This is a genomic window from Burkholderia sp. Ax-1724, assembly GCF_011752995.1.
Classification (GTDB): domain Bacteria; phylum Pseudomonadota; class Gammaproteobacteria; order Burkholderiales; family Burkholderiaceae; genus Paraburkholderia.
The window spans coordinates 110,922-167,134 of the sequence record NZ_VWWL01000020.1 but is presented as its reverse complement, the minus strand read 5'-3'; the positions used below and the strand labels follow the sequence as shown (position 1 = coordinate 167,134).

Here is a 56,213-nt window from a genome sequence, read left to right as displayed (position 1 = left end):
CCGGTATGCGGCGCGCTATACGACACGGTCAGAAAAATCGCCGCGACGAGCGCGAGATTCACCGCGATCTGCAGGATGATCCGCCGCGTCATGCCGAACAGCGTCGGCTCGCCGCTGCCGGTGCTCAGGCTGCGCAGCCATTGCCCGTACAGACCGAACGCGTTGGAGAGCGTCGCGGGCATCGCGCGCGCGAGGCGGCGCGTGAGCGGATCGGCCACGCGGATCAGGTACGGCGTCGTCAGCGTGGTCAGCGCCGAGACCGCCACCGCGATCGGGTACAGAAACGCGCTCGTCACCTTCAGCGTGAGACCGAGCGACGCGATGATGAACGAGAACTCGCCGATCTGCGAGACAGTCATGCCGACGCGCATCGCCGTGCGTCCGTCGCGGCCCGCGAGGAACGTGCCGAGCCCGCACGAGACGATCTTGCCGACAATCACCGCGAACGTGATGATGGCAATCGGCCACGCGTAGTCGAGGATCACGGCCGGGTTCAGCATGAGGCCGATCGTCACGAAGAAGATCGCCGAAAACGCGTCGCGCAGCGGCGCGATCAGATGCTCGATCCGGTGCAGATGGCGCGACTCGGCCATGATCGCGCCGATCAGGAACGCGCCGAGCGCGATGCTGTAGTCGAGCTTGACCACCAGCAGACAGAAGCCGAAGCAGAAGCCGAGCACGGACACGAGCAGCATCTCGTCGCTGTGGGCACGCGCGACGTAATTGAGCGCGCGCGGCACGAGCAGCACGCCGACGATCAGCGACACCGTCATGAAGAGCAGCAGCTTGCCGAGCGTGACCGCCGCGAGCCCGGCGGACAGCTGCCCGGTCTGCGCGATGCCGGTCAGCAGCACGAGCATCGCGATGCCGAGAATGTCCTCGACGATCAGGATGCCGAACACGAGCTGCGCGAAGCCCTCGCGCTTGAGGCCGAGGTCGGACAGCGCCTTGACGATGATCGTCGTCGACGAGATCGCGAGGATCGCGCCGAGAAACAGCGAATCCATCGGACTCCAGCCGAACGCGCTGCCGATCTCGTAGCCGATCCACAGCATCAGCACGATCTCGGAGAGCGCGGCGACGATCGCCGTCGCGCCGACCTTGAACAGCTTGCGCAGACTGAATTCGAGACCGAGCGAAAACATCAGGAACACGACGCCGAGCTCGCCGAGCGTCTGAATCGTCTGCTCGTCGTGGATCAGCTGGAACGGCGGCGTGTACGGCCCGATGATCACGCCGGCGGCGATATAGCCGAGCACCACCGGCTGCTTCAGGCGATGAAACAGCACGGTGACGACGCCGGCCAGCGCCATCACGACGGCCAGATCCTGAATGAAGCCAATGCCATGGTGCATGAACGCCTTCCTTACAAAAAGTAATTTACTAGGGCAGTTTAACAAACGGATCGGGGGCGGCTCCGCCGTGTCGGCGTCGCGCTGGCATCGGCATCGGCATCGGTACGAGGCATGAAGCGCAGGCCGACCGCTGCGCGCCCTGCGTGCCGCGCCATGCCCGCGCAAAACCGTGCTCTACAATGCAGACGACATTCCCGCCGGCTCGACCCGTGCCGCGACCACCGCGCTTACCGGACTTCCACCGACATCATGGCCACTGAATTCACGCCGTTCCCGCCGCTTGCCCAGCTTGCCGCCGATCTCGCCGCCGGCCGCACCACGAGCCGTGCGCTCGTCGAAACCGCGCTCGACAGGATCGCCGATCCGGCCGGCCAGGGCGCATCCGTGTTCATCCACGTCGACGCCGAGGCCGCGCGCGCCGCCGCCGACGCACACGACCGCCTGCGCGCGGCCGGCACCGTGCTCTCGCCGCTCGCCGGCATTCCGGTGTCGATCAAGGACCTGTTCGACATCGAGGGACAGCCGACCCGCGCAGGCTCGATCGCGCTCGCCGACGCACCCGCCGCGACGGCCGACGCCGTCACGGTGGCCCGTCTGAAGCGGGCTGGCGCCGTGCTCGTCGGGCGCACCAACATGAGCGAGTTCGCGTTTTCCGGACTCGGCCTGAACCCGCACTACGGCCATCCGCTCTCGCCGTACCGGCGCGGCGTGAAAGGCGACGAGCGGATTTCGGGCGGCTCGTCGTCGGGCGCGGCGGCCTCGGTCGCCGACGGCATGGCCGCGATCGCGCTCGGCACCGACACCGGCGGCTCGATCCGCATTCCGGCCGCGCTGTGCGGCCTGACCGGCTTCAAGCCGACCGCCGCGCGCATCCCGAAGCAGGGCGGCGTGCCGCTCTCGTCGACGCTCGATTCGTTCGGGCCGATCGGCGTCTCGGTCGCCTGCTGCGCACTGGTCGACCGGATCCTCGCCGGGCTCGAACCGCGCATTCCGGCCGCGCGGCCGCTCGAAGGCGTGCGCCTCGGCGTGCTGACCCACTTCGTCACCGACGGCGTCGAGCCCGAGGTCGCGCGCGCGCTCGACACCGCGCTCAAGCACCTCGAAGCGGCCGGGGCGATCGTCAGCGAGGTGCGTTTCGCGCCGCTCGAGCGCCTGCCCGAGATCAACCGCTTCAGCTTTGCGTCGATCGAGGCCTATGCGTGGCACCGTCCGCTGCTCGACAAGCACCGCGAGCAGTACGATCCGCGCGTGCTCGCGCGCATCATGAAGGGGCAATCGGCCCGCGCCACCGACTATCTGGACCTGCTCGCCGAGCGCGCCGCCATGCTCGACGAAGCCGCACGCACGCTCTGGCAGCACTGCGACGCGGTCGTGGCGCCGACCGTGCCGGTCGTGCCGCCGCGCCTCGCCGACCTGCTCCACGACGACGACACGTTCACCCGCACCAACGCGCTGATCCTGCGCAATCCGAGCGCGTTCAACTTCCTCGATAGCTGCGCGCTGTCGCTGCCGTGCCATCTGCGCGGCGACGCGCCGGTCGGTCTGATGCTGGCGGGCGCGCCGCACGCCGACGACACGCTGCTCGCGATCGGCCGCGCGGCCGAGGCGGTGCTGAACGCGATTCGCTGAGCACGGGATAGCGCGGGGCGGGGCGGATTCGGCGGATTCGCTGAGCGTCGCGCGGTTTGCGAGACCTGCGGCAATTTGCCGGGTGCGGCGCGACTCGCGAGACGCGCGGCGATGCCCTGCACACGACGCGGCTCGCGAGGCACTGGCGATTTGCGCGCTGCGGCGCGGTTCGCCGCGCGGCCGCGCGCATCGCCGCGCAATCAGCGGCACAACGGGGGTTCGCGCTAGAATCGCGGGCACCCGTCCTTTCCGTTTTCAGACAACCCGACGATCCATGAACAACGACTCCGCGATGCTGCGCCGCGAGCGCTCCCTGCTGGTTCTGCTTGGCCTGATCTGCGTCGCCCTCGTGGGCGGTGCGTTGTACCTGCAGTTTTTCCTGCACGAAGACCCGTGCCCGTTGTGCATCATCCAGCGTTACTTCTTCCTGCTGATCGCGATCTTCGCGTTCCTCGGCGCGCGCTTCAACAACTGGCGCGGCGTGCGTCTGCTCGAAGTGCTCGCGGCGCTGTCGGCGCTGGGCGGCATCGTCACCGCGGTGCGGCACGTGTACGTGCAGGCGAATCCGGGCTTCAGCTGCGGCTTCGACGCGCTGCAGCCGGTCGTGGACAGCCTGCCGCCCGCGCACTGGCTGCCGGGCGTGTTCAAGGTCGCGGGCCTGTGCGAAACCGCCTATCCGCCGATTCTCGGCCTCACGCTGCCGATGTGGTCGCTGGTCGGGTTCGTCGTCGCGTTTCTCGTGCTCGTGTCGAGCCTGGTCCGGAATCGCCGCCGCATCAGCTGAATGGATTGGTCGGGCGGGGCGGGTCCGGTTGACGGGGTTGGACGCGGCTGGGCTTCGCGGTCCCGCTAACAGCCCTGTCGCCAGCGGCTTCTGCACTTCTGCGCCGAAAATCGCGCCGTTCTTCGCCGCTTCCCGTCATTCCCCGCCATTCCCCGCCTGCGCGCCGCCTCGGCTCCACAAGCGCGCCGCCGCAACTGCACGGTCCGGGCGCACCACGCACCGTCGCCCGCATCAAGCCCCCACGCAACTTCCCGCCCCCGCGCGAATCGTACAAAGGTCATGACCGCCGCCGAATAAGCTTCATGCGAACCGGGAAATATTTTCGGAACGAGGTAGTGCTATCTTCGGGTATGGATGGCGATCTACGTGCGCGAGGCCGGCTTCGGCGACCCCATGCGTAACGCGCGCCCGGTCCGCACTGTCTTTCGATTCGCCATGACAACGCAAACCATCCGTTTCTATCACCAGGGGTTCGTCCGCGAGATCGCGGGCGTCCCGGCGACGCGCACCGTGCTTCAGCACCTGCGCGAGGACCTGTGCTGCACCGGCACCAAGGAAGGCTGCGCCGAAGGCGATTGCGGCGCCTGCACGGTCGTGACCGGCGAACTCGACGCACACGGCTCACACGGCGGCCTCGCGCTGAAAGCGGTCAACGCCTGCATCCAGTTCCTGCCGACGCTCGACGGCCGCGCCCTCTTCACCGTCGAAGACCTGCGCGCCGCGAACGGCGCGCTGCATCCGGCGCAGCAGGCCATGGTGGACTGTCACGGCTCGCAATGCGGTTTCTGCACGCCCGGTTTCGTGATGTCGATGTGGGCGCTCTACGAAAACCAGCCCGCGAGCGCCGGCCTGCCGACCCGCGACGAAATCAACGCCGCGCTGTCCGGCAATCTGTGCCGCTGCACCGGCTACCGGCCGATCGTCGAGGCCACGCAGAGGATGTTCGACTACGCTCAGTATCCGCGCGTCGCGCTCGATCGCGAGGCCATCGCGGCCACGCTGCGCACGCTGCAACGCGACGACACCTTCGAATACCGCGCCCCCGACGCGCGCGGCGCCGCTTTCGGCTCCCCCACTTTCTATGCTCCCGTCACGCTCGACGTCTTCGCGGCGCTGCGCGCGCAACACGGCGACGCGCGCATCGTTGCCGGCAGCACCGACGTCGGCCTGTGGGTCACCAAGCAGTTCCGCGACCTCGGCGACCTGCTGTACACGGGCAACGTCGCCGAACTGAAGACGATCGAGCGCGATACGCAGACGCTGACGATCGGCGCGGCCGTCACGCTCGAAGACGCGTTCGCGGCGCTCGCCGCCGACTACCCCGAACTCGCCGAGCTGTGGACGCGCTTCGCCTCGCGGCCGATCCGCAATGCGGGCACGCTCGGCGGCAACGTCGCGAACGGCTCGCCGATCGGCGACTCGATGCCCGCGCTGCTCGCGCTCGGCGCCGAGGTCGTGCTGCGCCGCGCACGCACGACCCGCACGCTGCCGCTCGACGCGTTCTACCTCGGCTATCAGAAGACCGCGCTCGCGGCCGGCGAATTCGTGATGGCGCTGCGCGTGCCGCGCCCGGCCGGCAATCTGCGTTTTCGCACCTACAAGGTGTCGAAGCGTTACGACCAGGACATCTCGGCGGTGTGTGGGGCGTTCGCGTTGCGCATCGGCGGAAGCGGCGAGCCTCGCGGTGAAATGCGCGCTGCGGCCCACGCTGAAATGCTCGACGAAACTCACGGCGCAACCCGCGAGGAAACGCCCGGCACCCTCCACGCGGCCCGCATCGCGTTCGGCGGCATGGCGGCCACGCCGAAGCGGGCCACGCAAACCGAAGCGGTGCTCGACGGCGCGGCATGGAACGAAGCGACCGTGCGCCGCGCGATGGATGCGCTCGCCGCCGATTACCAGCCGCTCACCGACATGCGCGCATCGAGCGCGTACCGGCTCAAGGTCGCGCGCAATCTGCTGTGGCGCTTCTACCTCGAAACGCGCGACGATGCGCCGCTCGCGCTGTGCGACGTGAACGCGTTCGCCTTCGAAGCGGAAGCGTCGGATGCAACGGACGCAGCGAATACGACGCACGCAGCAAACACGCCTGCCGCGCCGCTCGCCAAGGAGGCGCCGCGATGAACCGTACCGATGTCTTTGTCGAACACGCGGGCCAGCACGCCGGACAACGCGCCACCGCATCGAGCGACGTCACGAACGACGCAACGACCGACACCTCGATCGGCGCCCCCCTGCCGCACGAATCCGCCGCGCTACACGTCAGCGGCGAAGCCACCTACACCGACGACATCGCCGAATTGCACGGCACGCTGCACGCGGCGCTCGGCCTGTCGCGCCACGCGCATGCGCGCATCGTCTCGATGGACCTCGACGCGGTGCGCAACGCGCCCGGCGTGCTCGCCGTGCTGAGCGCCGCCGACATCCCCGGTGAAAACAATTGTGGCCCGGTGCTGCACGACGACCCGATTTTCGCCGACGGCGAGGTGCTCTATCTGGGTCAGCCGGTCTTCGCGGTGATCGCCGAGACGCATGAACTCGCGCGCCGCGCCGCCGCGCTCGCGAAAAGCGACGACGTGTTGCGCTACGAGCCGCTCGACGCGCTCCTCACCGCCGCCGAAGCGAAAGCCGCGCGGCAGTTCGTGCTGCCGCCGCTGCATCTGCGGCGCGGCGAGCCCGACGCGAAAATAGCCGCCGCGCCGCATCGGCTCGAAGGCCGCTTCGAAGTCGGCGGCCAGGAGCAGTTCTATCTCGAAGGCCAGATCGCCTACGCGGTGCCGAAGGAAATGGACGGCATGCTCGTCTATAGCTCGACGCAGCATCCGAGCGAAATGCAGCAGGTCGTCGCGCATATGCTCGGCTGGCCTGCGCACAACGTCGTCTGCGAATGCCGGCGCATGGGCGGCGGCTTCGGCGGCAAGGAATCGCAGTCGGCGCTGTTCGCCTGCGTGGCCGCGCTCGCGGCACGGCACCTGCGCCGGCCGGTCAAGCTACGCGCCGATCGCGACGACGACTTCATGATCACCGGCAAGCGCCACGACGCGATCTACGAATACGCAGCGGGTTTCGACGACCGCGGTCGCCTGCTCGGCGTGCGCGTCGAAATCGCGTTGCGCGCGGGCTATTCGGCCGATCTCTCGGGCGCGGTCGCGACGCGCGCGGTGTGCCACTTCGACAACGCGTACTACCTCTCCGACGTCGATATCGTTGCGCTGTGCTGCAAGACGAATACGCAGTCGAACACCGCGTTTCGCGGCTTCGGCGGACCGCAGGGCGCGCTCGTCATGGAAGTGCTGCTCGACGACATCGCGCGCGAGCTGCGGCTCGATCCGCTCGACGTGCGGCTCGCGAACTACTACGGCATCGGCGAGCGCGATACGACGCCGTACGGGCAGCGTGTCGAGGACAACATCATCGCGCCGCTCACCGACGCGCTGCTCGCTTCGAGCGGCTATCGCGCACGCCGCGCGGCGCTCGCCGCATTCAACGCGACCAGCCCCGTGCTCAAGCGCGGCCTCGCGTTTTCGCCGGTCAAGTTCGGCATCTCGTTCAACGTGCCGTTCCTGAACCAGGCCGGCGCGCTCGTGCACGTCTACAAGGACGGCTCCGTGCTCGTCAATCACGGCGGCACCGAGATGGGCCAGGGGCTCAACACGAAGGTCGCGCAGGTGGTCGCGAACCAGTTCGGCTTGCCGCTCGCGCGCGTGCGCGTGACGGCCACCGATACGTCGAAGGTCGCGAATACGTCGGCGACGGCCGCATCGACCGGCAGCGATCTGAACGGCAAGGCCGCGGAAGCCGCCGCGCGAACGATCCGCGCGCGCCTCGCCGAACTCGCGGCGCAACGGCTCGGCGGCGACGCCAACGACGTGCGGTTCGCACACGGCACGGTAGCCGCGAACGGCGGCGCACTGCCCTTCGAACAGCTCGTCAATGCCGCCTATCTCGCGCGCGTGCAGCTGTGGTCCGACGGTTTCTACTCGACACCGAAGGTGCATTGGGATGCGCAGACGCTGACTGGCCATCCGTTCTACTACTTCGCGTATGGCGCGGCGGTGTCGGAAGTCGTGATCGATACGCTGACCGGCGAATGGAAGCTCGTGCGCGCGGACGTGCTGCACGACGCGGGCCAGTCGATCAACCCGGCGATCGATCTCGGCCAGGTCGAGGGCGGCTTCATCCAGGGCATGGGCTGGCTCACGAGCGAGGAATTGTGGTGGAACCGCGAGGGCCGTCTGATGACGCACGCGCCGTCCACGTACAAGATTCCGGCGGTCAGCGACACGCCCGCCGCGTTCCATGTGCGGCTCTACGAGAACAGCAACGCGGAGCCGACCGTGTTCCGCTCGAAGGCGGTCGGCGAACCGCCGCTGCTGCTGCCGTTCTCGGTGTTCCTCGCGCTTCGCGACGCGATCGCGGCCGCGGCGCCGGCCGCGCGCGAGGCGCCGCCATTGCGCGCGCCGGCCACGCCCGAGGCGATACTCGATGCGCTGGACGCGTTGCAAAGCGCCAACCCGTCCGAACCGACGGCGGCACGTACGGTAACCTGCGCGGCAACCGATGCCGCAACCTGCGCGACAACACAGGCCGCAACCCACGCGACGCCGCCCGCCAGCGCCGACCACCCTACGCCACCCGCCGCGCCGGCATCTTGCGCGGCTTCGCACGGAGAACCGCCGGATGCAAACCTGGCTCACTGACCTGCAACACCTGCTCGCCCACGGCGACGCCGCCGTGCTCGTCACGGTCGCGCGTGCCGAAGGTTCGGCGCCGCGCGAGGCCGGCACGAAGATGATCGTCACGCGCGAGGCGGCCAAACATACGATCGGCGGCGGGCATCTCGAATGGAAGGCGATCGAGACCGCGCGCCAGGTGCTGCGCGACGGCATGCGCGCACCGCATACGCGCCGGCTCGAACGCTTCGCGCTGGGGCCGAGCCTCGGCCAGTGCTGCGGCGGCGCCGTGGTTCTCTCGTTCGAGCGGCTCGACGTCGGCGATCTCGGCTGGATCACCTCGCTCGTGAAGCGCCTCGCGGCCGGTCAATCGACCGTGCGTAGCGTATCATTCGGCCCCGCGCCCACCGCGGTCATGCTGTCCGATCCCGAGCCCGGCATCGACACGGCCGATTGTCTGCTGTGGGACGGCGCCGGTTTCGACGACAGCAGCGCGCTCTTGACCGAAACGATCGCCCCCGGCGAATTCGCGGTCGTGCTGTTCGGCGCCGGTCACGTCGGCGCGGCGCTCGTGCGCGTGCTCGCGACGCTGCCGTGCACGGTGCGCTGGGTCGACGAGCGCGACGCGCAGTTTCCCGCGCTCGACACGCTGCACGCGCCGAACGTGACGATCGATGCGAACGACGCGCCCGACGAAGCGATCGACCAGGCCGCGCCGAACACGTACTTCGTCGTGATGACGCACAACCACGCGCTCGACCTCGAGCTGGCCGAGCGCATCCTGCGGCGCGGCGACTTCGCGTTCTTCGGCATGATCGGCTCGCACAGCAAGCGCAAGCAGTTCGAGCACCGGCTCGCGGCGCGCGGCATCGATCCGGCATGGATCGCACGCATGAAGTGCCCACTCGGCGTCGACGGCATCGTCGACAAGTCGCCCGAGATCATCGCGATCTCGGCGGCCGCGCAGGTTCTGCAGGCCGTCGAGGCGAACGCGGGCGCGCGCCGCGCGTCGCAGGCGGTGTGATCCGCGGGCCGCGCGGCTCATTACCCAACACACTATTCCAAACCACGATGAATACCACCACCGCTATCCCCGCTTCCCCCATTTCCCCCGGTACGCTTGCCGACAAAACCGCGCGCGCGCCGAAGGCCGAGTTGCACATTCACATCGAAGGCTCGCTCGAACCCGAGCTGATCTTCGCGCTCGCACAGCGCAACGGCGTGAAGCTCGCCTATGAATCGGTGGAAGCCTTGCGCGCCGCCTACGCGTTCACCGACCTGCAATCGTTCCTCGACATCTACTACGCGGGCGCGAGCGTGCTGCTCCACGAGCAGGACTTCTACGACATGACGATGGCCTACGTCGAGCGCTGCCTCGCCGACAACGTGATCCACAGCGAAATCTTCTTCGATCCGCAGACGCACACCGAACGCGGCGTGCCGATCGCCACGGTCGTGGCCGGCATCGAGCGCGCGCTGGCCGACGCTGAAAAACGCGGCATGTCGAGCAAGCTGATCCTGTGCTTCCTGCGCCATCTGTCCGAGGAAGACGCGCTCGCCACCTTCGACGAAGCGCGGCCGCTCTTCGAGCAGTACCGGCATCGGCTGATCGGCGTCGGGCTCGATTCGTCGGAGCGCGGCCATCCGCCCTCGAAGTTCGAGCGCGTGTTCGCGAAGGCGCGCGCGCTCGGCCTGAAGCTCGTCGCGCATGCAGGCGAGGAAGGGCCGCCCTCGTACGTCTACGAAGCGCTCGACGTGCTGAAGGTGGACCGCGTCGATCACGGCGTGCGCAGCATCGAAGACCCGGCGCTCGTCACGCGGCTGGCCGACACGCGCGTCGCGCTGACCGTGTGCCCGCTGTCGAACCTCAAGCTGTGCGTGTTCGACGACCTGACCCAACACACGCTGAAGGACCTGCTCGAGCGCGGCGTCGCGGTGACCGTCAATTCCGACGACCCGGCCTACTTCGGCGGCTACGTGAACGCGAACTACCTCGCGACGATCGACGCGCTGAAGCTCGATGCCGCCGAGGTCTACACGATCATCCGCAACGGCTTCGAGGCGTCGTTCGTGACGCCCGAGGAACGCCACGCGCTGATCGCGAAGCTCGACGCGCACTGGCAAGAGAACGGTCCGCACTGACGCGGCCTTATTTAACCGGGGCTTTAACCAGCGGCTTTAACCGGGAGCTTTAACCGGGAGCGCCGAGCGAAGGCGCTAGCCGGCGGCATCGGTTGCGCTCGCGCAGAAGAACCCGCGCGAACGCAAGCGCCGCCACGCCATTTTTCGCCCAGATTTCAACATTCGGAGACAGCTTTTCCATGACTGCATCGGCTCACACTACGCCCGCCGCGCAAACGGCATTCCGCGCGCAACTGCTGACCTTCACCGGCGATCCCGCGCACTCGCCGAACGCGGCGGTCTTCCACGAAGACGGTCTGCTGATCGTCGAGGACGGCCGCGTCGTCGCGGCCGATGCATATGCGACGCTCGCCGCGCGGCTCGCGCCCGGCACCCAGCTCGTAGACCGGCGCGACAAGCTGATCGTGCCGGGCTTCATCGACACGCACATCCACTATCCGCAGACCGACATGATCGCGTCGCCGGCGCCGGGATTGCTGCCGTGGCTCGACACGTACACGTTCCCGACCGAGCGTCGCTTCGCCGACCCGGCCTATGCGAACGACACCGCGAACTTCTTCGTCGACGAACTGCTCGCGTGCGGCACGACCACCGCGCTCGTCTACTGCACGGTCCACAAGCAGTCGGCCGAGGCGCTCTTTGCCGCGAGCGAGGCGCGCAATCTGCGCATGGTCGCGGGCAAGGTGCTGATGGACCGCAACTGCCCCGAGTTTCTGCGCGACACCGCGCAATCGGGCTACGACGACAGCGCCGAGCTGATCGGCCGCTGGCACAATCGCGGCCGGCAGATGTACGCGCTCACGCCACGCTTCGCGCCGACCTCGACCGAAGCGCAGCTCGAAGCCTGCGGCGCGCTCGCGCAACAGCATCCGGACCTCTTCATCCAGAGCCACGTCGCCGAAAACACCGACGAAGTGAAGTGGGTGGCCGATCTGTTCCCCGGCCACCGCAGCTATCTCGACATCTACGATCACTACGGCCTGCTGCGCCGCCGCGCGGTGTACGGCCATTGCATCCACCTCGACGAAGAAGACCGCCGGCGCATGGCGCAGACCGGCGCGCTCGCCTCGCACTGCCCGACCTCGAACCTGTTCCTCGGCAGCGGCCTGTTCGATTTCGACAAGGCCGACGCGGCCGGCATGCCGATCGCGCTCGCCACCGACGTCGGCGGCGGCACGTCGTTCTCGATGCTGCAAACGATGAACGAAGCGCACAAGGTAGCGCGCCTCGGCGGCCATCATCTGACGGCGACGCGCATGTTCTATCTGGCGACCGCCGGCGCGGCCGAAGCGCTCGATCTCGCGGACAAGGTCGGCACGCTGCGCCCGCACACCGAAGCGGACTTCGTCGTGCTCGATCCGCAGGCGACGCCGCTGCTCGCGCGCCGCACGGCGCGGCGCGAATCGCTCGAAGAACTGCTGTTCGCGTTCGCGCTGCTCGGCGACGATCGCGCGGTGTACGAAACGTATGCGGCCGGCCAGCGCGTGCATGCTCGCGACGCTGCGCGGCAGCGCGTGCCGGGAAGCGCGCAGATCGCGGCCTGAGGACAGTCGTTACGCCCAAGGCAAAGCGGCGCTTCGAATAATCACGAAGCACCGCTTTTTTAATACCTTGGCGGCACCTTCGCACACCTTCCTGCGCCCTCTCACACGCGCTCAACCCGCCTTGCACACCTCGTGCAGCGCATTGAGCCGCCTCACCGGCTCGGCCACATACGGATTCGACTCGTCCCACGCATAGCCCGCGAGCACCGCGCAGATCATGCGGCGAATCGACGGCGTCTGCTCCGGGTAGTAGATGATGTCCTGCAACTCGCCCGTGTACCAGCGCTCGACAAACGCACGGAACGTATCGATGCCGCGGCGCAAGGGCACGTCGTAATCGGCGGCCCAGTCGATCGTCTCGCCGTCGAGTTGCCGGTTCAGCGCGCGCGCCGCGAGATGCGCGGAGCGCAGCGCGATCGTCACGCCCGACGAAAACACCGGGTCGAGAAATTCGCCCGCATTGCCGAGCAACGCATAGCCGGGCCCATGCAGACGCTCGACGTTGGCCGCGTAGCCGCCGATCTGCCGCACCGGCATCAGGAACGGCGCCGTGCCGATCAGTCGGTTCAGCGTCGGCTCCTGCTGGATCAACTTGCGCAAGGCCGCTTCGCGCTGCGCTTCCGGCACGTCGAGAAAGCTCGCCTCGGCGACACAGCCCACCGACGAACGGCCGCCCGCGAGCGGAATCATCCAGAACCACACGTCGCGGCGCTCGGGATGCGTCGCGATGCAGATCTTGTTGCGATCGCTCGCGTCAAGCGCGAGACCGTCGCGCACGTGTGTGAAGAGCGCCGCGCGCGTCGGCATGCGCGTCGGCACTTCCAGATTCAGCAGACGTGGCAGCACACGCCCGAAGCCGCTCGCATCGAGCACGAAGCGCGCCTCGACCCGATACGCGGTCTCGCTTTCGTCGACCACGTCGAGCACCGGCGCGTCGCCCGTTTGCAGCGCGCACACCGTGTGGCCGAAACGCACCTCGGCGCCCTGCGCGGCCGCGCAGCGAATCAGCACGTCGTCGAACTGCGCGCGCTCGACCTGATACGTGGTGCCCCAGCCCGCCGAATGCTTGTCGCGAAAGTCGAACGACGAGCGCTGGTCGCGATAGACGAAATACGCGCCGTTCTTGTGCTGGAAGCCCGCCTCGACGACGGCCTGCAGCATGCCGGCCTCTTCGAGATACGCCATGCTCTGCGGCAGCAGGCTCTCACCGATCGAGAAGCGCGGAAAATGCTGGCGCTCGAGCACGAGCACCGAACGGCCGGCCTTGCGCAACAGTGCGGCGGCCACCGCGCCCGCCGGACCCGCGCCGATGATCGCCACGTCGACGGCGGTCCGCTTTGATGAATCGATCTTCAAATCTCTGCTCCAACGGTGTGCATGCGTGCGACGCACGCGGGGTTTGCATGCTGCGCGCGGCATCGCGCGATACATGGACTTCTCGTTACAATCCGGTTTCAGACAGCAAGAACACTGTAAGAACACTGTTTCGCCGGGGAGTGCATCGTGTCGTCATCCGAAATATCCAACGTGCCCTTTGTGCCGGAAACGGCCTTCGGAATCTGGTTCCTGCGCACCCACACGTGGGAACATCACGTGCTGCGGGTGGCGATCGACGACCTCGCGCGCCTGATCGATACACCGCTGCCCGAGGCGCCCGTCATCGTCGATGCGGGCTGCGGGCAAGGTGTCTCTTTCCGTCTGCTCGCCAACGCGTTCAAGCCGCGCCGCATCGTCGGCGTCGATTACCATGCGCCTTCGCTGATGCTCGCCGAGCAGGCCGCGCAGGCCTGCCGCGAGACCGTCGCCGACATCGAACTGCTGCATGGCGACTGCGCGCAACTGCCGCTGCCCGATGCGAGCGCCGACCTCGTGTTCTGCCATCAAACCTTCCATCATCTCGTCGAACAGGACCGCGCGCTCGCCGAATTCCGCCGCGTGCTGAAGCCGGGCGGCGTGCTGCTGTTTGCCGAATCGACCGATGCGTACATCAAGTCGTGGGTGATCCGGCTGCTGTTTCGTCATCCGATGCAGGTGCAGAAGAGCGCCGACGGCTATCTCGACATGATCCGCGAGGCCGGCTTCCGCTTCGGCCCGCGCAACGTGTCGCTGCCCTACCTGTGGTGGAGCCGCGCGAAAGACTTCGGCCTGCTCGAACGGCTCGGTCTTTATCGGCCGCAGCCCGGCAAGCGCCGCGAAACGCTCGTCAATGTCGCGGCGGTCAAGACCGCGTCCGACACCGATTGACACGGTTTCCCGTTGCGCGAGGCGCCGTGTGACGCTTCGTTGCGAACGGACTGTGGCTGCGCGCCCGAGGTTCAAGGCGCACTCGATCCGTGCCCGATCCGTGCTCAAGCCACGCCTAAGCCACGGCTAATTCACGCTCAACCCGCGTCCAGCACGACCAGTTGCCCGCGCACCGCCAGCGCGGCCGCGCTCGGACTCACGCCGCACATGAAGCTGCTCGACGAACTCGTTTCGGTGCTGTGAAAGCGCGTCGACACGTCGATCACCGCATTCGCATGACGCTCGCGCGCCGCCGCGCGCAGCTTGCCGACCGCTTCGGCGAGCGCGAGATGACACGCTTCGTTCGGGTCCGCCACCTTGCGCGCGATCCGCACCGAGTACGACACGTCGCCGAGATGCGTCTTCACCGGACGATGATCCTGGTCGCCGAAATACACCGGCACTTCGCCACGCGACTCGCCACCGGCCGCCGCGAACGGCAGCGACATCACCTGCGTCGCGCAGCCGGCCTGCGTCAACGCCACCACCAGCATCGCGCCAACCCCGCAAAACCTTTTCATTCTTATCCTCTCCCTTTACGCTTATTTGCGGCCGCTTTGCGCGCTCTACGCGTTTTTGCGCGCTTCACGCTTCACTTTCACTATTACGCGGCCAGTTGCCGTGGCGAGCCGGCGAACCCGGCTCAAGCACCTCGCCACGCTTCGAACATCAGGCTCGCGCAACTGCCGCCGAACCCGAATGACACCGACATCGCGCTGCCGATGCGTGCAGCGCGCGCCTCGCGCACGAGCGGCATGCCCGCCGCTTCCGACTCCGGCGTATCGATGGCCGCCGTTCCCGCGATAAAACCATCGCGCATCATCAACAGCGTGTAGATCGCTTCGTGCGCACCGCATGCGCCGAGCGAATGCCCAGTCATGCCCTTCGTCGACGAAAACGCGGGCACGCCTTCTTTCGTTGCGCCGAACACGTCGCGCAACGCGTGCAGTTCCTCGACGTCGCCGAGCGGCGTCGACGGCGCGTGCGTATTCACGTAATCGGGACGACACCCCGCTTCGGCAAGCGCGCCGCGCATCGCGCGCGCAATGCCGGCCGCGCGCGGCGCGACCATGCCGGCGCGATCGGTGCAATCGCCGAAGCCGGTCAGCTCCGCGTGGATGCGCGCGCCGCGCGCGAGCGCGTGATCGAGCGCTTCGAGCACGAGCACGCCGCCGCCCGACGCGATCACGAAACCGTCGCGCTGCGTGTCGTACGGACGCGAGGCGCTGTGCGGCGTGTCGTTGAAGCGGCGCGACAACGCACCCATTGCGTCGAACAGCAAGGTCACGTTGTCGTGCAGCGCCTCGCTGCCGCCCGCGAGCACGATCTGCTGGCGGCCGGTCTGGATCAGCTGCATCGCCTGGCCGATCGCGAGCGCCGAGGTCGTGCAGGCCGACGACGGCGAGTAGCCGACGCCTTCGAGCCCGAACATCTGCGCGACGTTGGCCGACGCGGTGCTGCTCATCGCCTGCGGCACCGTGTACGGCGGCACCTTGTCGACGCCGCGCGCGTGCGCAATCGCCAGCGCCGCGTCGTAGCTCGCCAGCGCGCCGACGCCCGAGCCGATCACCGCGCCCGCGTACGGCGAATGCAGCGCCTCGCGCGCGAGCCCCGCGTCGTCGATGGCGCGCTGTGCCGCATGGCAGGCAAAGCGCGCGGTGTCGCCCATGAAGCGTTCGAGCTTGCGCTCGAACGGCGCTTCGTGCGCCACCGACGCGACGCCCGCGACCTGCGACGCCAACCCGCGCTCGCGCCATGCCTCGAGCCGCGTGATGTGCGAACGCCCCGCGCGCAAGGCGTCGGATACGTCGTCGAGCGTATTGCCGAGACACGACACGATGCCCATGCCGGTCACGACCACGCGTTGCAGCGCGCCGCTCATCGAACGCGCCGGAAAATCAGCGACGTGTTGATGCCGCCGAACGCGAAGTTGTTGCTCATCACGTACTCGGCATCGATCTCGCGCGCGCCGCCGACGATGTAATCGAGCGCCGCGCAGGCCGGATCGACGGTGTCGAGATTCAGCGTCGGCGCGTACCAGTTGCGCTTCATCATCTCGATGGTCCACCACGCTTCGAGCGCGCCGCATGCGCCGAGCGTGTGGCCAACATAGCTCTTCAGCGAACTGATCGGCATGCGCGCGCCGAAGGTCCGCGCGGTCGCATGACTCTCGGCGACGTCGCCGCGATCGGTCGAGGTGCCGTGCGCGTTCACATAGGCAATCGCTTCGGGCGCAAGCCGCGCGTCCCGCAGCGCGAGCTGCATGGCGAGCGTCATCGTTTCGGCGGTCGGCTGCGTCATGTGCGCGCCGTCCGAATTGCAGCCGAAGCCGACCACTTCCGCATGAATCCGCGCGCCGCGCGCTCGCGCATGTTCGTACTCTTCGAGCACCAGCGTGGCCGCGCCCTCGCCGACCACCAGACCGTCGCGCGCGGCATCGAACGGGCGCGGCGTCAGCCGCGGCTCGTCGTTGCGCGTGCTGGTCGCATAGAGCGTGTCGAATACCGCGACCGCCGGGCCCGACAGCTCTTCCGCGCCGCCCGCGAGCATCAGCGTCTGCTTGCCCGACTGGATCGCCTCGTAGGCATAGCCGATCGCCTGGCTGCCCGAGGCACACGCGCACGAAGTCGGGATGATGCGGCCCTTGAGGTCCCAGAACAGGCTCACGTTGACGGCCGTCGTGTGCGGCATCATCTGCACGTAGCTGTTCGACGTGACGTTGCTCATCGAGCCGGTTTCGAGCATCGTGCCGAACGCGCGAATCGGCTGCACCGAGCCCGACGACGAGCCGTAGGCGACACCCATGCGGCCGTCGGCAATGCTCGCGTCGCCGGCCAGGCCCGCATCGGCGAGCGCGAGTTCGCTCGCGCGCACCGAGTACAGCGAGACCGGCCCCATCGAGCGCACCTTCTTGCGCGGATAATGCGCGGGCATCGCGAACCCCGGCAGCGGACACGCAAGCCGCGTATGCAGCGATTCGAAGTAATCCCACTCGGCAATGCGGCGCACCGCGTTCTCGCCGCTTTTCAGGCGCGCCTCGATCGCGTCCCAGCTATCGCCGAACGCGCTCACGCCGCCCATGCCGGTAATGACGACGCGCTTCATCAGACCATCCCGCCGTTCACGCCGATCACCTGGCGCGTCACGTACGACGCGCCATCCGACATCAGAAAGCTCACCACCGACGCCACTTCGGCCGGCTGGCCGACGCGGTTCATCGGCACGGTCTTCAGCGCGTGTTCGAGCGTCACCTGTTCGAGCATGCCGGTCTCGACGAGACCCGGCGCGACGCAGTTCACGGTGATGTTGCGCGAGGCGAGTTCGACCGCGAGCGCCTTGGTCGCGCCGATCAGCCCCGCCTTCGCCGCGCTGTAGTTAACCTGGCCGCGATTGCCCATCACGCCCGACACCGACGCGATCGTGACGATGCGCCCGCCCTTGCGCGCGCGCACCATCGGCATCGTGAGCGGATGCACGACGTTGTAGAACGCATCGAGCCCGGTCTCGATCACGATGTCCCAGTCTTCCTCGGTGAGCGCCGGAAACGCGGCGTCGCGCGTCACGCCCGCGCTGCAGACGATGCCGTAGTACGGGCCGTGCGCGGCGACGTCCGCTTCGAGCACGTCGCGGCACACGGCGCGCTCGCGCACGTCGAACTGCAGCACGCGCGCCGTGCCGCCCTGCGCGGCGATGCCCGTCGCGACCGCCTCGGCCTCGCTGCGTCCCGTGCGGCAATGCACGGAGACCGCGAAGCCGTCGGCGGCCAACTTGTACGCAATCGCGCGGCCGATGCCGCGGCTTGCGCCGGTAACGAGAACACGCCGGCTCATGAACTGAAACTCCCTTCGATGAATGACTGAAAATCGGGCGGCTGAAATACCTTGATGACGGCTTCGGCGCAGCGCACGTCGTCCGCGTCGATCGTGCATTCGTACGCGCCGTGGCCTGCCTCGCTGCGCAGCAGCTCGCTCGCGCGAATGCGCAAACGCGCGCCGCCGGCAAACGCGGGCCGCGCCGCCTGGTAGCTGCGCGAGCCGAGCAGCACGCCGGGCCGCGCGTGGCCGCCGTTGCGCATCGCGAGCAAGGCGACGTGCGCGGCGATCGACTGCGCCATCAGTTCGATGCCGATCCACGCGGGCATCGCGCCGTCGGCGTCGGCATACCACGCGTGCGGGTCGACGCTGGCGCGCGCGCTCAGCGTGGTTTCGTCGAAGGTCTCGACCGCGTCGATCAGCAGCATGCTGCCGCGATGCGGGACGATCGCCTCGATCGGCTGGCGCAGGAGTTGCTCGACAGTCAGAAACGGAGTCGTCATGCGCGTTACCGGGCGAGGATCAGGCTGACATTGCTGCCGCCGAACGCGAACGAATTGCTCATCGCGTATTGCGGGCCGGTGCCGTGCGGCAAGCGGCGCGCGTCTTCGACGAGATCGAGCGCGGGCAGCTCGGGATCGGCTTCGCCGTCCCACAGATGCGGCGGCAGCGTCGCGTTTTCGCACGCGAGCGCGAGCCACGCGAAGCCGAGTTCGGTCGCGCCGGCCGCGCCGAGCTGGTGGCCGGTCAGCGGCTTGGTGCCGCTCGCGGCGACGCCGCCGGGAAACACGCGCGCCATCAGTTGCGCTTCCATCTCGTCGTTCTTGCGCGTCGCGGTCGCGTGCAGATTCACGTAGCCGACCGCCGACGCCGCGATGCCCGCATCGGCCAGCGCCCCGCGCAGCGCGAGTTCGCCGCCGACGCCTTGCGGGTCCGGCGCCGAAATATGATGCGCGTCGCTCGATTCGCCGAGGCCCGCGAGCCGCACCGCCGCTTCGTCGCGGCTCATCAGGAACACGGCCGCGCCCTCGCCGACGTTGATGCCGCAGCGGTTGCGGCTCATCGGATTGGTGCGCGCGCCGCTCGTCGATTCGAGCGAGGCAAAACCCTGCACGGTCAACTCGCACAGCGAGTCGACCCCGCCGACGACGACCGCGTCGCACAGTTGCAATTGCAGCAGACGGCGCGCCGACGCGAACGCTTTCGCGCTCGACGTGCAGGCCGTCGAGATCGTGAACGCCGGTCCCTGCACGCCGAGCGCGGCGGCGGCGAATGGCGCGGCCGTGCCGATTTCCATCTGCCGGTAGTTGAAATTCTCCGGCAGCTCGCCCGCCTGCGCGTGATAGACGAACGCGGTTTCGGCCGCCTCGATGCCCGAGGTGCTGGTGCCGAGCACGACGCCGATGCGCTCCGAGCCGTAGCGCTCGCGCGCGGCGTCGATCGCGGGCGCGATCTGCGCGAGCGCAGCCAGCAGCAGGCGGTTGTTGCGGCAGTCGTAGCGCGCGAGATCGGCGCGCGGCGCGAGATCGAGCGGCGCGAGCACGCTGCCGACGAACGCATCGCCGATGCCGGTATGCGCGGGGCCCATGCCGGGCGCGCGCGCGGCGGCGAGCGCCGGCACGATTTCGTCGAGATTGCCGCCGAGCGCGTTGATCATGCCGAGCGCGTGCAAATAAACGGGTGGCGCTTTCATGCGGCTCTCCGTGATTCCGATAACTTGCGCGATGATCCGCGCGATGGCCTGTGCGCCGACCTGCCCGCTGCCATGCCCTCGTCCTCGGGCATGCCGATAGGCGCGAGCAGCACCGCAACCGCGATGCCGAGCGCGAGCGTCGTGCCGAAGCTCCTGAGCGCGGGCATCGCACTCATGCCGAGCATGCCGAACGACAGCAGCGTGGTCGCCGCCGACAGCAGCACGCCGGTCCATACCGCGCCGAGGTCCGCGTCCGCGCGCAAACAGCCTTCGCGCAGAAACACCGCATAGTTTGCGCCGACGCCGAGCACGAGCATCAGCGCGAGCCAGTTGAACAGATTGAGCGGCACGCCCGCATAGCCGAACACCGCCAGCGCGACGCCAACCGCAAGCAGCACCGGCAAGGTCGTCGCGATGCCGCCGCGCGGCTTGTAGCGCAGCATCAGCAGCACGCAGACGAGCACGAGCGCGCCGCCGAGCCACCCACCGCTATCCCGGCGATAGGCGCCGAACAGCTTCGACACGCTCGCCGCCTTGTCGACGAATACGACGCCGGGCAGGCCGTGCGCGAGTGCGATCAGCGCGGGCTCGTTGCGCGGCGTCACGCCTTGCGGAATCACGACGGCCGCGTAGCTTTGCGCATGCGGCGGGTTCGCCTGGTTCGCCTGACTGGCCGGATTCGATTCCACCGCGCCGAGCCATAGATGCCGGTACGGCTGCGACCACGGCACCGCGAGCCAGCGGTCCACGGTCAGCGGCGGCTGCGGTTTCGCGAAAGCCGCGAGCCATGCATCGGCAACGTCGTCCTTGAAGCCCGCTTGCAGCAGGATCGCGCGCAATGCAGGGGCATCGTTGAATACGTGTTGCGCGAGCAGCACGCGAGCTTCGTTCTGACGCTGCGCGGACGGCACGAACTGCGTGATCGACTGATAGCCGCCGACGCTATCCGCGGTGCCGTTCAGCGCATCGAGCTTCGCGCCGAGCGCTTCGGCGCGTTGCAACACCGCTTCCTGGGTCGCGCCGCGCACCACGAAAAACTGCGCGCTGTTGTCGACGCCAACCGCTTCGCGCACCTGGTTTTCCTGCGCCACGAGCGACGCATCGCGCTGGATCAGCAGATGGATATCGTCGTCGCTCGTGAGGCGCAGCCAACCCGGCGCGGCGACGATCAGCAGCACTGCGGCGATCGCCCAGGCGCGCTTGCCGCCGATCGCGCGCTGCCAGCCCGCGAGCAGGCGCGCCGCGCCGTCGAATACGCGCTGCGGACTGCGGCGCGGCGCGCGCGTGAGCAACGCGGGCAACAGCCATAACACCGACGCGAACGCGGTCGTAATGCCCGCCATCGCGAAGCACGCGATCTGCTTGAGCGCGGGGAACGGCACCCACATCAGGATCGCGTAGCCGAGCAGGCTCGTCGTCAACGCGACCGTCAGCGCGGGGCGCACCGTGCGTGCGCCGAGCCGCGCATCCCAGGCGCGCCTCGCGCCGAGATAGACGACGAAGTACTGGATCGAATAATCGACCGCCTCGCCGATCAGGCTCGCGCCGAACACAAGCGTCAGCAGATGCAGCTTGCCGAAGACCAGCAGCGTGGCCGCGAGCGCGCAGACGATGCCAAGCGCCGTCGAGACGAAGCCGAGCAGCAGCAGACGCGGCGAGCGGAACACCCACATCATCAGCAGCGCGATCCCGCACAGCGAGGCGATGCCGATCAGATGCACCTCGCGCTCGGACGCGCTGCGCGCGGCCGCGGCGTAGAACACGGCACCCGTGCGCGCGACCGTGACGTCGGTAAAGGTCTGCCGCAGCGCGCTTTCGGCGTCGGCGAGCGCCGCGTGGACCGCGCGCTGCGTTTTCGTTTCGTAGGCGGAGCCCGGCAGCGTCGCGACGATCAGCACGCTCGTCGTGTCGCCCTGCGCGTCGTGCCGATGCGATACGAGCAGGTTGTCCTCGACTTCGAGATTCGACGTCGCGAGCGGCAGATTGCCGAGCCAGCGTTCGAGCCAGCCGAACGGATCGTCGGCGAGTTGCGTGTTAAGGCCGGCTTGCAGCGGGCTGTAGAGGCGCTGCGCGAGCTGGTCGCGCAAGGTCGCAGCGACGGCGGACGTGTGCGTCGGTGTCGGTGTCGGTGTCGGTGTCGGTGTCGGTGTCGGTGTCGGTGTCGGTGTCGGTGTCGGTGTCGGTGTCGGTGTCGGTGTCGGTGTCGCCGACGGTACTCCGCCCACGAGCGCCGCGCGATCGGCCGGCGTGAGCAGGCCGAAGCGATACGGCATATAAAGCGCCGCGATCTGCGACAGATCGAACGGCGGCAATTCGGCCGTCACCGAGGCGAACGCCGCGCTCTTTTGCAACGATGCGCCCAGTTGCTTCGCCGCTGCTTTCGCGTGCGCGTCGTCGCGGCTCGTGACGAGCAGCACCGTGCGATCGCCGAGCGCGCTCGCGAGCGTATCGACCGCTTTTTCGGCGACCGGGTCCGCCTCGGTCGCGGGCAGCAGCGCGAGCAGATTGGTTTCGAGCGGCGCCGGTCCCGCGAAGCGCCAGCCGCAATACAGGGCCGCCAGCAGCGCGAGCACGAGCCATGCGGCGCGCACACCCCATGCCTGTTTCGCGGACCGCTGCTGCAGCATGTCCATCACGGCGCTCCGAACAGATTGCGCTCGGCCGCGGTCGGTGCGTCGACGGTCGCGCTCTTCGCGAACTCGAGCTTCGTCACGTCGCCGTTCGCGAGCCTGATGCGCAGGCTTTGCAGATAGTCGCCGCCCGCCATGTCGAGCCCCTTGATCGATTGCGCGAGCTGCGGCTGGTTCGGCGTGAGCCGCATGCGCCACTGCGCGGCGCTGCCTTCGGCGGCCACGTCGAACTGCGAGTACAGCGCGGACAGATCGCCGCCAAGCATCGCGCGCATCATCTTCGAGACCTGCGCGACGCCGCGCGCGCCGTGCGCGCTGTACGTGGTCACGCGTTGGCCTTCGGCGTCGAGTTGCGCGACGCCCGCATCGGTGATGACGTAGGTGGCTTTGTAGGGCGTGTCGATCTGCCAGATCACGCCGCGCTCGCGGAAAAACAGCAACGTGCCGCTGCTGACGAGCGGCTGCTTCATCGCGGCGAGCGTTTGGGTCTGCGTGAATTGCGCGCGCACGCCTTTGGCCTGGGCGAGATGCGAGGCGATCTGCGACACGAGTGCAGGATTGTTGGCGGTTGCAGGTGTCGTTGCGGTTGCCGTATTCGCGGTGGCAGTGGCATTCGTAGCGGCATTCGCGTTTGCAGTGGCGGCATGCGCCGGTGCTGCCGGCCATGCGATCGCGCACGTCACAGCCATTGCGCCCAGTACCCAGGGGGCAACCGCGAACGCCGTCTTCCGATTCATCGCCCCTTCCATCGGCTTCCTCATCATTCCCCTCATCGCCCCCATACACGCTCCAGTTTTTCGAACACGACCGGCGGCGACACGAACTGCAATTCCTGGGTCGCGGCATCGACGGCGACCTGAATCGTATAGCCCTTCGTCAGGCGCGTGCCCGATGCGCAATCGACGATTTCATAGCCTATTTTCAGGCGGTTTTCGTATTCGAGCAGTTGCGCGCGCACGTCGAGCGTCTGCCCGTAGACGGCGGGCCGCACATACTTCAGATGCGCCTCGACGATCGGCCACAGATAGCCCGACGCCTGCATCTCGCGATAGTCGTAGTCGAATGCGCGCAGCAGCGCGGCGCGGCCCATCTCGAAGTACTTCAGATAGTTGCCGTGCCAGCACACGTTCATCGCGTCGACGTCGTGAAACGGCACTTCGACCGTCGCGCTCGCGCTCAGCGTTTTCGGCGTTCCGCTCATGCGTCGCGTCCTTTGCGTTGGCGGGATGAATCCGCCGTGGTCCGATCGCCGTCGAGCAGTTCGCACGCGCCGATGCACGCGGTCAATGCCCGCAGTTCGCCTTCCAGCGCGCGGTCTTCATCGACGAAGGGCGATTGCGCGCTCACTGCGTCGATGAACTCGCGCAGCGGCACCGGCACCGGCGTCGCGGCATCGATGCGCAAGCGCAGCTTCACGGCCTGCACGGTCGCGAGCGTGTGCGCGGCGGCCACCTGTTCGGTCAATTCGAGCACGCGCAAACAGTCGCGCGCGGCGATCGTGCCCATGCTGACCTTGTCCTGATTGTGCGCCTCGGTCGAGCGCGAGAACACGCTCGCGGGCATCGTGTGCTTGAGCGCTTCGGCGGTCCACGCGGACGACGAAATCTGCACGGCCTTGAAGCCATGATTGATCGCCGCGCGCGCGGGCGCGGCGCCCGACAGATTGCGCGGCAGGCCGTTGTTGAAATTCACGTCGACGAGCAGCGCGAGCTGCCGGTCCATCAGATCGGCGAGATTGGCGACCGCCACCTTCAACGCATCCATCGCGAACGCGATATGGCCGCCGTAGAAGTTGCCGCCGTGCAGCACGCGTTCGTTGTCGGGGTCGATCAGCGGATTGTCGTTCGCGCTGTTCAGCTCGTTTTCGACGTCGCGGCGCACCCATGTCAGCGCATCGCGCGCCACGCCGATCACATGCGGCGCGCAGCGAATCGAATAACGGTCCTGCAGACGATGCCCGGGCGTATCGTCGCGGCCCGCGAGATCGTCGCGAATCCAGGCGGCCGCTTCAGCCTGGCCCAAGTGCGGCTTCGCCTCGAACAGCAGCGCGTCGAAATGCGCGGCGCGGCCGTCGAGCGCGACGGTCGACAGCGCGGTCAGACGCGCGGCGAGCCGCGTCAGATGATCGGCGCGCGCAAACGCGAGACACGCGAGCCCCGTCATCACGGCCGTGCCGTTCATCAGCGCGAGCCCTTCCTTCGGCGCGAGCGTGAGCGGCGCGGCGCCGAGTTCGGCCCACACGCCGCGCGCCTCGCGCGACGCGCCCGCGAACCGCACCTCGCGTTCGCCCACGAGCGCCGCCGCCACGTACGAGAGCGGCGTCAGATCGCCGCTCGCGCCGACCGACCCTTCGGACGGAATGCGCGGCAACACGCGGTGATTGATCAGGTCGGCGAGACGTTCGAGCAGCACGGGCCGCACGCCGGAAAAACCATACGCGAGCGAGTTCAGGCGCGCCGCGATCACCGCGAGCGTTTGCGCGTCGTCGAGATACGCGCCCATGCCGCAGCCGTGATAGCGCGTCAGTTGCAACGGCAACGCTTCGACGAGTTCCATCGGCACGTCGACCACGCAGGCATCGCCGTAACCGGTGTTGACGCCGTAGACGGTCGCGCCTTGCGCCAGATGGCGGCGCAGAAAATCCGCGCCGCGCTCGATGCGCGCACGCCACGCGGGATCGGCGCTCAACGCGACCGGTGCGCGGTGCCGCGCGATCGCGACGACCTCTTCGATCGTCAGGCGACGGCCGCCGATCACGATCGCCTCGGCGCTTGTGCGCGGAACGGTGTGCGGGTCGATGTGCATATCGATGCGCGGGTTCATCTGCGCATGCCTGTCCGGGTCCACGTTCGTACCCGCGCCGGCCTCGTGCGCCGCGCTCAGATCATGTTCGGCCATTTGCGCCTCGCCTCGGGCTCGCCCAGAAATCGAAGAAATTGAACCATTGATAAGGAGCCTTGCGGCAATAGTGTTCGAGACGCAGCGCATAGCGTTGCGCCCATGCGGCCAGATGCTGCGCGCGTTCGCGGCGCGGCAGCTCGATGCGCTCGGCGAACGGCTCGAAGTACATGCGATAGCCGTCGCGCTCTTTCAGACAGAAGAACAGATACACCGGGCAGCCGAGCGCATGCGCGAGCACGTACGGCCCTTGCGCGAACGGTGCGCTCGCGCCGAGGAATTGCGCGTCGGTGGTGCGGCCCGCTTCGCGCGCGGGCACGCGGTCGCCGACGATCACGAGCAGCTCGCCCGCCTCGATGCGCTGCTGCATCAGCACGGCGGTCTCGGGACCGAAATCGCCGACTTCGAGCAGATGCCGCGCGAAGTCGCGATTGGCCGACGCGAGCACCTCGTTGAAACGCCGCGCGTGTTCGGTATAGACCACCGCCGTGACTTTCGCGTGTGCGCCGCGCACGGCAAGCGCGCGCGTCATCTCGAGATTGCCGAGATGCGCGCCGATCACGAGCGCGCCCTTGCCGCTCGCGATCAATGCTTCGAATGCCGAAGGATCGTCGAAGCTGACGTCGGCCGCGTCGACGCGGCCGCTCCACGCGGCGAGCTTGTCGAAGCCCGACTGCGCGAACGCGAGCATGTGCCGATAGGCGGACAGCCAGCCCGGCTGCGGCGTGTCGGTATCGGCATCGGCGGACGATGCGGCCGCGCTCAGATGCCTGAAGTAGTTGGCCGACGCCTTGCGCGCAGCACGGCCCGTCAGCAGGAAATACGCGACGATCGGATGCAACCAGAGCGCAGTGAAGCGGCGGCCGAACAGCTTGCAGCTCAGCGCGAGCAGACTCATGCCGAGATGGCTGCCGCGTTCGGCGATGCGCCACCAGGCTTCGGGGGCGGCGGCTTGCGCGGGTTCGTCCGCGGGTTTGCGTGGCGAGTTGCCGGTGGGTTGGCCCGCCGCGTCACGCGCGGCGTTGGCGGTGTTGGCGGTGTCCGCGGCGTTGGCGGCAACTTTATCCGCCGCTTTGCCGTTCGCTTCCCCATCAGCCTCATCGACCAGCACACCACGGCGCGGCATCACCTTGTGCGCGAGCAGCATCGGCAAACGCCACAGCATGCCGAACACGAGCCGCGTATGGCTGCGGCTGATGCGCACGTTGTCCCACAACACGTCGAAATGCGACACGCCATCGGCGGCGTAAGTGACGCGCGTTGGAATCGAGCGGAATGCCGCGCGCCGCCAGTAGAGGCGCACGAGAATCTCAATGTCGAAGTCCATGCGCGTCGGCAGTCGCACGCTGTCGATCAGTTCGCAGGCGAGCGCAAGCGGATAGAGGCGAAAGCCGCACATCGAGTCGCGAATCGTCAGCGACAGCGTTTCGATCCACACCCATACGTGCGTCAGATAGCGCCCATAGAGACGCGCCTTCGGCACGCTGCCGTCATAGACCGGGCGGCCGAGAATCACGGCGCCCGGCGCGGTGCGCGCCGCGTCGATGAAGCGCGGCACGTCGGCGGCATCGTGCTGGCCGTCGGCGTCGATCTGCAAGGCGTGCGTGTAGCCTGCCGCGCGCGCGGCCCGCAAGCCCGCCATCACCGCCGCGCCCTTGCCGCCGTTGTGCGGCAGACGCAGCAGCGTAAGCCGCTCCGCGTACTGCCGCGCGAGCGCGGCGAGCACCTGTTGGGTCGGCTCGTCGCTGCCGTCATCGACGACGAAGATCGGCAGGCCATGCACCGCGAGATGCGCGACGGTCGCGCCGATCGCGTCCTTGTGGTTATAGATCGGAATGACGATGCAGGCCGCGATGCCCATCACGCATCCTCCCGATGCACGAGCACGCCCGCTGCGCATTCGCGGCCGTCGAGCCGGTAGGCGAACTGCACGCGCCGGCGCGCGGCGTCGTGCGTCAGCGTAAGCCCGAGCACCGCGCCCGGCGGGACCGGCGCCATGAACTTCAGACGCTCGACCGAGGCAAGCGCGCGCACCTTCGGCCAATGTCCGGCCGCAAGCCGCACGGCCCAGTCGATCTGCACGACGCCCGGCAGAATCGGCAGGCCCGGAAAGTGGCCGGCGAAATGCACGAGCGTGGGCGGCACGCGCAGTTCGTAGTGCAGCGTGTCACCGCTGCGCGTTTCGGCGAGCACTTCCATGCCCTCGGCGCGCGGCTCGAACGCGGCCGCCACCGCGCTCGCGGGCAGCTTGCCGCGCGCATCGAACGGCAGGCTCGCGCGAAAACGCCAGTGACGCGGCAGCACGACCGCATCGAAATAATCGGCAAGATGACGGCGCAGCGTTTTCGCGAACGCCACCCGGCCTTCCTCGCGCAAGGCCGCGCCGCCCGCCTCGCTCAACGCGACCACCGCGCCGACCCGTTCGCGCGAGGCGCCTTCGAGCGGCACGAGCGCCGCTTGCGCCACGTACGGATGCAGCACGAGACGCGCTTCCAGTTCCGGCAGCGAGACCCGCTTGCCGCCGAGCTTCAGCACACGGTCGAGACGGCCTTGCAGACGGAAACGGCCATCGGCATCGAAGGCAACGCGGTCGCCGGTGCGATGCCAGCCATCGTGATCGAGATGCGGCGAGCGCACGCACAGCGCGCCGTCGTCGCGCCGCACCTCGGCGCCCGCGACCGGCTGCCACGCGTCGCCGTGATCCTGACGACGCCACGCGATCCCGCCGGTTTCGGTGCTGCCGTAGATTTCGAGCGGCGCCGCGCCGTAGGCGGACGCATAGTGCTGCGCGGCGTCGGCCGCGAGCGGGCCGCCCGAGGAGAAGAACGCGCGCGGCGCCGGGGTCAGCGCGGCAAAGCCCGGCAACGCGGGCCAGCGCGACAATTGCGCGGGCGTCGAAACGAGCGCGGTCGCGCCGCACTGCGCGATGCGCTCCTGCAATTGCAGCGGCTCCGTGCCGATCGCACGGTCGAACGCGCGGCCGGCCGCGAGCGGCCACAGCACGCGAAACAGCAGCCCGTAGATGTGATGATGCGGCACGCTCGCAAGCATCGTCGCATCGCCGAGCAACGCGCCCCACTGCCGTTCGAGCGTCTGCACTTCGGCGTTGAACTGCGCGAGCGTCTTGCGGATCGGCTTCGGCGTGCCGCTGCTGCCGGATGTGTAGAGCGTGAGCGGCGCATGCGGATCGATCGGGCTGGCAGCATGCGTCGCGGCAGCATGAGTCGCGTCGCGCGCGGCGAACGGCGGCAGATCGGCGTCCGTCAGCATGAAGTCGTAGGCGTCCGCGAGATCGGCCAGATAGCCCGGCGTCGCGTTGGCCGGGATCACCGGCTCCTTGCCGCATGCGAAAAGCGCGAACAACGCGCAGGAGAAATCGAACGGGTCGTCGATGCACAGGGCGCAGCGCGGCGCCGCATGGGTCTCGGCAAGCGCGATCAGTGCCGCGACGCGCGCGCGAAACGCCGCGCGGTCGATGAGCGTCGCGCCGTCGCGGCACACCGGCGTATCGAGCGCGTCGGGCGTATCGGGCGCACTCGACGCGACGGCCGGAAGCAGATCGTGCAGCGCGATCATGCGGCCTCCGAACCCGCTCGCGCGGCGCGCGGCAACACGACGAGATAACGCCAGACGATCTCGCCGGCGAGCAGCAGGCCGATCAGCCCATAGGCAATCGCGCCGTTATAGAGCGACCAGTTCGCGCGGCTCCAGTACAGCGCCGTATACGCCGAAAACGCGCCGTTGGCGACGAAAAACGCACACCATACCTGGGTCACGCGCCGCGTATAGCGCACCGCGTCGGCCGGCAGGTTCGGATTGCCGAGCCGCGCGAATTTTTCGATCATCGAGGGCCCGCGCGCGAGCGTCGCGCCGAACGCGACGAGCAGCCCGAGATTGACGAGCGACGGATAGAGACGCAGCAACAGCTCGCTGTCGGTCACGACGATCGCCGCCGACGCGCAGGTGAGCAGTACGAGCACGCCCCAGTCGAGCGCGGAAAGCTGCCGCAGCGACAGCGCGAGCGGACCGCCGCCGGCCCAGCGCTGCAGCCACAGGATCGCGAGCAGCATGAAGCCGACGAGCCGTGGCGTGTCCCAATGCCATGCGCACAGGATCAGCACCGGATACGCGAGCATCAGCAGCCCCCGCACGACGGCCCTGCTCCAGTGAGTCCGCGTACCGGGCGCGGCGGACAACGACGGCGCCGTCTGCGATCGCGAGCGCGCGGCGGGCATCAGCCTTGCGCCGCGAGCAGCGACTCGACCGCGCCGATCACGTCGCCGACGGTGCGCACCGACTTGAATTCCTCGGGCTTGATACGGCGGCCGGTCATTTCCTGCAGCTTGATCGCGAGATCGACGGCGTCGATGCTGTCGAGATCGAGGTCTTCGAACAGATGCGCCTCGGGCGTCACGCGCTCGGGCTCGATCGCGAAGTTCTCCTTGAAGATCGCGCGGATGCGCTCAAGAATCTCAGTCTCGGTCACGGTTCATTCCCCTTTCCTGGTGGTTTCGTTCGCAGCCTGCGACGCTTCGCGCTGACTCTCGACGAGCGCGGCGAGCGTGCTGATCGAGCGGAAGTGTTCGCGCGTGCGTTCGTCGTTCGCCGCGATGGTTAGTTGGTATTGTTTGCGCAGCACGATGCCGATTTCGAGCGCGTCGATCGAATCGAGACCGATGCCGTCGGTGTCGAACAACGGGGCATCGTCGTCGATATCGGCGGGGCTCAGGTCTTCGAGATCGAGCGCTTCGATCAGAAGCTTTTTAATTTCCAGTTTTAAAGAATCCATAATCGAACAGGTGCTGGGTCATGTGGGCTTCGACGGCGCGCGTCACGCTGCGCGCCGCGAGGGCCGGGGTCGCGTCGTGCGCGGCAAGTTCGCCGACGCCGAGCGGCGCGAGCACGTTCACGCGCATCCGGAAAGCGCGCGCCGGCACGTCGTACCAGCGCATCTGCCGCGTGAACGCGGGCGGGTCGCAATCCATCAGCACCGGCACGATCGGCGCGCCGGCCTTCAGCGCCATATGCGCGAAGCCGCGCGAAAACGCGTGCAGCCGGTTCGGCGCAGGGCTGCGCGTGCCCTCGGGAAACACGATCATCGTGTAGCCGGCCGCAAGCTGGCGCGCACCCGCTTCGACGAGTTCGGTGGCGTCCGCGTTGCTCACGTATTCGGCCGCGTGCACGATGCCCCAGAAACACGGATTGCGCCAGTGCGCGTTCTTCACGACGCAACACGCGCGCGGCGTGAGCGAGAGCAGCACCATCACGTCGAGATAGGTCGGATGATTGGCGACGACGACGGCCGGGCCGCCCGCGCGCAGCGCGGCCGCGCCCGACGCTTCGAGTTCCATCACGCCGACGCCGCGCAGCACCGCGACGAGCGCGCGGAAAAACCAGTGGATCACGGCGGTCACGGCGCGCTGCCGCGACGCGCGATGCGGCCACAGCCACGCGAGCGGAAACACAAGCACCGAAAACAGCATGCCGCAGAGGCCGAACACGACGAAGGCCATGCCGGTCGCGCAAAGACGCCACAGGTAATCAAGCCGCGCGGTCATGCCATCTCCAGTGCCAGAGGGCGCCGGCCCGCTCCCAGCGCGCGGGCTGCCCGGTTTCGAGACAGTGCAGCAGCGCCTGGCTCTGGGTGGGGAAGCGGGTTGCGACGGTGTCGGCGGCGAGGGTGTTCGGGTTGGCAGGCGGGTTGTTAGCGGCGGCAGCGGCTTCGGCGGCAGCGTTGCCCGGGTTGGCGCCCAGGTTACTGGCCAGATTAGCGGTGGCCGCAGTTACGTTGGCCGCGGCGCCGTCAACCGGCGCGGACCGCGAGCCGGCCGCGCGGGACAGCGAGCATACGATGTGCCCGGCCGCCGCCGTGTCGTCGAGCAGCAGCGCGAGCGCGCCGCCTTGTACTTCGTCTTCGATCGTGCCGTAAGCGCGATCGGCCGGTTCGTCGGCGTAGACGAGCAGCACCGGCGAGTCGGGTTGCGTCGCGTATTGGGCATACGCTTCGAGCAGCGCATAGCCTAGCGTTTGCGCGCCGGCCGACACCGCGCTCGCGGCCGAGCGGTCGCCGCGCGCAATGCCGAAGACGCCGGTCATCGCATTGAGCACCGACAGGCTGAACGCGGTCGGCGAAACCGGTTCGCCGGCGCTGATGCTGCGCAGGATGTCGGTGGTGCGCCGCAATTCCCCGTGCCGCGACGCGAAAACCACGCGCACCGGCTCGCGCGCGACACAATCGTGCGCAACCTTGAGCGCGGCTTTGGACAGCGTGCTGAGACGCCGCCGCACGATCGGCTCGATAAAGCCGATATCGGGTGCGGCAGATGCGGTAGCCGGCCAGCTAGACCAGCGACCGACCGGAATGGTCCAGTGCAGATCGGGCATACGGTGTTCGCGCGTAGAAACGGGAAAAGGCTCAAGCGCCTGACGGAATATACAGCCGTCACAGCGTGTGGCGCCGCGCGGATCGGGATGTTTTCAGCCGGGATCGACCAATCTTCTTAGGGGGAATTCAGCGAATTATCGGCAATTGGCCCCGATTATTTAGGCGCCTTTGTCAATGGGTCTGCGAGATTGGCTCAGGCTCCTTTTGTCGCCGGAATCATACTGAATATTCTGGATTAAATCAGCCAGGAAAGACGTATCCATCTGTATCCGAGCCTTAAAACAACAAACTGTCAGACGAATTGACAAAAATGGCCGAAACGCTGCGGCGGGCCCGCCGGGAAGGCTTGCGCGCGGGGCCGGCGGCAATTTTCGGGGTGGCGGGCGAGACGGGAGCGGCGCCCTGCTTTCCGAAAATCGTTTGCGGCCTTTCCTGGCAATTGTTGCAAACCGCCACAGCCGGCGCCGTATGCGCGGCGCGGCATCCGCGCAACATCCGTGCAATATCCGTGCAATATCAGACCGGTATCAGTCCGGTATCGGCCCGATATCCGCGGTAAACGCACCGCCGGCTCTGTTATACTCCGGCCCTCATTGGGGAGTAGCCGCCTCGCAGCACGTCCGCACCGCGTTTCACCGGTGCGTCGCACGTGCGGTTCGCGAGGGCGCCTGTCAACAGACTTGGCCGTCACGGCCATGGCAGCCGCAGCCTCTGGCCTGGCGAGACCGATGATCCACACGCGCCGCAACAGGGCCCGGCGTGTCGTGGGTCGTCGCTCGTTCATGATTCGGCCCGAGGAATCCCTTCAAAGTGAATCAAGCCTTCCTTATTTCGACCGGTGCGGTCGCGCTCGCCGAAATCGGCGACAAGACGCAACTGCTCTCGCTCGTGCTCGCCGCCCGCTACCGCAAACCCGTGCCGATCATTCTCGGCGTGCTCGTCGCGACGCTGATCAATCACGCGGGCGCCGGCGCGCTCGGCGCGTGGCTCGGCTCGATGCTGACGCCGGCCATCATGCGCTGGGCGCTCGCCGCCTCGTTCATCGGCATGGGCTTGTGGATTCTCGTGCCCGACAAGCTCGACGACGAGGAAGCCAACACCAACCGCACGCACTTCGGCGTGTTCGGCGCGACGGTGGTCACGTTCTTCATCGCGGAAATGGGCGACAAGACGCAGATCGCGACGGTCGCCCTCGCCGCGCGCTTTCACGATTTCTTCAGCGTGGTGGCCGGCACGACGCTCGGCATGATGATCGCCAACGTGCCGGCGATTCTGCTCGGCGACCGCTTCGCGCATCGTCTGCCGACGAAGCTCGTGCACGGCATCGCGGCGGTGATGTTCGTCGTGCTCGGGGCGATGGCGCTGCTCGGGGTGGGGGTTTAGGCGGCAAAGCGAACGGCCCGGCGGATCACGCCTGCCGGGCCGTTTTTGCGTGGTTTTGCATGGTGCGCCGGGTGCCGGCGTACCGCGCGAGCGCGGCTTACTGCCCTGGCTTGGTGGCCGATGAGCCCGAGGTGCCCGACGCCGCCGCCGGCGCCGCAGCCGGCATCGACACCTCTGTCACCGCCATGCCGCCGTTGCCGACCGGAATCTTCACCGTATGCACGGCGCCGTTGCCGAGCGGAAAATCGGCGAGCGCGCTGCGCGCGAGATACGGCATCGCCCTGACCAGCGACGACTCGCCGCCGAAATTACGCGCGCTCACGTTGTAGACCTCCTTGCCGCTCGCGCGCTCGGTCATCCGGATGCCGAGCAGATGCGTGAAAACCGGGTAGCTCTGATTCACGTAAGCGGTCGGGAACGGTCCCCACGGCCCCCAGGGATCGAACGGCCGGCCCCAGTACGGACCGGGCCACGGGTTGTAATAGACCGGTTCCGCGACGGTCACGATGTCCGAGCGAATGCCGTAGGCGAGTTCGACCAGATAGCGCGCCTCGTTGCGAGGAACCTCGCGGAACGACTGCGCGGCCAGTTCGTTCGCGACGATCCGCTCGTACGCGGTCAGCTCCAGATTGTTCTGCTGATCCTCGTGTCGCGTGAACGCATAGGTGCGGGTCGCGTCGCTGCCGCTCCACGCGGAGAACGCCGTGACCTGGGTCGTCACATAGGTCGTGCAGCCGGCGAGCAGCAACGTCAGTGCCGCGAACAGCAGCATGATGCGGCGCGTCCATCGATCGGTGTTCATGGTCTACCTCGTGATGCGTCTGAAGTGCTGCAATTAAAACCGTGGATCGAGCGCGATTATTCCGTGCCGGTGGCGCGCTTCTTCGCGTGACCTCTTCGCGCGACCTGATCCGCCAAAGCGGATCGATGCCGGCCCGAGGCGCGGAACCCGCCGCCACGCGTTCACGGACCACACTGACCGCACGGACTGCCGCCGCGCGCAGCGCCCGATAATACGCTGACCTCGCCGGCCGGCAAAAGGTTCTTCCCGGCCAAGGCGCAACGAAGCCGGCGGCCCGCTATCGACGCCCGGCCAGGCCGCACAGTCAGGTCGTACCGCCAGGCTTCGAAGCTCGCCCCCGCATCGTTCCGCACAATCGCCCGAGGCTTTGTACAATGGCTCGACCAAGCCCGGCTCGCGCGCCCTGCGCGCGCCTGACCGCTCGAGTCCACCACCACAGAACGCCATGGCCGATACCGCAACGCCCAATGTGATCCGCCGCGCCGATTACGCGCCGCCCGCCTTCCTGATCGACACCGTCGCGCTCGAATTCGATCTGGTCCCCGAACGCACGGTCGTGAGGAATACGATGCGCGTGCGCCGCAACCCGGACGCAGCGCGCGCCGCGCATCTCGAACTGATGGGCGAGCAGCTCGAATTCGTCGGCGCCGAACTCGACGGCCAGCCGTTTTCCCATGCGCATCCGCACGAGCATGGCCTCGTGCTCGACGACGTGCCGGACAGCTTCGAGCTGACGCTGACCAGTATCTGCAATCCCGCGGACAACACCACGCTGTCGGGCCTGTACGTCTCGAGCGGCAACTTCTTCACGCAGTGCGAGGCCGAGGGCTTTCGCCGCATCACCTACTTCCTCGATCGCCCCGACGTGATGGCGAGCTTCACGGTCACACTGCGCGCGAGCAAGGCCGACTATCCGGTGCTGCTGTCGAACGGCAATCTGCTCGAAGCAGGCGAGTTGCCCGACGGCCGCCATTTCGCGCGCTGGGAAGACCCGTTCAAAAAGCCGAGCTACCTGTTCGCGCTCGTCGCGGGCAAGCTCGTCGCGCTCGAAGAACGCGTCAAGACCGGCTCGGGCAAGGAAAAGCTGCTGCAGGTGTGGGTCGAGCCGCACGATCTCGACAAGACCCGTCACGCGATGGACTCGCTGATCCACTCGATCCAATGGGACGAGGCGCGCTTCGGGCTCGAACTCGATCTGGACCGCTTCATGATCGTCGCGGTCAGCGACTTCAACATGGGCGCGATGGAGAACAAGGGGCTCAACATCTTCAACACGAAGTACGTGCTCGCGAACCCCGAAACCGCCACCGACACCGACTTCGCGAACATCGAGGCGGTGGTCGGCCACGAATACTTCCACAACTGGACCGGCAACCGCGTGACCTGCCGCGACTGGTTCCAGCTGAGCCTGAAGGAAGGGCTCACCGTGTTCCGCGACCAGGAGTTCTCGGCCGACATGGCGGGCGGCCAGACGGGCAGCAGCGACGAAGCCGCGCGCGCGACCAAGCGCATCGAGGACGTGCGCGTGCTGCGCCAGATGCAGTTCGCCGAGGACGCGGGCCCGATGGCGCATCCGGTGCGCCCGGAGAGCTACGTCGAGATCAACAACTTCTACACGATGACCGTCTACGAGAAAGGCTCGGAAGTCGTGCGGATGTATCAGACGCTGTTCGGCCGCGACGGTTTCCGCAAGGGCATGGACCTGTACTTCGCGCGCCACGACGGCCAGGCCGTGACCTGCGACGACTTCCGCCACGCGCTCGCCGACGCGAACGGCCGCGACCTCGCGCAGTTCGAGCGCTGGTATAGCCAGGCCGGCACGCCGCGCGTGTCGGCGCGCACCCGCTACGACGCCGCGCAGCAGCGCTACGCCGTGACGCTCAGGCAAGGTTACGGCGACGCCGCGCCGGCCGCGCGCGAAACGCAGAAGGGACCGCTGCTGATTCCGTTCGCGCTCGGCCTGATCGGCGCGGACGGCCATGATCTGCCGCTGCGGCTCGACGGCGAGGCGCAGGCGGCGGCATCGACCACGCGCGTACTCGAATTCACGCAGACCGAGCAGACCTTCACGTTCGTCGACGTCGCGCAGGAACCGCTGCCGTCGCTGCTGCGCAATTTCTCGGCGCCGGTCATCGTCGAATACGACTACACGGCCGAACAGCTCGCGTTCCTGCTCGCGCACGACAGCGATCCGTTCAACCGCTGGGAAGCCGGCCAGCGGCTCGCCACGCGCGAGTTGCTCGCGCTCGCCGCACGCGCGGCCACGGGCGCGGCGCTGCAACTCGACGACTCGGTGGTTGCCGCGTTCGCGCGCGTGCTGACCGACGAGACGCTGTCGCCGGCGTTCCGCGAACTCGCGCTGATGCTGCCGTCCGAAGCGTATCTGGCCGAGCAGATGGCCGAGTCGAACCCGGCCGCGGTTCATGCGGCGCGGCAGTTCGTGCGCAAGCGTCTTGCCAACGCGCTGCGCGACGACTGGCTGAAGGTGTACGAGCAGCATCGCACGCCGGGCGCGTATGAAGCGACGCCCGAGGCGGCCGGGCATCGCGCGTTGAAGAATCTCGCGCTCTCGTATCTCGCGGAACTCGACGATCCGGCGCAAGCCGTGCGCCTCGCGTCCGCGCAATACGACACCGCGAACAACATGACCGATCGCGCAGCCGCGCTCTCCGCGCTGCTCAACGCGGGCGCGCCGCAAGGCGGCAGCGCCGAGGCGCAGCACGCGCTCGACGACTTCTACCGGCGCTTCGAGAAGGAGCCGCTCGTCATCGACAAGTGGTTCGCGTTGCAGGCGACGCAGCGCGGCAGCGCGCAGCATCCGGTCATCGACACGGTGCGCAGGCTGATGACGCACCCGGCCTTCACGCTGAAGAACCCGAACCGCGCGCGCGCGCTGATCTTCAGCTTCTGCGCGGCGAACCCCGCGCAGTTCCACGCCGAAGACGGCTCGGGCTACGCGTTCTGGGCCGACCAGGTAATCGCGCTCGACGCGCTCAATCCGCAGGTGGCCGCACGCCTCGCGCGCTCGCTCGAACTGTGGCGCCGCTTCACGCCGGCGCTGCGCGACAGCATGCGCGCGGCGCTCGAAAAAGTGGCCGCGCAGGTGAAATCGCGCGACGTGCGCGAGATCGTCGAGAAGGCGCTGGCGTAATGCCTCGCTGAGTTTCACACCGCACCGAAAAGCCGGCACGCGTTGCCGGCTTTTTTTCGTCTGGCGGTGGCGACATTAGCCATCTGGCCGACTGTTCATGCCTCGTTCGCAAGGAGAAAGTATACGCCTCGGTTTAATTATTTACATTTAACGTGACGCGTTATATCATCCATGATACTGACATTCGCCGACAAGGCCACCGCGAGAATCTTCCAGGGCAAGTTCGTGCATTCGCTGCCGCATCACATCCAGGCGCTCGCCTATCGCAAGCTGCTGATGATCGACGCCGCAAGCTCCATCGCGAATTTGCACGCGCCGCCCGGCAACCGGCTCGAAGCCTTGCAGGGCCTGCGCAGCGGGCAATGGAGCATTCGCATCAATGCGCAATGGCGCATTTGCTTTCATTTCGTGGGCGAAGACGCGCTGAATGTCGAGATCGTCGACTATCACTGACTATTGGGAGACCGACATGGTCATCAAACGCTCCGCGCTCAACAGCATCGATTTCTCGGACGTCGATACGGGCGAGGTCATTGCCGAGATCCATCCCGGCGAGATTCTACGCAGCGAGTTTCTCGAGCCGCTCGGCATGTCCGTCAACGCGCTCGCGCTCGCGCTGCGAGTGCCGGCGCCGCGCGTCAACGACGTCGTGCGCGGCCGCCGCGCGATCTCCGCCGATACTGCGCTGCGGCTCGAGCGCTACTTCGGCGCCAGCGCGCCATTCTGGCTCAATCTGCAAATCGCCTACGACCTGCGCGTCGCCACCGCCGCCGCGGGCGAGCAGATCGCGCGCGAGATCGAACCGCTGCCGCGCGCCGAGCGCCCGAAAATGCCGAGCGTGCCGGCCGGCCACGCGCGGGCCGCGGCGCTCGCGGCGAGCGTCAGCGGCAACGCCGCCGGCAAGGCGCGCCGCAAGGGCTGAAGGCTGCCGCGCCATACGTGCGGCAAACGATGCCACGCCGCACCACACGGCGTCGCACGCCTCAGCACAGCAAATGCATGGAGCCGACACAACGAACGGTTAAAATCCCGATATTCCTCTAGCCTCCCCGGAGTACAGCAATGTCTTTGCAACGTCGTACCACTCTCACGAAGTACCTGATCGAGCAGCAGCGCGAAACCAACAACCTGCCTGCCGACCTGCGCCTCCTGATCGAAGTCGTTGCGCGTGCCTGCAAGGCGATCAGCTACCACGTCAGCAAAGGCGCGCTCGGCGATGCGCTCGGCTCGGCGGGCAGCGAAAACGTCCAGGGCGAGGTGCAGAAGAAGCTCGACATCCTCTCGAACGAAATCCTGCTCGAAGCCAACGAATGGGGCGGCAACCTGGCTGGCATGGCGTCCGAGGAAATGGAGCAGTTCTTCCCGATCCCGGCCAACTATCCGAAGGGCGAATACCTGCTCGTGTTCGATCCGCTCGACGGCTCGTCGAACATCGACGTCAACGTGTCGATCGGCACGATCTTCTCGGTACTGCGCTGCCCGGACGGCCATCAGGCCACCGAGCAGTCGTTCCTGCAACCGGGCACGCAGCAGGTCGCCGCGGGCTATGCGGTGTACGGCCCGCAAACCGTGCTCGTGCTGACCACCGGCAACGGCGTGAACTGCTTCACGCTCGATCGCGAACTCGGCTCGTGGGTGCTCACGCAAAGCGACATGCGCATTCCGGTCGAAACGCGCGAGTACGCGATCAACGCCTCGAACGAGCGTCACTGGTATCCGCCGGTTCAGCAGTACATCGGCGAACTGAAGGCCGGCAAGGAAGGTTCGCGCCAGGCCGACTTCAACATGCGCTGGATCGCATCGATGGTCGCCGACGTGCATCGCATCCTCAATCGCGGCGGCGTCTTCATGTACCCGGCCGACAAGCGCACGCCGGACAAGCCGGGCAAATTGCGTCTGATGTACGAAGCGAATCCGATGGCGTTCATCGTCGAGCAGGCCGGCGGCGCCGCGACCAATGGCGAAAAGCGCATCCTCGACATTCAGCCGAAGAGCCTGCATGAGCGCGTCGCGGTGTTCCTCGGTTCGAAGAACGAGGTCGATCGCGTGACCCGCTATCACCTCGAAGCGAAAAAGTGATCTCGAAATAAAAAAATGCGCCGAGGGGCTTGCCAAAGCACCAAAGTAATCCCTATAATCTCTTTTCTCCTGATGCCGGAATAGCTCAGACGGTAGAGCAGCGCATTCGTAATGCGAAGGTCGGGGGTTCGATTCCTCTTTCCGGCACCAAGTAATACCGCTGGAAGCCTTACCCAGTAAGGCTTCCAGCCCAAACCCTCCATAACGGGACATAACGCAGAATAACGCGATAACGCTCCCGGTTTTCCCAAGATTTTCCCAGTCTTCCTCGCTCGACGTGTTGACGGCCTTGTTCCCCGGTACCGCTGTACTGAACGTGGATCAGGTCGCCGTCGCGTTGGGAAAAAACGGGAAAGCCGGCGCGCAGTCGGTACGCAATCAACTGGCGAGCGGTACGTTCCCCATCCCCGGTCGCAAGGTCGGTAGTTCGTGGGTGTGGAGCATCGCCAGGGTCGCCGACTGGCTGGACGGTGTGGAGCCGGACGCAAAACCGGCGCCGTCCGCCGTCACTGCCCCCGCCGTTTCCCGTTCCCGCTCTGCCCCTCCTCCGCCGCCGCCGAAACGTCGTGGTCGTCCGACGAACGCCGAACGGTTGCGCCGGCAGCAAGGCTTGGCGTTCAGCGCGATGGTGTCGGACGCGCTGGACCGCTGGCTCGTCGCCGAGCAACAACGCCAAGCCGGCGTGCTCGGCGATGCGGCGGACGAAGCCGCGCCCGACCTGCCACCGTACCAGCGTCGGCGCAGCACGCCGTAAAACAAACGGGGCCGATCGGCCCCGTTGTCGTTTTACATGCTGATGCCTCGGCCGCGCCGCTGCTGTTGCTGCGCCGGGTGCTCGATTTCGTGCACCCGGCCTCGCTGCTGCGCCTGCTGTTTCTCGCGTTCGACGGCCTGGCGCTTCTCCGCGACGGCCTCGGCCACGGCTTTCAGGTCGGCCTCGCGCCTCGCGGTCGCTTGGGCCTCGGCCTGTACCTTCTGCGCGTGCTCGGCCGCCCGGGCCTGCTCGACTGCGTGCTGCTTCTGCTGCTCGGCCTGCTGGAGCCGTTGATCGCGCTCGATCCCTTCGCGGTTCTGCAACGACGCGGCCCGATCCAGCGCCTGCGCGGCCACGCGCTGCGCGCCGTCGATCTTGCCGGTGAAGGTTTGCACGTTGGTCGTGGTGCCGTACACCGCGCCGTGCGCCGGGTTCGTGAGCACGTTGCTCACCGCTTGCGGCTTGTCCTTCTCGGTGACGTACGCCAGCACCTCGGTACGGTTCAGGGCGGCGGCCTTGTCGTGCGTCGTCGCGTAGGCGTGGGTCATGTACGCCAGCGCCCGGTCGTTGACCGTGAACATGCGCCCGTCGTCCTTCGCGTTCGTGCTCTCGACCTCCAGCACCGCCGACACGCCCTTGTCGCGGTCGGTTTCGAGTCCGCGAACGCGGTACGTCGCCTGCGCGGGCTCTTCCAGGCGCTCTTTCAGGTTGAACGACGACGCGCCCTTCTCGCTTCGCAGTACCAGGCGCTCGCCGTCGGCGAGGGCCAGCGGGCTCTTGCTGGTCGGGTTCGCCACCACGTCCTGCGCGCCCAGCAGGTTCGCCTCGCGCAGCGCGTCGCGCACGGCGTTGTTGACCTGGCGCACGTCGGCGACGTTCCCGGCGGTGGCGATCTTGTTCCGGTCGTGCTGCTGGCTCTCCACGTAGGCTTGGCCCAGCGCTTTCAACGCCTCGGGTTTGCGCTCCGCGTGAACCACCGCGACCGGCGCCCGATCGCCGCGGTCCGTGACGGAATGCAGGGCCGCTTGCGCGCGCTCGGTGGTGTCCGTCCGGTTGTGCAAGGTCTGGCCGATCGTCGTACCCGTGGCGCTGAACGCCTGGCCGGTGCCACGCAGCACCACGGCGTCGGCTGCAGCCTGCACCTTGCGCAGGTCGTCCAGTTTGATGCGACCATCTTCGGCGGCCATGACCTGCACGGTTTTACCAGCGGCCAGTTGCTCGGCCTTGAAGAGCGGCATGGCGTGCGCGTGCTCGACGCCCGCGCCGTTCGTGAGCACGATGTCCTTGCCGTGGTCCGGGTGCTTCTCGTTCGCGCCGATCACGCGGGCGTGGATTTCCGGCTGCTCGCCGCCTTTGACGTTGAGGACCGCCAGGCGCACGCTCGCCGGATCGGTCAAGCCGTGCGTCACCGCGGCGGCCTTCGGGCTGTTGAACGCCAGCACGTCGCCCTCGGCGACGTCCAGCGACAAGGTTTTGGTCTTGGCGTTCAGAGCCTCGGCTCGCTGCGCGGTGTCGCGGTCGAACGCTTCGCGTTGCACGGCGTCGTGCTTTGCGAAGTCGTGCGCCGTGGCCGTCCAGCCGTTGCGCGTCGTGAGCATGGTCTGGCCCGGATGCTCCGGGTCGGTCACTTGTACCGCTTCTCCGCCGCCCTTGCGCAGTTCGACCGTGGCGCCGATCGCCAAGCCCGCGCGCTCGATCGCGCTCGGTACGTCCACGCCGTGAACGTAGTGGGTCTGGCCGTCGCGCCCGCGGATGAGCGCATAGGGCGACATGCTTTTCGGATCGGCGGGGTCGTACAGGCGGCGGCCGGTTTCCTCCAGCGTGCCACGGTAGTACCGCTCGGCCCCGCGGCTCTGCACGTCCGCCTCCGGCGTGAACGTTGAGCCGTCGATCATGGCGCCACGCGTCACGGTCAAGGTCACGTCCGCGCCCCGAATGCGGCCGTCTTGCCTCAACCGCTCGCGGATCGCGGCGTTGAGCGCCTGGGAGTCGCCCGCGCTCGCCACGGCGCTCAACGTGTTGGAGTCGCCGGCCCGCTTGGCGTGCTCGTCGGCCATCGCCGCGATCACGTCGCGGCGGGCGTCGTGTGCCGTCGCCCGGACGCGCAGGTTGAACGTCGCCAGCGTCGCCTCGGCGTGCGCCGCCACCTCGTCGCGCTTGGCCTGCGCGGCGGCGGCTTGATCGGCGAGCCGCTGCTGGGTGCCGGCGTTCAGCACGGTCTTGTCGCGCAGCACGTCCTCCGCCAAGAGTTTCAGGTTGTCCTTCTCGATCGCCTTCACAAGGCTCCCGATGTCCTCCTCGTTGCCCACGATGGTCATGCGGTCTTTGTGCCGCGTGAGCGCGGGGACCAGTTTCTGGTGGTCGTTCATCCCGGCGGCGTATACGAACGCGGCCTCTTTCGACTGGCCTTGGGCGCTGAAGTTGGTGCCCGCGTAACCCAGTTGGAAATGCTGGTAATCGCACGTGCGCACATCGACCAGCCGACGATCGCCGCGGGCGTTGGTGTCGTCGGGCAGGTCCGAGAGGATTCTGAGCGTGAGGATTTTGTCGCCCGGATGCTTCGGGTCGTCCAGCCAGCCCACGATTTCCGCTTTGGTGCCGTTCTGCACGCCGAGTTCGCTCAACCGGAACTTCAACGCGTCGGCGTCGCGCTCGGCCAGCAGTTGTGCAAGGGATTTCCTGATGCCCGTCTTGACGCCCTTGCTCTTGACCTCGATCGTTTCGTCGGGGCTCTTGCGCGCCTCGGCGATCTGCTTGTCGAAATACTGCTGCTGCCGCCGGTGTTTTTCGATTTCCTCCGACGTGTGGCGAAACTGCTGCTCGTGGAGCCGCACGTCCCGGTCTTGGAACGCCTTCTCGGCCGCGAGCCGCTTGGCCTCGATCTTGGCGGCCTTCGTGGGGTTCCCCGCCGCCTCCGCCGCCTTGATCTTGCGCTTGAAGGTCACGTTGGCGTTTTCGTAGGCGTTCCGGTTGGTCGCCCGCTGGTCCTTGATCGCCTTGCGGGCTCGGTCGTTTTCGATGTACTCCTTCGTCACCGATCCCAAGCGCAGCAGGTCGCCCCCGCCCAGCACCTGTTGCTGCCGGCCCATCTTGTTGTTGTGCTTGTAGGCCAACACCGTGAAGTCCGCGCCGACCTCGCCGCGTTGCTGGCGCAGATCACGCACGGCCTGGTTCAACGCATCAGCGTCGGCGTTCTCACCGGCCAACATCACCTTTTGGTGCAACCCCAACGGTACCGGCTTGCCGTCCCGGATGACGGTTTCCCCGGTCTTCCAGTCGATCTTTGCCGCGTCCACGTATCGCCGCGCGAGCGTTTCGATTTCGGCGCGGTAGCCCTTATCGACCACCTCGATCATGCCTTCGGCCTTCAAGGCGTCCACGGCCGCCTGGCCTTTTTTGGCGTACAGCAGGTTGGAAATGGCCTTGTGACTGCGGATGTCCTTGCCGTTGGCGTCTTGGCCCACGACGAGGCCGGCCCGTTGCCGGTTGATGTTGGTCATCTCCGTGACCGGCGCGCCAGCGCGGACCGCGGCGTTCTGCGCACCGCCCACACCGATCGCCTGCTGCTGGTGCTCGTCGTCGCCCATGAGTACGAACTTGCCGCCCACGGCGTCCACCGCCGCCTGAAGTTTGCGGCCGGTGAGCACGTCCAGCGTGCCGCCTTCGTCCACGAGCACCACGGCGCCTTGCGCCATTTCGATTGTCCCCATTTCGAGTTTCGCCAAGAACGAGGCGACCGACAAACCTTTCACGCCGGACTCGCTTTCGAGCATCGTTGCGGCGGTCCACGCCTGGCCCAAGCCGTACACCTCACGGCCCTCGGCTTTCCATGCGTCGGTCATCGCACCGATGGAGAACGATTTGCCGGTGCCCGCCCAGCCCCGCAGCACCACGGTGCCGCCGGGGCCGGCGAGCATACGGGCGGCGGCCTTCTGCTCGTCCGACATTTTGATCGGCTCGGCGTCGGGGCCGTTCTTGCGGACCATCTCCGCGCTCTTCTTCGCCTCGTAGGCGGCGAGGTACCCCTCGATGTCGCCGGTGAGCGCGGTGCGGGCGTCGGTCGCCCGGTCGCGCACGCTCTGCATGAACGCCTGCTCTTGCCCGACGTACAGACCGGACGAGTAGGTGAGCAGGCCGGCCTTCTCGATGGCAGCGTAACGCTCCAGGTTGTTGCGCTGCATGAACTGGTCGATCAGCGCCTCTTGCGCCTGCGCGGTCGCCGGGAACAACGGACCGTGTTCCTTGGCGAGTTCGCCCAGCATGTCTACGCGCGAAAAGTTGATGCCGAACCGTTTGTGCAGGTTCTCGAGGATCGTGTCGTCGTGGCGCGGCCCGAGCCCGATGTGCGCCGATTGGCGCAACAAATCGTCGGGTGCGACCATGCGACCGTGGGCCACAAGGGCGCCGATCTGGCGCTCCCACAAGCCGCCCGGGGCGATCAGTTCCTCGTACGCCGGCTCGTTGTCCTTGCTCGCGCGGGTCTGGTAGAACGCATCGCTCACCTTCATGCCTTTGTCGGCCGCGCGCTTCAGCGCCTCGGCCTGGCGGTCCGACGAGAGGTCGAGCGCCATTTGGGAGAAACCGACGATGCGGTAGTCGATCTGGCCGGTTTCGTTGCCCAGCGCGTCGCGCTCGATCACCTTCTCGTACCGGAAGAGGTCCATCAGTTCGCGGGCCGTGGTCGCTTTGTAGACCATGTCCGCCGCGTATTGCAGGTTCCGGTTGTACAGGTCGCGGTCGTTCAGCGCCGTCACCTTGCCTTGCGGCGTGCCGTCGTCGGCCAGCGCGGCGTTCAGCAGCATGATGTGCACGTGCAGGTTGGCCTGGTGCTCGCCGTACACGTTGTTCATGCCGGCGATGGGCGTTTCCGGCGCGTTCGCGTCGGGCGTCTTCGCGGTCTTACCCAACACCGGACGCGCGGTCCAGTGCTGGTGCGTCGTGTAGAGCAGGCCGCGCGTCTCGACCGGCTGGTTGCCGATGCGGCTTTCGGTGTAACGGCGGATCAGGTCCATCGCCTCGCTCACGCCCTTGTCGCTCGCGTTGAGCATCCGGGCGCGCACGTGCTCGGACGAGGCGGCGTAGGCCAGGCTGAAGTCCTTGCCGTTGGAGAGGACCATCGCGTGGCCGACCTTGTGCGCGGGCGTCGTCACCTTGCCGTCCGGCCCGGTCACGTCGTCGAGCACCCCGGCGTTCGGTACGTCGTTCAGGCCGTTGCCCATGTAGCCCTGCGCGTGCTTCCACAACGTGGTGCGATCGACCGGCTGCCCCTCGATGCCGAGCGCCTTCGCGAGGTCGCCGCGCCAGGCGCTGGTGTTCTGCTCCGTGCCATCGAGCAGGTAGCCCGGCTGCTGCTCCTGCCCTTCGTACAGGTAGTCGAGCATGTTGACGCCGGGCTTCCCGCGCTTGCCCTTCGTTGCGCCTCGGCTATCGAGCGGTTCGATCACGACCATGTGGGTCTCCGTTAACGAAAACGGCCCGTGGGGTCACGGGCCGGATGGGTGGTGATGCAGTTGGCACCAACGTTGATCCATCCTCGCTCCAGATCCGCACGATGTCCAGCAAACGCCCCTTCTATATAGAGGGGGCGTTTGCGGATCACCGACCGCGCACGGTGATGGTGGTCTGCTTCTTGGTCGGGCCGGTCGGCGTCTTGCTCTCGTGGTACATGTCCACGATCTTCACGGCGTCGAGCAGGCCGCCGAGTCCGACCACGCCGATCGCTTCGCCGACCGCATCGGCCGCGTAGGAACGTGCGACCTCGCCGGCCACCTCGTCAAGGTCGTCGCCCACGGTTTCCGTCGGCGCCTTGCTGGCGAGTTTCGCAGCGGCCACGGGATCGCGCACGTCGCGCGTGATGATGCTCACAACCTGCTCCGGCCCGTCGTCGATGGTTTCCCCGCTCGCCGCGATGCTCGCCTCGGCGACGGGTGCGGGCGCGGGCGCCTCGGGCGGTTCGAGCGCCTGCACGGGGCCGCCGTCGTCGTCCATCGGGTCGGCCACGTCGTCAAGCAGGCCCATCAGGTCGTCGGGATCGCCCGCATCGTCGGACTCGAGACCGCCTTCGGTGCTGGCCGCGGTTTCGGGGGCCGAAGGCTCCGTTTCGGGGGTGGTGTTGGTGTTGGTGTCGGCGGCTTCGGTGTCCGGCGCGGGCTCGTTCGGCTCCGGCGGCTCCGGCGGTTGCGGCGTCGGCGACAGCGGCGCGGTGACGGCCGCCGCCCACGAGGCCGGATCGTTCACCGGCCGCACGATGCGAGCGTCGGTGTCGTGGCCCGGCCAGGACAACCGCAACGCGTCCTTGCCCATCGACAAGATCGCGCGCACCCGGAACCCGGCCGGTTCCCGCCACGTCGGTACGTCGTACGGGCCGATCACCTCGGGGTCGGACAGTTCGTGCGTCGCGACGGTCAAGCGGGTTTCTTCGTTCCGGCTACTGGTTTGACTGGCCTTTTCCCCGGGCGTCGCGCTGGTGCTGGTGTTCGTGACCAGTACCCGCATCCGCCCGATCGCTTCGGACAGTTCGGTGGCCGTGTCGCCGGCCGCGATCTGGCAGATGATCTTGGAACCGATCATCGACAGGATCGTTTTCTTCGTGTCCGTCGAGTAGGTTTCTGCGATCTGGCTCGGGTCTTGGTACCCCAAGATGACGCAGCAGCCCTTGGACCGGCCTTTGTCGATCAACGGCTCGATCTTCAGTTTGCCGGGCGCGGTGAACTCGTCGCAGACGATGAACAGGTGGCGCTTCTTGCTATCCTCCAGGTCCATGATCTGCGGCGTGAGCATGTTGAACAGGGCGGAAATGAACGCCACGGTCAACGGGTTGCCGCTCTTGCCGCGCAGCAGGATGTGGCGCGGGCCTTTCCAGTCGTCGGACGACCATTCCTTGCACGAGAAGCGTGGGCGCTTGTCGTTGGGAACCGTGGTCGGCCAGGCCATCGCCAGGTCGGTCAACAGGGCGGCCCCGTTGGACAGCGTGGACAGCACGCTATCGACCGTCGGCCCCGGGTTCTTCACGTCGTTGTAGGCCAACTCGATGTGCGGGTCGATGGCGACGTACGGTGCGAACAGGTCGGCCAAGCCCTGCTGGCCCAGCCGGCACCGCTGCGACAGTTCGGTGAATCCGTAGCCCTCCCCGCCGTGGGTGTGGTGGAACGTGCGGATCACGCCGACCATGATCTTCTGGCTGGCGACATCGAAAAACTTCCCGTTGCCGTCGCTGGCCGGGAGCAGGCATTGCGCGAACATCTTGGCCGCCGATACGTCGGCCAGGTCTTTCGCGATGTCCCAAATGCCCGAACGGTTGTCCCACGGGTTGAGGATCATCGCGGTCTTGTAAAACGACGTGAAGTCGCCTTTGGCGTCGAGGATGATGCTCTTGGCCCGGTTCTTCACCGCGCCCAGCATCGGGGCGAGCACGATCTGGTCGAGGATGTGCAGCAGGATCATCGTTTTGCCCGACCCGGGCTTGCCGACGATGATCAGGTGCTTGGTCCACCACGTCCGGCTGAACTTGCCGAGCGACGGGCAAACCGACATGTACGGTTTCTTCTTCGGCGGGTGGAGCAGTCGATGGACCGCCGCGACGATCCCTTGGTCGGTGAGTGTGTCCGAGAACGACGGCCCGCTCGTTTCGCGGATCGCTTCGCTCACCGCCGCCTTCCCGTCGAGCAGTCGCGGCCCGCTGATGTACACCATGTTGTGCCACCGCGGGATGATCTGGTCGCGGTAGATGTACGTTGCCATCCCGAGCGGCAGGATCGAGGCAAGCCCGAGCCGGGCCAGCGTCGCCGGGAGGTAGTACGTCCAGAGGTTCGCGAAGTTGTACGCTTCGGCGGCGAAGAAACGACCGTGCGTCACGGCGTGGAACAGCGCGCCGAACGTATCGCCGATCCCGGCGAGCAGGCCGATCCCGCCCACGTCACCGGGACCGGCGAGCCACGCGATGGGCAGCGTGATGAAATAAAACAGCAGACCGGCCAGCGCTTCCTTCAAGGCAACGAAGCGCACCGCGTATTTTTGCGAGGGCGCGATGTTGGGCGGCGGGGCGAACCAATAGACCATGCCGTCGTGGGCTTTCTTGCTCATGATCACGCCTCCGTGGTGTAGGGGGTTTGGCCGTCCGGCGTCCAACTGAAGAGCGAACATGGCTTGTTGGAGCAAGCGTAAATCCGCTTGCCCTCGTGCTCGCCCTTGGTGAACCGCTTGGGTTCCATGTGCCCGACTCCGCATTTCGGGCAGACCGGCTTGGCGGCCTCGACCGGTCCCGCACCGGCCGATTTCTCCGCGGCGGCGGCCATCAGGTTCACGAGTACCTGGTGACGTTGCTGGTCCACCGCGGCGATGTCGCGCTGAAAGTTGCGCAGCGCTTCGGCGAACCCGCGCTGAATGCTGGCGACGGCGGACGCGCCGGTGAGGCGATCGCGGATGGTCTCTCGGTACCACTCGGCGACGGTCATGTTGCTGGCCTCGGCGAGGGCCTTCGCCTGGGCGATCTCCTCGGCGACGAGGCGGATGGTTTGCTTTTCCACGGTGCACTCCTGAACGGACGCCGCGCACGGCGGCTACCCCTTCAGCAATAACTCCAGGCAGTCCTAAAGGCAAACGTCCACGAGCGGCACCACGACATGACAAACGAATAAAAATGAGCGGCTGCGGCAAACCATTGCCAGGCATGGCGTTCAGCAGATTTCCCGATGTTGTCGAGCGGCTTTGGCGTTGAAAAACGTGTACTCAAAGCCGCTCCCCGCAAAGCCTTGCTGCACATAGCGCGCCGCAGGCGCATGGCCGCGTCGCAGACGCGGAACGGGTACCGCGCGGAGCGCTGTATGTGCTGTGGGAGTCTTCGCAGTTGCTTCAACCGACCCGCCTCACGCATCAACCCACGATTGTCGCTGGTGACGGTGTTGCTTTGTCGCTGGTGACGGGATCGCCTTTGACCGTCGCCAGTCCTGGTTGTCGCTGGTGACGCCGTTGGTTTGTTGCTGGTGACGGTGTTGCAGTCGGGGTTGCTTGTCGCTGGTGACGGTGTGGTGCTGGTCGCCCGCTGGTGGTCCGCTTCCCGTCGTCGTCGTGCCTCGCTTGATCGCCGTTCATCACCTGTTGCAACCCGCCGATCGTCATCACCTGTTGCCCTCTCAATCACCTGTTGCAATGCTCGCCCTCTACCGCCGATCGACGCGCAACGCCACCTGTTGCAATCCCCGCGTTGATGCTGGATCGCCACCTGTTGCACACGAGGTCGAACGCGAGCGCATCACCGCAACGCCACCTGTTGCAATGCTTCGCTGGCCGCTCGTCGCCACCTGTTGCTCAACGGACTCGAGCGGTGGATGAACCGATCGGCACGCGAGCCCGCGACCAGGTTTCGGGCACCCTGTGAGCGTGCGGCGTCGCAAGCAACAAAACGGCGAAAAGCGGCGTTTTCAGCGGGTCGTCATGTGCCCGCGTCGGCCCTGTGAAAACCAGACGTTGTTATGGACTATTTATCAATAAGTCGGGGTGCGTGCTGGCCGGACGGTCGAGCGTCGCCGCGACGAAAAAAGTTAGTGTCACCTGTTGCTATCCGTGATTGCTGGAGGTAGTACATGGTCATCAGCGCTTTTTCTGCGCTCAACGTTCGAGCCCGTGATCCACGGGCTCTTTGCATTTCTGGGGGATGAACATGGCAACGACTTCGCGCGAACGCATGGCTGCCTGCCGAAGCAAGTGGAAAGGCGTGCGGGCGTACCTTGGGCAATCGGTCCTGAAGTCGGTGTACGTCGATGCGGCGAAGAACCTCGACCCGACGGAACCGGACGGCGTGGTGGCGTTCAGTCGCCTGGAGAAAGCCAACGCGCAGCATTCGGCGGCGTTCCGTGCGTCGGCCGGTGCGGCCGAGGCCGCGACGCTGAACGTGTACATCGGCGCGGCCCTCGATCACTTCAACAAAGCGCCGGTGAAGGATCGCGTGAGAGCCATCGCCGCCTACATGCGTGCGTTCCACGCCGAGCAAAGCCAGCGCGACGCGGTGGCGGTTCCCGCCACCGCGTCGATCGAGGCGCACAAAGAACCGCAGGCGCCCGATGCGGCGCGCGACGGTTCGCCGTTCGACTTCAATAGCCTGAACGAACCCGACGAGGTGTCGTCATGATCAGCCCCGGTACCGTGCGTTCCCGCGAGTCGCGCAAGCGGCGCGAGCCGACCCGTCAAGCCGTGGGAACGGCGATCGTTCGCAAAGTGTACGACGACGTGAAGCGGTGCCGTGTCGATCACGCGGTCTGGGTCGAGAAAAGCAACGGCTTGACCGGCCCGGAGCAAGCGACGGCCTCGGCCCGCATCGCGGATCACCTTGGCGCTGCTCTGCTCGCCTGGTTGTCCTTACCGGACCGTGAACGCGTGCTGTACCTGAAGCGCTACATGCGGCTCGCCCGCGCCCCTGCTTGACCAACCTGTTGTTCAACCTTCTGGAGAACCTTCATGATCACCGTCCACACCAAACAACCCACGTACCTCACCAGCACGCCGGCCGTCGATCAGGCGCTCGACACGTTCCTGGCGCGCGTGGGCGCGTTGTGGAAAACGCCGTTGTTCCTCGACGCCGAACCCGAGCCGGAGCATCCGCACGTCCACGTCGTGCTGCTCAACCCGGTTCCGCCGGCTGCGTACCGCCGTCGGTTCGAGGCGTTCGAGCGCGGGCCGGTTCAGCGGAGCCGCGTGCGGCGCTGGGGCTTGCTGCAGGAACCGGCCGCGCCGGTGGTCCGTGCCCGCAAACGCCTTTGATCCTGGAGATCGTCATGAAAGAAGCCCGAACCGTGTTCAAGGGAGTCCGTTTCTCTGCGAGCGAGGCGGCGATCGTTCAGCGAGCGGCGGACGCCGCCGGCCAAACCTTGGCGGCGTACGTCCACGATGCGGCCTTGCGCGAGAGCAACGCTCACGCCGAGACCGAGCGCCTGATGGAGCAGCAACGTGCCTTGTACGAGGAGGTTGTCGCGTCGATGGAGCGGCGGGTCGTCGGCGCATCGGCGAAAGTCTTGGACGATGCGCTGGCTGATATGACGAAGCGAATGGCCGACGCGCAGGCGCGGGCCACGGCGGACATGCTCGACGACCTCGGCGTCCGTATCTCCTCCATACAAAACCACGTCTTCATCATCGCCGACCAGCAGCAAGGCTTGGTCAATGCGTTGACGGCTCCGGCGACGCCGGCCGCATCGGCCGAGCCGACCGGGCCGATCTGCCCGGTGTGCGGTCACGGGCATATGGTCGAGAAAATCTCCACCAAGCCCGAGACCGCGGGCAAGCCGTTTTACGCTTGCTCGGCCTTCCCGGCCTGCAAGCACTCGTCCTGGTCGCCGGACGGCTTCTGATGCCTCGGCTGTAGCGGTGGCTTGTCCCTGTTCCGACCCAGTGTCCGCCTCACGGCGGGTCGGGTCGGTACAAGGGGGCCGTGTCGGCGCCCACACCTCGGAGAACGCACCATGTCCATCCCGCTCAACTTCAAGAAGCCCACTCAACCCACTCAACCGGCGGCCACCGCGCCGGTCGCTGAACCGCCGACCCTGCAGGACCGCACCGCGTCCGCGGTGGCGTTGAACGCGGCCGTGCAAGCGTTCAACGCCGAAACCATCCCGGTGCTCGATCGCCTCACCGCGTCGATCGACCGGCTGAACGCGGCCTCGCGTGAGCGCGAGGAGGCGTACGCGTCCATCGACGACGATGAAACCGCCTCGTTCCTGCTCCGATGGGCTCGGGAAGAGCGCGAGGCGCGGGCGTCTCGCATGGTGGAAACGGCCGCGCGGCTTCACCGTGACCTTCTGGCGAACAAGCCTGTGCGGCTCGACGCCGACGGCCTCCGTACGTTGGCGGACCTGGCGGTGACGCTGAACCAGGCGGTCATGCTGAACCAGGCACTCGCGCGGATGGGCGCCAGCGGGTCGGCCGGTGCGTGAGCGCCGGTGCGTTTTCGCGAAGCGCACGGAAAGACCTTGGGCCGCTCATGCGGTCCATGTCGTTGTTACTGGCACGCCTCGCGAAACCATCCGGGCCGGTGGCCCGATCCGCTTACGCCCGTTGTCGCCTGGGAGCCCCAACTATTTTTGCGGTACGTCCCTGTACCGGCTTGCTTTAGTTCGTACTCGAGGTAGCCTGGCTCTATGCGTTGGCACCAACGCGCAACCTTCCCGGAGTTCCGTTCCCATGCCCACACGTCCGCTTTCGCCCTCAACGCTGCGCTGGCACGCCTGGCTGAACCGCCACGCGGCAGACCGCGTGCGTCTCGGGTCGATGTCCATGCTGCGAAGCGTTGTGGCGACGGCCGACCGCGAGCGCGAGCACATCGGGGTTTCGCGCACGGCTTACATCGCTGCGGGCCTGCTTGCGATGGAAAGCCTCACGCCCCTCGAGCGCGAGGCGTTCGTTCGCCGTTACCTCGAGATGGTCGGAGCATGACATGACCCTGCGCGTCCGGTTCAGCGTTCGTCCGTGGGAGCGCCGCAAGGAGCGCGCCAAGCGGATGCGGGCCGAAGCCCGCGCCGCGCTGCGCCGGAACGCGATCGCGTTTCGATGCAGCGTCTCCGCCTCGGCCGCCTCGCTGGTCGTGACCATCGGCGGCGTCGCAACGCTCGCCGTCACGGACCAAGCCTCCACCGCGCTGTTGACGTTTGCGGCCGTCGAGTCTTCCCTCGCGGTCGTGTCGATCGTGGCGGCGGTGTACCTGAATCAGCAGTCGCACGAGCGTGCTGCAGACCTCCGATCGGCCGAGGCGTACCTGGCCCGGATGCGCGCGACGCTCAAAGAGATGGAACACAAGAGCCTGTACGAAACCGCCGATTAGTCCTTAACCCCTTCTCCGGGAGATTGCACCATGCACGACCTCAACCCTGTTCCGCCGCCGCTCACGTCCGTCGCCGTGTTCTTCACCCTGCTGGGCATTTTCGTCGGTTCGTCGGTCCTCGCCACCATCGCCGGATGGGTGCGCCACCCGAACGCCGTGCTCGCCCTCATCACCGGCCTGTTCGTGCTCGCGATGGTCTGGATGGTGTATTTGTGCTGGCCGTTTCTGCGCAAGCCCAAGCCCACGCAAACCCGAACCGAAGGGAGCACGTCATGATCCGCAACCCCATGAACCTGGCCCGCGCTCGCGGCGTGGACCTTCGCGGCGTCGCCATTGCGGTGCTGCTCTCCGCGGCCGTCGCTCTGCTCGCCGTCGATGTCGTGCTGCTGGCCTGGCACAACCTTCTGCCCGGTCTGTTCGCGCTGGCCGGTCTCCCGCTCGTGCTGTGCGCTGCGTCGCTGCTGTCGAGCGACGTGTGGCAAACGAGCGAGGAACGGCTGGACCGGCACCTCGGCCTGTCGTTCCGCGGTGAGCGGCGCCTGGCGTGCGCGAAAGCGTACGCCGACCTCTGGATCGACGACGAGGAGCAGGCATGACGAACACGCGCAAGCAAAAGCAAATGAGCGGTACGGAACGCAAGGCGCGGCAGGATCGCCGGATCAGCCGGGCGGAGCGTCATGCGCGGCAAGAACGGCTGCGGAACGCGCAAGCGAGCGAGGTACGGTCATGAACGGCACAAAAGCCCACAACACGGTCCAGGAACTTCGCTTCGCCGCCATGCTAAAGGCCGTGGAGGCGTCGGTGCGCCTCGGGTTCATCGACGGCTCGGACGACGGCTCGGCCGATGCGACCATGTTGGTCACGGTGTCCGGCGTCGATCACGAGGTGCGGTACCAGCGGTCCAGCGATGGAGCGCTGTCGATCGGGCTGGTCGACTCCTGCGGCCTGCTGCCGTTGTACCGCGCGCTCGCCGCGATGTGCGACGAGCCGGCCCCGGACGATGCGGACCTGCGCGCCTGGTACTACGGTGCGCAACCGCGCCCGGCGCTGGCGATGTCCCCGGCGTACAACTTCGCGAACCTGGTGCGAAAACTCGTCGATTACACGGTGACGGCCGAACTGGCCGTTTGGGTCGAAGAGCGCGAAGCGGCGTCGCACCATGTCGTTCTGCTGCACGTACCGGCCGGTCGCTTCGCCGAGTTCGACGCGATCGCGGCGGACCACGGCCTCGGCCGTGAGGGTGCGTTGCGCCGGTTGATCAACGCGGCGCTGCGCAACCCGTCGTTGCTCGACGAGCACGAGGAGCCGGGGCCGGTGGCGTTCGACGGTCTTGACGTGGGCGAGCCGGCGCCGCCGGTTGAGCCTCCGCCGAACGATCGGCAAGAGGGTTAAGCGCCGGCCTTCGTAAGCGCGGCCACGGCGTCGGACGGTTCGGCACCGCAGGCCCGGCACCAGTCGAGGTAGAAAAGCAGGTCGATGTATCGCTCGCCACGTTCGAGTTTTGAAACGTACGTTTGATCGACCTGAAGACGTTCGGCGAGTTGAACCTGGGTCAAGCCGGCCCCCTTGCGCACACGGCGCAAATGGGTCTGAACGACGGCGTAACGAGGGTGGTGAATCGAGGGAAGCATGGCGACATGCTCCCTGCAACGCAGCAATAGGCCATTCTGGCCTATTTTGGTAACATCTGGCGACTCCAGACGGGTCGCACAACACCACATCACGGGGGTTTCATGATGAGCAACATGCTGAAAACGGTGGCCGCCGCTGCGGCCGTGTCCTTCGCTCTGGCCGCCTGCGGTGGTGGTGGCGGTGGCGGTGGTTCGTCCGGTTCCGGCTCGGGTTCTGGCACGGGCACCGGCACCACGACGACGAGCACGAGCAACGGCCAGGCGCTTCTCGCCGCTTACACGCCTCCGTCCGACATCGCCGGTGACGTTGTGACGAACTACTCCGGGCCGTCGTTCAACTCGTACGTCGGCACCAGCGGGCTGCAATCGGCCTGCTCGGGCTCGACGGTGAGCACGACGGTGGTGGACGCGCCGGACGTGATCGTGTTCTCGGCCGGCGCCAGCGTCAAGGCGCAAGAACTCGCGGCCGACCAGTTCGAGAACCAGGCACTCCCGACCGTTCGCACGGCGCTGGCGCTGCCTGCGACGGGCACGGCGTTCGACGGCCAGAACAAGGTCGTCGTGTGCGTGGACAAGGCCCTCGGTCAAGGCATCGGTGAAACCGGAACGGCGATCACGGGCCAGACGGTGCTCGGGTTGCCCGGCCCGGTCATGCAACTCATGAGCGCCGATAGCCCGAACTTTGACACCCGCTACCCGGGAGCCACGTCGCTCGACGTGCTGGTGCCCTTGACCACGCACGAAAGCACGCACGCGGCGCTGTACTCCCTCATGGAGCCGTTCGGCGGCGGTGAGATTTGGTTTCAAGAAGGTACGGCGCAAACGGTCGCAGGGCAGAGCATCGGCACGAAAACCAGCGTGCTGGCGACCGTCCAGGCCGGCGACGTGCTGGCCGCGTCGAACCCGAACACCGATTTGAACGCGTACGGCGCGTACGAGGCGACGTTGCAGTATTTGACCAGCAGCGCGCCGGGCGGTTTGGGCTATGGCTTGACGAACCTGAAGAACTTCGTCGCCACGTACAGGGCCGACGCGATGGCCCTGTGCGCCCAGCCGATCCCGTCGGGGACGATCCCACCGGCCACGCAAACGACCGGAATGCCCACCGGCCAGTACAACGCCTGCGTGGGCGGTGCGGGCTCGATTTCACCGCAACTGGAAACGGCCTTCGATACGGCGTTCAACGCCACGTTCAAGGACGCTAACGGGTCGCCCCTGCTGCTGCACACCGCGGACGGCGCCAACAGTCTCGAAGCCACGTTGTACCAACGGCTCGACGGCTTCCTGCCCTGAACCGCATCACCTGATTTTTGACGGCTCCGCGAGGGGCCGTTTCTGCATTCAACATCAACGGAGAACACCATGTCGTTCAATCCCACGCACCGCCACACCCAAGGATTCGGCCGCTGCCGTCTCGAACTCGACCCGACGAGCCGGCGATTGCTCGTTAAAACGGGCTGGTTCACCGCACCGCGCATCATTCCGTTCGACCAGGTGCGAACCGTCGAGGTGAGTACATCGAACGGCATGGTCAAGCCGCACATCGTGATCAGCACGACGGACCTCGACCGGCCGCAGCACCGCGTCTACTTCCACACGGGACGAGGCGCGCAGGAGTGGTACAACCGGCTCGGCGCGGCGATGGACATGCGCGGCTTCCGGTGAAGGGTTGTCCACGGCCCTTGCCTGTGGGTATGTCGGCCGCGGCCCTGCCGCACGCAAGAGCCGACATATCCATAGGTCGCGCGCAGCGCGAGGCGGTGGGCAAGCCGCTGAA

At 67.1% G+C, this 56,213-nt stretch carries 52 protein-coding genes, 1 tRNA gene and 1 riboswitch (1 of these 54 only partly in view); of the genes, 29 read left to right on the top strand and 24 right to left on the bottom strand.

Annotation, left to right across the window (positions count from 1 at the left end; genetic code table 11):
* Positions 1-1,355: the 5' portion of a cation:proton antiporter gene (locus tag F3J19_RS23575; RefSeq protein ID WP_167046827.1), read on the bottom strand. The gene continues 403 nt to the left of window position 1, outside the view; 1,355 of the gene's 1,758 nt are visible here — the first part of the coding sequence; its start codon is at positions 1,353-1,355; the stop codon falls past the left edge of the window.
* A 249-nt stretch (positions 1,356-1,604) separates the two neighbouring features.
* Here F3J19_RS23575 and F3J19_RS23570 point away from each other — a divergent pair, with 249 nt between their 5' ends.
* The 7 genes from F3J19_RS23570 (at position 1,605) to guaD (ending at position 12,127) form a co-directional block, all read left to right on the top strand.
* Positions 1,605-2,984 (top strand): amidase, encoded by a 1,380-nt coding sequence (locus F3J19_RS23570; protein WP_167046824.1) that lies wholly within the window; start codon positions 1,605-1,607, stop codon positions 2,982-2,984.
* 274 nt (positions 2,985-3,258) lie between these two features.
* The gene (locus tag F3J19_RS23565) at positions 3,259-3,768 is read left to right on the top strand and encodes a disulfide bond formation protein B (RefSeq protein WP_167046821.1); all 510 of its coding nucleotides are present in this window, start codon (positions 3,259-3,261) and stop codon (positions 3,766-3,768) included.
* Positions 3,769-4,203: 435 nt separating this feature from the next.
* Complete coding sequence (xdhA, locus tag F3J19_RS23560) at positions 4,204-5,892, top strand: xanthine dehydrogenase small subunit (RefSeq protein WP_205193178.1); 1,689 nt, start codon at positions 4,204-4,206, stop codon at positions 5,890-5,892.
* A complete protein-coding gene (gene xdhB / locus F3J19_RS23555; protein WP_167046815.1) occupies positions 5,889-8,468 on the top strand; it encodes a xanthine dehydrogenase molybdopterin binding subunit in 2,580 nt (859 codons plus the stop codon). The genes xdhA and xdhB overlap by 4 nt, the downstream gene beginning before the upstream one ends.
* A complete protein-coding gene (xdhC, locus tag F3J19_RS23550; protein ID WP_167046811.1) occupies positions 8,449-9,465 on the top strand; it encodes a xanthine dehydrogenase accessory protein XdhC in 1,017 nt (338 codons plus the stop codon). The genes xdhB and xdhC overlap by 20 nt, the downstream gene beginning before the upstream one ends.
* A 47-nt stretch (positions 9,466-9,512) precedes the next feature.
* Positions 9,513-10,583, top strand: a complete 1,071-nt coding sequence (locus F3J19_RS23545) for an adenosine deaminase (protein ID WP_205193176.1) — start codon at positions 9,513-9,515, stop codon at positions 10,581-10,583.
* 179 nt (positions 10,584-10,762) lie between these two features.
* Complete coding sequence (guaD, locus tag F3J19_RS23540; protein ID WP_167046808.1) at positions 10,763-12,127, top strand: guanine deaminase; 1,365 nt, start codon at positions 10,763-10,765, stop codon at positions 12,125-12,127.
* Between the two features lie 111 nt (positions 12,128-12,238).
* On the opposite strand, the gene F3J19_RS23535 is transcribed toward guaD, so the two are convergent.
* Positions 12,239-13,483, bottom strand: coding sequence for an NAD(P)/FAD-dependent oxidoreductase (locus F3J19_RS23535; protein WP_167046805.1), 1,245 nt, complete (start codon positions 13,481-13,483; stop codon positions 12,239-12,241).
* A 147-nt stretch (positions 13,484-13,630) separates the two neighbouring features.
* On the opposite strand from F3J19_RS23535, the gene F3J19_RS23530 reads away from it, so the two are divergent.
* Positions 13,631-14,371, top strand: coding sequence for a class I SAM-dependent methyltransferase (locus tag F3J19_RS23530; RefSeq protein ID WP_167046802.1), 741 nt, complete (start codon positions 13,631-13,633; stop codon positions 14,369-14,371).
* A gap of 137 nt (positions 14,372-14,508) precedes the next feature.
* Here the strand turns inward: F3J19_RS23530 and F3J19_RS23525 are convergent, their stop codons facing one another.
* The 17 genes from F3J19_RS23525 to F3J19_RS23435 form a co-directional block, all read right to left on the bottom strand.
* Positions 14,509-14,931 carry a signal peptidase gene (locus F3J19_RS23525; RefSeq protein WP_167046799.1) on the bottom strand — a complete coding sequence of 141 codons (423 nt, stop codon included), beginning with the start codon at positions 14,929-14,931 and terminating at the stop codon, positions 14,509-14,511.
* Between the two features lie 122 nt (positions 14,932-15,053).
* Entirely contained in the window at positions 15,054-16,292 is a 1,239-nt protein-coding gene (locus F3J19_RS23520) for a beta-ketoacyl synthase N-terminal-like domain-containing protein (RefSeq protein WP_167046796.1), read from the bottom strand.
* Positions 16,289-17,515, bottom strand: coding sequence for a beta-ketoacyl-ACP synthase (locus tag F3J19_RS23515; protein ID WP_167046793.1), 1,227 nt, complete (start codon positions 17,513-17,515; stop codon positions 16,289-16,291). Before F3J19_RS23515 ends, F3J19_RS23520 begins: the two co-directional genes overlap by 4 nt.
* Positions 17,515-18,240: a 3-ketoacyl-ACP reductase FabG2 gene (locus F3J19_RS23510; RefSeq protein ID WP_167046790.1), complete on the bottom strand. Its 726-nt coding sequence runs from the start codon at positions 18,238-18,240 to the stop codon at positions 17,515-17,517. Before F3J19_RS23510 ends, F3J19_RS23515 begins: the two co-directional genes overlap by 1 nt.
* Positions 18,237-18,725 carry a hotdog family protein gene (locus tag F3J19_RS23505; protein WP_167046787.1) on the bottom strand — a complete coding sequence of 163 codons (489 nt, stop codon included), beginning with the start codon at positions 18,723-18,725 and terminating at the stop codon, positions 18,237-18,239. Before F3J19_RS23505 ends, F3J19_RS23510 begins: the two co-directional genes overlap by 4 nt.
* Positions 18,726-18,730: 5 nt before the next feature.
* Positions 18,731-19,915, bottom strand: a complete 1,185-nt coding sequence (locus tag F3J19_RS23500; protein ID WP_167046784.1) for a beta-ketoacyl-[acyl-carrier-protein] synthase family protein — start codon at positions 19,913-19,915, stop codon at positions 18,731-18,733.
* Positions 19,912-22,548: an MMPL family transporter gene (locus F3J19_RS23495; protein ID WP_240159179.1), complete on the bottom strand. Its 2,637-nt coding sequence runs from the start codon at positions 22,546-22,548 to the stop codon at positions 19,912-19,914. Before F3J19_RS23495 ends, F3J19_RS23500 begins: the two co-directional genes overlap by 4 nt.
* Complete coding sequence (locus F3J19_RS23485; protein ID WP_205193185.1) at positions 22,548-23,234, bottom strand: outer membrane lipoprotein carrier protein LolA; 687 nt, start codon at positions 23,232-23,234, stop codon at positions 22,548-22,550. Before F3J19_RS23485 ends, F3J19_RS23495 begins: the two co-directional genes overlap by 1 nt.
* A gap of 80 nt (positions 23,235-23,314) precedes the next feature.
* Entirely contained in the window at positions 23,315-23,746 is a 432-nt protein-coding gene (locus F3J19_RS23480; protein ID WP_167046779.1) for a thioesterase family protein, read from the bottom strand.
* Complete coding sequence (locus F3J19_RS23475) at positions 23,743-25,350, bottom strand: aromatic amino acid ammonia-lyase (RefSeq protein WP_167046856.1); 1,608 nt, start codon at positions 25,348-25,350, stop codon at positions 23,743-23,745. The genes F3J19_RS23480 and F3J19_RS23475 overlap by 4 nt, the downstream gene beginning before the upstream one ends.
* Before the next feature lie 79 nt (positions 25,351-25,429).
* Positions 25,430-27,304 (bottom strand): glycosyltransferase family 2 protein, encoded by a 1,875-nt coding sequence (locus F3J19_RS32750; protein ID WP_240159184.1) that lies wholly within the window; start codon positions 27,302-27,304, stop codon positions 25,430-25,432.
* The gene (locus F3J19_RS23460) at positions 27,304-29,019 is read right to left on the bottom strand and encodes an AMP-binding protein (RefSeq protein WP_167046776.1); all 1,716 of its coding nucleotides are present in this window, start codon (positions 29,017-29,019) and stop codon (positions 27,304-27,306) included. Before F3J19_RS23460 ends, F3J19_RS32750 begins: the two co-directional genes overlap by 1 nt.
* Positions 29,016-29,678, bottom strand: a complete 663-nt coding sequence (locus tag F3J19_RS23455) for a hypothetical protein (RefSeq protein WP_167046773.1) — start codon at positions 29,676-29,678, stop codon at positions 29,016-29,018. The genes F3J19_RS23460 and F3J19_RS23455 overlap by 4 nt, the downstream gene beginning before the upstream one ends.
* Complete coding sequence (locus tag F3J19_RS23450) at positions 29,678-29,929, bottom strand: acyl carrier protein (RefSeq protein WP_167046770.1); 252 nt, start codon at positions 29,927-29,929, stop codon at positions 29,678-29,680. Before F3J19_RS23450 ends, F3J19_RS23455 begins: the two co-directional genes overlap by 1 nt.
* 3 nt (positions 29,930-29,932) lie before the next feature.
* Entirely contained in the window at positions 29,933-30,232 is a 300-nt protein-coding gene (locus F3J19_RS23445; RefSeq protein WP_167046768.1) for a phosphopantetheine-binding protein, read from the bottom strand.
* A complete protein-coding gene (locus tag F3J19_RS23440) occupies positions 30,207-31,001 on the bottom strand; it encodes a lysophospholipid acyltransferase family protein (RefSeq protein ID WP_167046765.1) in 795 nt (264 codons plus the stop codon). Before F3J19_RS23440 ends, F3J19_RS23445 begins: the two co-directional genes overlap by 26 nt.
* Positions 30,985-31,827: a beta-ketoacyl synthase chain length factor gene (locus tag F3J19_RS23435; protein WP_167046763.1), complete on the bottom strand. Its 843-nt coding sequence runs from the start codon at positions 31,825-31,827 to the stop codon at positions 30,985-30,987. Before F3J19_RS23435 ends, F3J19_RS23440 begins: the two co-directional genes overlap by 17 nt.
* Before the next feature lie 311 nt (positions 31,828-32,138).
* Between F3J19_RS23435 and F3J19_RS23430 the strand changes: the two genes are divergently transcribed.
* Both F3J19_RS23430 and F3J19_RS23425 read left to right on the top strand, forming a co-directional pair.
* A complete protein-coding gene (locus F3J19_RS23430) occupies positions 32,139-32,387 on the top strand; it encodes a hypothetical protein (protein ID WP_167046760.1) in 249 nt (82 codons plus the stop codon).
* 24 nt (positions 32,388-32,411) lie between these two features.
* A riboswitch (yybP-ykoY riboswitch) is annotated at positions 32,412-32,626 on the top strand.
* Between the two features lie 12 nt (positions 32,627-32,638).
* Positions 32,639-33,211: a TMEM165/GDT1 family protein gene (locus tag F3J19_RS23425; protein ID WP_167046757.1), complete on the top strand. Its 573-nt coding sequence runs from the start codon at positions 32,639-32,641 to the stop codon at positions 33,209-33,211.
* A gap of 97 nt (positions 33,212-33,308) precedes the next feature.
* On the opposite strand, the gene F3J19_RS23420 is transcribed toward F3J19_RS23425, so the two are convergent.
* Positions 33,309-34,013, bottom strand: coding sequence for a DUF4136 domain-containing protein (locus F3J19_RS23420; protein WP_167046754.1), 705 nt, complete (start codon positions 34,011-34,013; stop codon positions 33,309-33,311).
* A gap of 445 nt (positions 34,014-34,458) precedes the next feature.
* Between F3J19_RS23420 and pepN the strand changes: the two genes are divergently transcribed.
* The 6 genes from pepN (at position 34,459) to F3J19_RS23390 (ending at position 39,997) form a co-directional block, all read left to right on the top strand.
* Positions 34,459-37,164 (top strand): aminopeptidase N, encoded by a 2,706-nt coding sequence (gene pepN, locus F3J19_RS23415; RefSeq protein WP_167046751.1) that lies wholly within the window; start codon positions 34,459-34,461, stop codon positions 37,162-37,164.
* 171 nt (positions 37,165-37,335) lie between these two features.
* A complete protein-coding gene (locus F3J19_RS23410; RefSeq protein ID WP_167046748.1) occupies positions 37,336-37,617 on the top strand; it encodes a type II toxin-antitoxin system RelE/ParE family toxin in 282 nt (93 codons plus the stop codon).
* 16 nt (positions 37,618-37,633) lie between these two features.
* Positions 37,634-38,086, top strand: coding sequence for a HigA family addiction module antitoxin (locus tag F3J19_RS23405; RefSeq protein WP_167046745.1), 453 nt, complete (start codon positions 37,634-37,636; stop codon positions 38,084-38,086).
* A 140-nt stretch (positions 38,087-38,226) separates the two neighbouring features.
* Positions 38,227-39,243, top strand: a complete 1,017-nt coding sequence (locus tag F3J19_RS23400; RefSeq protein ID WP_167046742.1) for a class 1 fructose-bisphosphatase — start codon at positions 38,227-38,229, stop codon at positions 39,241-39,243.
* 74 nt (positions 39,244-39,317) lie between these two features.
* A tRNA-Thr gene (locus F3J19_RS23395) sits at positions 39,318-39,393 on the top strand.
* A 166-nt stretch (positions 39,394-39,559) separates the two neighbouring features.
* Positions 39,560-39,997 carry a hypothetical protein gene (locus F3J19_RS23390; RefSeq protein ID WP_167046739.1) on the top strand — a complete coding sequence of 146 codons (438 nt, stop codon included), beginning with the start codon at positions 39,560-39,562 and terminating at the stop codon, positions 39,995-39,997.
* 32 nt (positions 39,998-40,029) lie between these two features.
* Here the strand turns inward: F3J19_RS23390 and F3J19_RS23385 are convergent, their stop codons facing one another.
* From F3J19_RS23385 to F3J19_RS23375, 3 genes are all read right to left on the bottom strand, one after another.
* Positions 40,030-45,447, bottom strand: coding sequence for an AAA family ATPase (locus F3J19_RS23385; RefSeq protein ID WP_167046736.1), 5,418 nt, complete (start codon positions 45,445-45,447; stop codon positions 40,030-40,032).
* A 145-nt stretch (positions 45,448-45,592) separates the two neighbouring features.
* On the bottom strand, positions 45,593-48,079 hold the full coding sequence (locus F3J19_RS23380; protein WP_167046733.1) for a type IV secretion system DNA-binding domain-containing protein: 2,487 nt from the start codon (positions 48,077-48,079) through the stop codon (positions 45,593-45,595).
* A gap of 2 nt (positions 48,080-48,081) precedes the next feature.
* Positions 48,082-48,522: a hypothetical protein gene (locus F3J19_RS23375; RefSeq protein ID WP_167046718.1), complete on the bottom strand. Its 441-nt coding sequence runs from the start codon at positions 48,520-48,522 to the stop codon at positions 48,082-48,084.
* 1,133 nt (positions 48,523-49,655) lie between these two features.
* Here F3J19_RS23375 and F3J19_RS23370 point away from each other — a divergent pair.
* The 11 genes from F3J19_RS23370 (at position 49,656) to F3J19_RS23320 (ending at position 54,197) form a co-directional block, all read left to right on the top strand.
* A complete protein-coding gene (locus F3J19_RS23370) occupies positions 49,656-50,123 on the top strand; it encodes a hypothetical protein (RefSeq protein ID WP_167046715.1) in 468 nt (155 codons plus the stop codon).
* Positions 50,120-50,416: a hypothetical protein gene (locus F3J19_RS23365; protein WP_167046712.1), complete on the top strand. Its 297-nt coding sequence runs from the start codon at positions 50,120-50,122 to the stop codon at positions 50,414-50,416. The genes F3J19_RS23370 and F3J19_RS23365 overlap by 4 nt, the downstream gene beginning before the upstream one ends.
* 33 nt (positions 50,417-50,449) lie before the next feature.
* Positions 50,450-50,752 (top strand): hypothetical protein, encoded by a 303-nt coding sequence (locus tag F3J19_RS23360; RefSeq protein ID WP_167046709.1) that lies wholly within the window; start codon positions 50,450-50,452, stop codon positions 50,750-50,752.
* Positions 50,753-50,766: 14 nt separating this feature from the next.
* Positions 50,767-51,339: a topoisomerase DNA-binding C4 zinc finger domain-containing protein gene (locus F3J19_RS23355; RefSeq protein WP_167046707.1), complete on the top strand. Its 573-nt coding sequence runs from the start codon at positions 50,767-50,769 to the stop codon at positions 51,337-51,339.
* A gap of 111 nt (positions 51,340-51,450) precedes the next feature.
* Positions 51,451-51,921: a hypothetical protein gene (locus F3J19_RS23350; RefSeq protein ID WP_167046704.1), complete on the top strand. Its 471-nt coding sequence runs from the start codon at positions 51,451-51,453 to the stop codon at positions 51,919-51,921.
* A 247-nt stretch (positions 51,922-52,168) separates the two neighbouring features.
* On the top strand, positions 52,169-52,420 hold the full coding sequence (locus F3J19_RS23345) for a hypothetical protein (RefSeq protein ID WP_167046701.1): 252 nt from the start codon (positions 52,169-52,171) through the stop codon (positions 52,418-52,420).
* Position 52,421: 1 nt separating this feature from the next.
* Positions 52,422-52,805, top strand: a complete 384-nt coding sequence (locus F3J19_RS23340; RefSeq protein WP_167046698.1) for a hypothetical protein — start codon at positions 52,422-52,424, stop codon at positions 52,803-52,805.
* 30 nt (positions 52,806-52,835) lie between these two features.
* Positions 52,836-53,081 carry a hypothetical protein gene (locus tag F3J19_RS23335; protein ID WP_131753335.1) on the top strand — a complete coding sequence of 82 codons (246 nt, stop codon included), beginning with the start codon at positions 52,836-52,838 and terminating at the stop codon, positions 53,079-53,081.
* Entirely contained in the window at positions 53,078-53,401 is a 324-nt protein-coding gene (locus tag F3J19_RS23330; RefSeq protein WP_167046695.1) for a hypothetical protein, read from the top strand. The genes F3J19_RS23335 and F3J19_RS23330 overlap by 4 nt, the downstream gene beginning before the upstream one ends.
* A complete protein-coding gene (locus F3J19_RS23325; protein WP_167046692.1) occupies positions 53,398-53,535 on the top strand; it encodes a hypothetical protein in 138 nt (45 codons plus the stop codon). Before F3J19_RS23330 ends, F3J19_RS23325 begins: the two co-directional genes overlap by 4 nt.
* A complete protein-coding gene (locus F3J19_RS23320) occupies positions 53,532-54,197 on the top strand; it encodes a hypothetical protein (RefSeq protein ID WP_167046689.1) in 666 nt (221 codons plus the stop codon). Before F3J19_RS23325 ends, F3J19_RS23320 begins: the two co-directional genes overlap by 4 nt.
* Here the strand turns inward: F3J19_RS23320 and F3J19_RS23315 are convergent.
* Entirely contained in the window at positions 54,194-54,436 is a 243-nt protein-coding gene (locus F3J19_RS23315; RefSeq protein ID WP_020379619.1) for a helix-turn-helix transcriptional regulator, read from the bottom strand. The two genes, F3J19_RS23320 and F3J19_RS23315, sit on opposite strands and share 4 nt — an antisense overlap.
* Before the next feature lie 102 nt (positions 54,437-54,538).
* Here F3J19_RS23315 and F3J19_RS23310 point away from each other — a divergent pair, with 102 nt between their 5' ends.
* Positions 54,539-55,729 (top strand): hypothetical protein, encoded by a 1,191-nt coding sequence (locus F3J19_RS23310; protein WP_205193174.1) that lies wholly within the window; start codon positions 54,539-54,541, stop codon positions 55,727-55,729.
* 69 nt (positions 55,730-55,798) lie between these two features.
* Positions 55,799-56,101, top strand: coding sequence for a hypothetical protein (locus tag F3J19_RS23305; protein ID WP_167046686.1), 303 nt, complete (start codon positions 55,799-55,801; stop codon positions 56,099-56,101).
* Positions 56,102-56,213: the final 112 nt, after the last annotated feature.

What these genes read in the sequence shown, in the direction of transcription:
- F3J19_RS23500 (WP_167046784.1), bottom strand. Translation starts at nt 19,915, where the DNA reads ATGAAAGCGCCACCCGTTTATTTGCACGCGCTCGGCATGATCAACGCG.
- F3J19_RS23410 (WP_167046748.1), top strand. Translation starts at nt 37,336, where the DNA reads ATGATACTGACATTCGCCGACAAGGCCACCGCGAGAATCTTCCAGGGC.
- F3J19_RS23310 (WP_205193174.1), top strand. Translation starts at nt 54,539, where the DNA reads ATGATGAGCAACATGCTGAAAACGGTGGCCGCCGCTGCGGCCGTGTCC.
- F3J19_RS23455 (WP_167046773.1), bottom strand. Translation starts at nt 29,678, where the DNA reads ATGCCCGCCGCGCGCTCGCGATCGCAGACGGCGCCGTCGTTGTCCGCC.
- F3J19_RS23355 (WP_167046707.1), top strand. Translation starts at nt 50,767, where the DNA reads ATGAAAGAAGCCCGAACCGTGTTCAAGGGAGTCCGTTTCTCTGCGAGC.
- pepN (WP_167046751.1), top strand. Translation starts at nt 34,459, where the DNA reads ATGGCCGATACCGCAACGCCCAATGTGATCCGCCGCGCCGATTACGCG.
- F3J19_RS23515 (WP_167046793.1), bottom strand. Translation starts at nt 17,515, where the DNA reads ATGAAGCGCGTCGTCATTACCGGCATGGGCGGCGTGAGCGCGTTCGGC.
- F3J19_RS23495 (WP_240159179.1), bottom strand. Translation starts at nt 22,548, where the DNA reads ATGGACATGCTGCAGCAGCGGTCCGCGAAACAGGCATGGGGTGTGCGC.
- F3J19_RS23370 (WP_167046715.1), top strand. Translation starts at nt 49,656, where the DNA reads ATGGCAACGACTTCGCGCGAACGCATGGCTGCCTGCCGAAGCAAGTGG.
- F3J19_RS23440 (WP_167046765.1), bottom strand. Translation starts at nt 31,001, where the DNA reads ATGACCGCGCGGCTTGATTACCTGTGGCGTCTTTGCGCGACCGGCATG.
- xdhB (WP_167046815.1), top strand. Translation starts at nt 5,889, where the DNA reads ATGAACCGTACCGATGTCTTTGTCGAACACGCGGGCCAGCACGCCGGA.
- F3J19_RS23565 (WP_167046821.1), top strand. Translation starts at nt 3,259, where the DNA reads ATGAACAACGACTCCGCGATGCTGCGCCGCGAGCGCTCCCTGCTGGTT.
- F3J19_RS23570 (WP_167046824.1), top strand. Translation starts at nt 1,605, where the DNA reads ATGGCCACTGAATTCACGCCGTTCCCGCCGCTTGCCCAGCTTGCCGCC.
- F3J19_RS23420 (WP_167046754.1), bottom strand. Translation starts at nt 34,013, where the DNA reads ATGAACACCGATCGATGGACGCGCCGCATCATGCTGCTGTTCGCGGCA.
- F3J19_RS23460 (WP_167046776.1), bottom strand. Translation starts at nt 29,019, where the DNA reads ATGATCGCGCTGCACGATCTGCTTCCGGCCGTCGCGTCGAGTGCGCCC.
- F3J19_RS23360 (WP_167046709.1), top strand. Translation starts at nt 50,450, where the DNA reads ATGATCACCGTCCACACCAAACAACCCACGTACCTCACCAGCACGCCG.
- F3J19_RS23520 (WP_167046796.1), bottom strand. Translation starts at nt 16,292, where the DNA reads ATGAGCGGCGCGCTGCAACGCGTGGTCGTGACCGGCATGGGCATCGTG.
- F3J19_RS23380 (WP_167046733.1), bottom strand. Translation starts at nt 48,079, where the DNA reads ATGAGCAAGAAAGCCCACGACGGCATGGTCTATTGGTTCGCCCCGCCG.
- F3J19_RS23525 (WP_167046799.1), bottom strand. Translation starts at nt 14,931, where the DNA reads ATGAAAAGGTTTTGCGGGGTTGGCGCGATGCTGGTGGTGGCGTTGACG.
- F3J19_RS23545 (WP_205193176.1), top strand. Translation starts at nt 9,513, where the DNA reads ATGAATACCACCACCGCTATCCCCGCTTCCCCCATTTCCCCCGGTACG.
- xdhA (WP_205193178.1), top strand. Translation starts at nt 4,204, where the DNA reads ATGACAACGCAAACCATCCGTTTCTATCACCAGGGGTTCGTCCGCGAG.
- F3J19_RS23320 (WP_167046689.1), top strand. Translation starts at nt 53,532, where the DNA reads ATGAACGGCACAAAAGCCCACAACACGGTCCAGGAACTTCGCTTCGCC.
- F3J19_RS23505 (WP_167046787.1), bottom strand. Translation starts at nt 18,725, where the DNA reads ATGACGACTCCGTTTCTGACTGTCGAGCAACTCCTGCGCCAGCCGATC.
- F3J19_RS23330 (WP_167046695.1), top strand. Translation starts at nt 53,078, where the DNA reads ATGATCCGCAACCCCATGAACCTGGCCCGCGCTCGCGGCGTGGACCTT.
- F3J19_RS23340 (WP_167046698.1), top strand. Translation starts at nt 52,422, where the DNA reads ATGACCCTGCGCGTCCGGTTCAGCGTTCGTCCGTGGGAGCGCCGCAAG.
- F3J19_RS23510 (WP_167046790.1), bottom strand. Translation starts at nt 18,240, where the DNA reads ATGAGCCGGCGTGTTCTCGTTACCGGCGCAAGCCGCGGCATCGGCCGC.
- F3J19_RS23345 (WP_167046701.1), top strand. Translation starts at nt 52,169, where the DNA reads ATGCCCACACGTCCGCTTTCGCCCTCAACGCTGCGCTGGCACGCCTGG.
- F3J19_RS23325 (WP_167046692.1), top strand. Translation starts at nt 53,398, where the DNA reads ATGACGAACACGCGCAAGCAAAAGCAAATGAGCGGTACGGAACGCAAG.
- F3J19_RS23350 (WP_167046704.1), top strand. Translation starts at nt 51,451, where the DNA reads ATGTCCATCCCGCTCAACTTCAAGAAGCCCACTCAACCCACTCAACCG.
- F3J19_RS23480 (WP_167046779.1), bottom strand. Translation starts at nt 23,746, where the DNA reads ATGAGCGGAACGCCGAAAACGCTGAGCGCGAGCGCGACGGTCGAAGTG.
- F3J19_RS23430 (WP_167046760.1), top strand. Translation starts at nt 32,139, where the DNA reads ATGGCCGAAACGCTGCGGCGGGCCCGCCGGGAAGGCTTGCGCGCGGGG.
- F3J19_RS23385 (WP_167046736.1), bottom strand. Translation starts at nt 45,447, where the DNA reads ATGGTCGTGATCGAACCGCTCGATAGCCGAGGCGCAACGAAGGGCAAG.
- F3J19_RS23315 (WP_020379619.1), bottom strand. Translation starts at nt 54,436, where the DNA reads ATGCTTCCCTCGATTCACCACCCTCGTTACGCCGTCGTTCAGACCCAT.
- F3J19_RS23445 (WP_167046768.1), bottom strand. Translation starts at nt 30,232, where the DNA reads ATGGATTCTTTAAAACTGGAAATTAAAAAGCTTCTGATCGAAGCGCTC.
- F3J19_RS23405 (WP_167046745.1), top strand. Translation starts at nt 37,634, where the DNA reads ATGGTCATCAAACGCTCCGCGCTCAACAGCATCGATTTCTCGGACGTC.
- F3J19_RS23400 (WP_167046742.1), top strand. Translation starts at nt 38,227, where the DNA reads ATGTCTTTGCAACGTCGTACCACTCTCACGAAGTACCTGATCGAGCAG.
- guaD (WP_167046808.1), top strand. Translation starts at nt 10,763, where the DNA reads ATGACTGCATCGGCTCACACTACGCCCGCCGCGCAAACGGCATTCCGC.
- F3J19_RS23475 (WP_167046856.1), bottom strand. Translation starts at nt 25,350, where the DNA reads ATGCACATCGACCCGCACACCGTTCCGCGCACAAGCGCCGAGGCGATC.
- F3J19_RS23365 (WP_167046712.1), top strand. Translation starts at nt 50,120, where the DNA reads ATGATCAGCCCCGGTACCGTGCGTTCCCGCGAGTCGCGCAAGCGGCGC.
- xdhC (WP_167046811.1), top strand. Translation starts at nt 8,449, where the DNA reads ATGCAAACCTGGCTCACTGACCTGCAACACCTGCTCGCCCACGGCGAC.
- F3J19_RS23435 (WP_167046763.1), bottom strand. Translation starts at nt 31,827, where the DNA reads ATGCCCGATCTGCACTGGACCATTCCGGTCGGTCGCTGGTCTAGCTGG.
- F3J19_RS23485 (WP_205193185.1), bottom strand. Translation starts at nt 23,234, where the DNA reads ATGGCTGTGACGTGCGCGATCGCATGGCCGGCAGCACCGGCGCATGCC.
- F3J19_RS32750 (WP_240159184.1), bottom strand. Translation starts at nt 27,304, where the DNA reads ATGGGCATCGCGGCCTGCATCGTCATTCCGATCTATAACCACAAGGAC.
- F3J19_RS23335 (WP_131753335.1), top strand. Translation starts at nt 52,836, where the DNA reads ATGCACGACCTCAACCCTGTTCCGCCGCCGCTCACGTCCGTCGCCGTG.
- F3J19_RS23305 (WP_167046686.1), top strand. Translation starts at nt 55,799, where the DNA reads ATGTCGTTCAATCCCACGCACCGCCACACCCAAGGATTCGGCCGCTGC.